The organism is Paracoccus shanxieyensis (assembly GCF_009711265.1).
Classification (GTDB): Bacteria; Pseudomonadota; Alphaproteobacteria; order Rhodobacterales; family Rhodobacteraceae; genus Paracoccus; species Paracoccus shanxieyensis.
The window spans coordinates 334,143-389,299 of record NZ_WMII01000001.1; the positions used below are offsets into that span (position 1 = coordinate 334,143).

The window sequence follows — 55,157 nt, forward strand, 5'->3', positions numbered from 1 at the left end:
CCATGTTCACGGCTTTGGGATGCGGACATTTTCAGCGGGTCCTTAGTTGACAGTGACGGTCAGGATTATAGGTTGCGCGCAAGGCGAAGCCAGCCCAATTGCCGGGTCAGCCATCCCCATCTGACATCTCATCAGGAGAGATCCATGGCACATTCCCGCTTTCGTCTGCTTGCGGCCTCGGCGCTGACGCTGTCGCTGCTTGCCGCACCCGTGCTGGCCGACGCGCTGTTCACCCAACCCGCGCAAGACTTCGACGCGCAGGTCCGTATCACCGGCGAGGTGCGCGGCGATCCGATCTATAAGGGCAGCAAGGCCATCATCACCGGCGCGCGCCTGCAACCGGGCCAGACGGTGACGCTGCTGCATGGCAACACGGTCCTGAACACCGATCCGATCACCGTCGATGCCGAAGGCGGCTTCAAATACGAACTGGCCATCGACCCCGCCGCCGTCGCGGGCAGCCAGCCCATCGTCGTCAGCACCGCCAACCCCGCCTCGGCCGATGTGGTCGAACTGAAAGTCTCGGAAAAGCTGCCGCTTTCCGGTCAGGACCGCTTTGCCACCACCAGCCAGCCGGTCGTGCCGGGGCTGTATCAGGTGGCTTACAGCGCGAAATCCAACGCGGTGTTCGTGGCCTCGGCCGTGGGTCGCCCGCCGGTCAAGGACTCGGCGCTGGTCAAGCTGAACCCGGACACGCTGGAGATCGTGGCGCAGGTCACCCCCGCAGAAGCGCCGGAACGCGACGGCAAGCCCGGCGGGCTGTTCGCGGTCTATGGCGTTGCCGTGGACGATGCCAATGACACCGTGTGGGTGACGAATACCCGTCAGGACACCGTGGCGGTCTATAAGCAATCCGACCTGTCGCTGATCAAGCAGTTCGAGCCGGGCGCCGTGCCGCATGGCCGCGATGTGGTGATCGACGAAGCCAACGGCCGCGCCTATGCCTCGACCAGCTTCGGCAATGAAATCATGGTCTTCGACACCAAGACGCTGGAGCCGCTGGACCCGATCGTGATCCCTTCGGATGAGCGCGGCAAATCCTTCGGCGCCATGTCGCTGGATATCGACGAAGAGCATGGCAAGCTGGCGACCGTCAGCACCAGCACCTCGGAAGCGGCGATTGTCGATCTGGCCTCGGGTGAGGTGAAGGTGTTTGAGCTGCCCCATTCCAAGACCGGCTCGGGCGTGGCGTTCGATGCGCAGGACGGGCTGATCTTCACCGTGGCGCAGGACAGCGACAACCTGCTGATCGTGAACGCAGAAACCGGCGAGACGCTGCATGATGTGAATGTCGGCGCCACGCCCCTGAACGTCACGTTCGAGCCGAAAAGCCGTCTGGCCTTCGTGGCAAATCGCGGCGCGGGCACCATCACCGTGGTGAACACCCAGGGCGAGATCGTGGCCAATCTGGATGCGGGCAGCTTCCCCAACCAGTTGCGCGCCGATGGTCAGGGCAATGTCTGGGCGGTGAACAAATCGCGCGGCGAAGGCGATGACAACGGCGACCGGCTGTGGCGCATCGTCCCCGCCACCAATTAAGACCATGGGGCCGGGGTTGATCCCCGGCCCAATCACATGAGGCCTGCCATGTTTCTTCGCCCCCTGATCGCCGCCGCGGTGCTGGCCCTTGCCGGGACCGCGCAGGCCGATGTCACCGCGACCGACATTCTGGGGCGTCAGGTCAGCCTGCCCGAACCGGCCCACCGCATCGTGCTGGGCGAAGGGCGGCATCTGTCGGTGCTGGGTCTGATGCATGACGACCCCGTGGCGCTGGTCGCGGGCTGGCGTCTGGACAAGCCTCTGGACCCGCCCACCATGGCGGCCTACCGCCAGAAGTTTCCCGCCATCGACGCGATCAGATCGGTCGGCGCGGGCAATCGCGATCTGTCGGTCGAGGCGGTGATCGCCCTTGATCCCGATCTGGTCGTGCTGACGCTGATCGACGAGAAAGACCCGGCGATGACCGTGGCGCGCCAGCAGCTTGAGGCGGCGGGCATTCCGGTCGCCTATGTCGATTTCTTTTCCCATCCGCAGGAAAACACAGTGCCCAGCCTGCGCATCCTTGGCGCGCTGACCGGGGCCGAGGACCGGGCCGAAAGCTTCATCCGCTTTTATCAGGAACGGCTGGACCGCGTGCGTCAGCGGTTGGCCGATCCGGCAATCCCGCGCCCGCGCGTCTTCATGCATGTCCATGCCGCGCCGGTGAATTGCTGCTCGACCGTGGGTCCGGGGGTGTTTCATGACTTCGTGACCACCGCAGGCGGCCAGAATATCGGCGCCGAGGCGGTCAAGGGCGTCCTGGGCAATGTCAGCCTTGAATGGCTGATCGGGGCCGATCCCGATTTCTATATCGCCACCGGCGGCGCGCATATGCGGGCGCGCGGCGGTCTGGTGCTGGGTCCGCAGGTCGATGCCGAAGAGGCGCAGACCAGCTTTGACGCGCTGACCAGTGCCCCCGGCTTTGCCTCGCTGCGCGCGGTTCAGACCGGCCATGCGGCGGGGGTGTGGCATCTGTTCAACGACAGCCCCATCCATATCGTGCTGATCGAATATCTGGCCAAGACCTTCCATCCCGATCTGTTCGGCGACGTGGACCCGATGGACACGATGCAGCAGATCGAGGCGAAATTCTCGCCCGTGGCCGTGCCCGGCGCATGGTGGGTGACGCCGCAAAAATGAACGACATCCTTGCAAGTTACCACGCGCAGGGCCGCCGTCACGCGGCCCTTGTCGCCGTTCTGGCGCTGGCCGCGCTGGCAGCCCTGGTGCTGGATCTGACCACCGGCCCAGCGGGTCTGCCCTTGGGCGAAACCCTGCGCGCGCTGGCCGGGGCCGAGGTCTCGCGCGGCACGCAGGTCATCGTCTGGGACGTGCGCCTGCCCGTGGCCGTGATGGCGCTGCTGGTCGGCGCGGCGCTGGCTCTGGCCGGGGCCGAGATGCAGACCGTTCTGGAAAACCCCTTGGCCGAGCCCTTTACGCTTGGCGTCTCCGCCTCGGCTGCGCTGGGGGCTGCGGTGGCCATCGTTCTGGGCCTGACCGTGCCGGGCCTGCCGCCGGTCTGGGCGGTGTCGGCCAATGCCTTCATCTTCGCGGTGGGCGCGCTGATGCTGTTGCAATTGCTGGGCCGGTTGCGGGGTGGCGGCCCCGAGGTGCTGATCCTGTTCGGGGTCGCGCTGAATTTCACCGCCGCCGCCCTGCTGTCCTTGGTGCAATTCGTCGCCTCGGCGGATGCGTTGCAGCAGCTGGTCTTCTGGTCGATGGGCAGTCTGGCTGCGACGCAATGGCCGGGCGTGGCGATGGTCGCGGTCGTGCTGGCGCTGGCCGTGCCGTTTTCCTTTCGCGCCGCGTGGAAGCTGACCGCGCTGCGGCTGGGCGAGGATCAGGCCCAAAGCTTCGGCGTCGATGTCACCGCGCTGCGGCGCTGGACGCTGCTGCGCGTCGGCGTGCTGTCGGCGGCGGCGGTTTCGATGGTCGGGGTCATCGGCTTTGTCGGGCTGGCAGGGCCGCATATCGCGCGGCTGCTGGTGGGCGAAAACCACCGCGTCTTTCTGCCCGCCAGCATCCTGACCGGGGCGCTGGTGATGTCGCTGGCCTCGACGCTGTCCAAGACCATCGTGCCGGGGGTGCTGCTGCCGATCGGGCTGGTCACCTCATTGATCGGGCTGCCGATCTTCTTTGCGCTGATCCTGCGGGGCCGCCGCAGATGAGCGTGCTGGTCCAAGGCATCACGGTCCGGTTCGGCAAGCGCCGCGTTCTGGACGCGCTGAGCCTGCCCGAGCTGCACGCGGGCGAAGTCACCGTGCTGGCCGGGCCGAACGCTGCGGGAAAATCGACGCTGCTGCGGGCGATGGCGCAGCTGATCCCGCATCAGGGCACGGTGATGCTGGACGGCGCCGATCTGCGCCGGATGCCGGCGGTGGACCGGGCGCGGCAGGTGGGCTTCATGCCGCAGGCGCTGCCGTCGGGATCGTCGCTGATCGCGCTGGAAACCGTCATCGCCGCCTTGCGCGCGGGCAAGACCCTGCCCGCCCATCAGGCCGATGCCGCAGCAATGGCCGTGATGGACAAGCTGGGCATCGCGGCCTTGGCGCTTGAGCCGCTGGACGCGCTGTCGGGCGGGCAGCGCCAGATGGTCAGTCTGGCGCAGGCCATCGTGCGCGATCCGCGCCTGCTGCTTCTGGACGAACCGACCAGCGCGCTGGATCTGGCCCGTCAGGTGCGCCTGCTGTCCGAGCTGCGCCGTCTGGCCGCCGAAGGCCGCGTCGTCGTGGCGGTGCTGCACGATCTGGCGCTGGCCGCGCAATGGGCCGACCGCATCGTGCTGATCCATGGCGGGCATGTCCACGCCCAAGGCCGCCCCGATCAGGTGCTGACGCCCGCGCTGCTGGCACAGGTCTATGGGGTGCAGGCGCGGGTCGAACGCTGTTCGCGCGGGCGGCTGATGGTGATGATCGACGGCGAGATCTAGTTGGCGCGCTGCCGCGACCGGAAGGGCAGCGGCGCGACGGGAATGCCGTCCTCAAGCAGTTTCCTGGCGTCCTCCAGCCGCGCCTCGCCATGGATGGCCCGGCTGGGTGCATCGCCCTGATGCATGGCGCGGGCCTCGGCGGCAAAGGACATGCCGACGTAATCCGAATTCGCCTCGACCTGTTCGCGCAGTTTTTCCAGCGCGGTTTCCTGCGGATTGCGCGGAGTTTGCAGATCGCGCGTGGCCACGCCCGGTGCCATCAGCGCCTTTTCGACCGAGGCACTGCCGCAGATCGCGCAGGTCACCTGCCCGGCCTTCTTCAGGGTCTCGAACCCTTCGGAATTCCGAAACCAGCCATCAAAGTCATGGCCCTGGTCGCAATGCAGGTCATAGCGGATCATGTCGGCCCCTTTCGTCCCATGAATATCAGGACGGATGCGGGCTTATACAAGACCGCCGCGCGCAAGGTCGAGTATCCTTGCAATCAGCGGCGCGGGATCGCCCGCACGGGTCAGCAGCATGTCCCGCGCGGCCTTTCCCATCCGGCGCTGACGCGGCGCGTCCTGCGCCAATGCGCTCAGCGCGGCGGCCAGATCCGGCGCGGCCTCGGCTGCATCCGCCGCATCCAGATCGGCGTAATCCGCCGCATGGTTCGAGACATTGGGCCCATGCAGGATCGCGCAGCGCCATGCGGCAGGCTCCCACGGGGTATGCCCGCCATGATCGGCATAGGATCCGCAGGTGATGCAGATACCCGCGGCCTGATACCAGTCGCCCATTTCGCCCAGCGTATCGGCCAGAAGGATCGGCGCTTCCGGCCCGCCCCCCTGACTGCGGCGCGCAAAATCCAGACCGCGCGCCGTCAGCAGCGCCGCCACCGCATCGCCGCGTTCGGGATGGCGCGGGGCAAGGATCAGGCGCAGCCCCGGCACCGCCGCGCGGGCCTTGGCAAAGGCGTCCAGGACCACCTCGTCCTCGCCCTCATGGGTCGAGGCGGCAAGCACGGTGCGCGGGCGCATCGCCCCGTCCTGGGCCGGGTGGATCTGCGCCGGGCCCAGCAGCTTCAGGTTCAACCGCGAGCCCAGCGCGCTGGCGGGCAGGCCAAGGCGCAACAGCCGTTCCTCGCTGCCGGGATCCTGCGCTGAAAGGGCGTCGATCCGCCGCAAGATCGGCCGGATCAGCCGCGGCAGCTTGCCCCAGCGTTCGGCCGAGCGTTGCGACATGCGCGCGCCGACCACGACCTGCGCCACGCCCAGATCATCGGCCATGCGGGCGCGGTTCGGCCATAATTCGTTTTCCACCGTCACCAGCACCGAAGGCTCGATACGGTGCAGGAACCGGCCCACGGCCTGCGGCACGTCCAAAGGCGCCAGCGCCGCGTCATAGCCCAGCTTGCGGGCCAGGGCGCGCCCGGTCAGGCTGTTGGTGGTGACGGTCAGGGGAAATTCGGCGGCCAGCGCCTCGGCCAGAACCCGGGCCGAGGTCAGCTCTCCCACGCTGGCCGCGTGCAGCCAGATGCCGCCGGGGATCACGTCAGGGCCGGTCAACGCCAGCCGCTCCCGCCAATCGGCGCTGCCGAAAGGCCCAGAAAGCCGCAAGCCCGCGCCGACCAGCGCCGTGGTTCCGAACCAGATCATATGGCCTTCAGGGCTGTCAGCTGTCCTGCCTCCGGGTCAATCTGCGGCCAGCCTAGCGGGCGCAGATGACAGGATCAACGCAGGGCGGCTTCGGCAGCGGCGCGGATCGCGCGGATGTTGTCGCCATAGGGCGCGCTGTTCGAGACCGAGCCGCCCTTGAACACCGCCGAACCCGCGACCAGCACATCGGCCCCGGCCTCGGCCACCAAGGGCGCGGTGGTCGGATCGACGCCGCCGTCGATTTCGATATGCACGGGGCGGTCGCCGATCATGGCGCGCAGGGCACGCACCTTGTCGATCTGGCTGCGGATGAATTTCTGCCCGCCGAAGCCGGGGTTCACCGTCATCACGCAGATCAGGTCCACGTCGTCGATCAGCCCGGCGGCGACCTCGGCGGGGGTGCCGGGGTTCAGCGCCAGACCGGCCTTCGCGCCGGTGGCGCGGATGGCCTGCAGCGTGCGGTGGATATGCGGACCGGCCTCATAATGCGCGGTGATGACATCGGCACCCGATTCTGCGAAGGCGTCGATATAGCTGTCGACCGGCGAGATCATCAGATGGACATCCATCACGCCGCGGATATGCGGGCGGATCGCCTTGCAGGTCTGCGGGCCAAAGGTGATGTTGGGGACGAAATGCCCGTCCATCACATCGACATGCACCCAGTCGGCACCCTGATCCTCGACCGCGCGGATTTCCTGCCCGAAATTGGCGAAATCTGCGGACAGGATCGAGGGGGCGATCTTGATCTTGCGGTCAAAGTTCATGGCACGGTCCTTTCGGGGATCATTCGGCAGCGGCCTGCCCTGTCAGACGGTCCACGTCAAGTCCTCCGCTGAAAACCCGGCTGGAAAGGATGTCGGGCGCGGTGATCGTCGACAGCGTTGCCGCGTCCAGAGGGCCGCTTGCCGTGTCGAACAGCCGGTTGGCCTGCCGCAGCCGCGCCCGGTCCAGCGCATTGCGCACCGATCGCGCATTGGCGAAATGCGGCTGGCGGCGGCGGTGGGCGATATAGTCGGTCATCGCCGCCACCGCCGCATCGTCCAGCGCATAGTTCTGCGCCGCCAGCATCTGCCGGGCGATGTGCAACAGTTCGGGGTCGCTATAGTCGGGAAACTCGACATGATGGGCGATGCGCGACCGGAAGCCGGGATTCGAGGCGAAGAAGCGATCCATCCGGTCGCCATAGCCCGCAAGGATCACCACCAGATCGTCGCGGTTGTTTTCCATGACCTGCAACAGGATCTCGATGGCCTCCTGCCCGTAATCGCGTTCGTTTTCGGGGCGATAAAGATAATAGGCCTCATCGATGAACAAGACGCCGCCCATGGCCTTTTTCAGCACTTCCTTGGTCTTGGGGGCGGTATGGCCGATATACTGGCCCACCAGATCGTCGCGGGTGACCGTGACCAGATGGCCTTTGCGGACATAGCCCAGCCGGTGCAGCAGGCTGGCCATCTTCAGCGCCACGGTGGTCTTGCCGGTGCCGGGATTGCCGGTAAAGGACATGTGCAGCGTCGGCGTTTCGGTGGCCAGCCCCATCTGGCGGCGGGCCTGATCGACCAGCAGCAGGGCAGCGGTTTCGCGGATGCGCTGCTTGACCGGCGCAAGTCCGATCAGCGTGGCATCCAGTTCGGCCAGCACGTCCTGCACGCCGCTTTCGGCAAAGCTGGCGGCCAGATCGACATGGGTGGGGCGGGAAATGTCCTGCATGGCGAGAACCTCATGGGGAAATCTGCGGGCGGCGGCGGGGCCTTGGCCGCCCGCAAAAGGCCGGTCAGTAGCGCGCGCCTTCGGGTTCGCGCATGGCATAGCTTTCGATCGTGTAGCGGACGGAGCGCCCCTCGGCTTCCTGACGAATGACGCGGAAGCCGGGTTCCAGCTCGGGACGGTTGACGATGAAGCTCATGCGGATGGATTCCCAGCCGGGCTGGGCGTCGAAGGCGATGACGCGGATGTATTTGCCGCCGTGTTCCTTGCGGCATTCGTTGACCTCGAACACCACGGCGGCGGCATCCGGGTTGTCGAACATCGGATGGCCCCACATTTCCCAATAGGTGTTTCGGGGATGCGGGTCATCGGAATATTCCACCGAGACGGCCCAGCCATTGTCGATGGCGTATTGGGCCTGAACCCGGATGTCGTCATCCGAAAGATCGGGCAGAAAGCTGAACTGTCCTTGGCGCAGTCGCATGGGGATACCTCCTCTCAGGCGGAAACTTCGGGGGTGGGGGCGAAATCGGGCGCATCGGTCGAGGCGTAGTTGAAGGACACGTCCTTCCAGACATCCAGCGCCTGTTTCAGCGGCGTGCAGGTCTTGGCGGCATCGCGCAGGATGTCCTCGCCCTCGTTCCAGATGTCGCGGCCGGCATTGCGGGCAAAGACCATCGCCTCCAGCGCCACGCGGTTCGCGGTCGCGCCCGCCTGAATACCATGCGGATGGCCGATGGTGCCGCCGCCGAATTGCAGCACCACGTCTTCGCCCAGATAGGTCAGAAGCTGGTGCATCTGGCCCGCATGGATCCCGCCCGAGGCGACGGGCATCATCTTGTTGATGCTGGCCCATTCCTGATCGAAGAAGATGCCGTTCTCCAGAGCCATCGGGTTTCGTTCCTCGCGGAAGATGTCGTAATAGCCCTTGGTGGTGGCGGGATCGCCCTCCAGCTTGCCGACGACAGTGCCGGCGTGCAGATGGTCCACCCCGGCCAGCCGCATCCATTTCGCGATGACGCGGAAGCTGACGCCATGGCTGCGCTGGCGGGTATAGGTCGAATGGCCCGCGCGGTGCAGGTGCAGGATCATGTCATTGGCCCGCGCCCATTTCGCCATCGACTGGATCGCCGTATAGCCGATCACAAGGTCGATCATCACGATGACGCTGCCCAGCGACTTGGCGAATTCGGCGCGTTCATACATGTCCTCCATCGTGGCGGCGGTGACGTTCAGATACGTCCCCTTGACCTCTCCGGTGGCGGCGCTGGCGCGGTTCACGGCCTCCATGCAGTAAAGGAAGCGGTCGCGCCAATGCATGAAGGGCTGGCTGTTGATGTTTTCGTCATCCTTGGTGAAATCCAGACCACCCTTCAGCGCCTCATAGACCACACGGCCATAGTTGCGCCCTGACAGGCCCAGCTTGGGCTTGACCGTCGCGCCCAGCAGCGGGCGGCCAAAGACGTTCAGCCGCTCGCGTTCGACGACGATGCCGGTGGCGGGGCCCTGAAACGTCTTCACATAGGCGACGGGCAGGCGCATGTCCTCAAGCCGCAGGGCCTTCAGGGGCTTGAATCCGAAGACATTGCCGATGATCGAGGCGGTCAGGTTGGCGATGCTGCCCGGCTCGAACAGGTCCAGATCATAGGCGATATAGGCGAAATATTCGCCGGGCGAGTTCGGCACCGGATCGACGCGGTAAGCCTTGGCGCGGTATTTCTCGCAGGCGGTCAGGCGGTCGGTCCAGACCACGGTCCAGGTGGCGGTGCTGCTTTCGCCCGCGACCGCCGCCGCCGCCTCGATCGCGTCCACGCCGTCCTGAGGCGTGATGCGAAACAACGCGATCACATCGGTGTCCTTGGGGCTGTAGTCGGGTTCCCAATACCCCATCTGGGCATATTTCAGCACGCCTGCGGCATAACGCTTCTTGGCGTCCATCTTCTTGGGCATCTCGTTCATGTCATCCTCCGTTCAGGCGGCTTTTCGGCCGGTAATCGCCGGGTCAAGCGCCCCCGACGCATAGCGTTCGGCCATCTTGTCCATCGCGATGACCTTGATCTGATGCGCGTGTCCCGCCGTGCCGAAGCGTTCAAAACGGTCGCGGCACAGCGCCGTCAGTTCCGTCATGGCGGGGATCATGAATTTGCGCGGGTCGAATTCCTCGGGCCGGTCGCGGGCGACCTTGCGGAACTGCCCGGTCATCGCCATGCGGCAATCGGTGTCGATATTGACCTTGCGCACACCCATGCGGATGCCGCGTTCGATTTCCTCGACCGGCACACCATAGGTCTGCGGCATCTCTCCGCCCGAGGCATTGATGAGATCCTGCAGATGCTGCGGCACGGAACTTGAGCCGTGCATCACCAGATGCGTGCCCGGCAGGCGGTCATGGATCGCCTGAATGACATGCATGGCCAGAATGTCGCCATCGGGCTTGCGGGTGAACTTATAGGCGCCGTGGCTGGTGCCGCAGGCGATCGCCAGCGCGTCGCAGCGGGTGCGGGCGACGAAATCCACCGCCTGATCGGGATCGGTCAGAAGCTGGCTGTGATCCAGCCTGCCCTCGGCGCCCGAGCCATCCTCGGCCGCGGCCTCGCCGGTTTCCAGACTGCCCAGCACGCCCAGCTCGCCCTCGACGCTGGCCCCGACGGCATGGGCGGCCTCGGCCACCTTCGCGGTCACGGCGACGTTGTAGCCGTAATCCGCCGGGGTCTTCATGTCCTCGTGCAGTGAGCCGTCCATCATCACCGAAGTGAAGCCGTGCCGGATCGCCGACATGCAGGTGGCAAGGTTGTTGCCGTGGTCCTGATGCAGGCAGATGGGAATGGCCGGATGGGTTTCGGCCAGCGCCTGCACCATGTGGCGCAGCATGATGTCGCCCGCATAGGACCGCGCGCCACGGCTGGCCTGCAGGATCACCGGCGCGTCGACCGCCACCGCCGCCTGCAGGATCGCCAGCCCCTGTTCCATGTTGTTGATATTGAAGGCCGGCACGCCATAGCCATGTTCGGCGGCGTGATCCAGCAACTGCCTGAGTGTGATAAGCGCCATCATTTCCCCCTGATGATCTGGGTGGCAAGATCCGCCACGCATTCGGCGGTGATGCCGAAATGGCGGTAAAGATCGGCGGCGGGGGCGGAGGCGCCGAACCCCGCCATACCGACAAAGCCGTCGCCCGGACGCAGGAACAGCCCGTCCCAGCCCTGCCGGACCAGTGCCTCGACGCCGATGCGGGGGGCCGTGCCCAGCAGCGCGTCGCGTTCGGCCATGGGCCGGGCCGCGAACAGTTCAAAGCACGGGGCCGAGACGACAGCGGCCCGCACCCCCTGCCCCGCCAGCAGATCGGCGGCGGCAAGGGCGATTTCCACCTCGGATCCGGTGGCGATCAGCGTCACGTCGCGCAGGCCGGGATCGCGCAGCAGATAGGCGCCCTGCCGCGTCAGGTTCGCGTCCGCGCTGTCGCGCAGCAAAGGCAGGCTCTGGCGCGACAGGCACAGGACCGAGGGCGTGGCGGTCTGGGTCAGCGCGATCTCCCATGCCTCGGCGGTCTCGACGGCGTCGGCGGGGCGCAGCACCAGCAGGTTCGGCATGGCGCGCAGGGCGGCCACCTGTTCGACGGGCTGGTGCGTCGGGCCGTCCTCGCCCAGACCGATGCTGTCATGGGTCATGACATGCACCACCGGCACGCCCATCAGCGCGCCCAGCCGGATCGCCGGGCGGGAATAGTCGGAAAAGGCCAGAAACGTGCCGCCATAGGGCAGCAGCCCGCCATGCAGCGCCATGCCGTTCATCGCCGCAGCCATCGCGTGTTCGCGGATGCCGTAATGCACATAACGGCCCGCGCGGTCGGACGCCGTCACCGCCGTCATGCCCTTAGTGCGGGTGTTGTTCGAGCCGGTCAGATCGGCGCTGCCGCCGATGGTGTTGGGCAGGGTGGCATTCACCACCTCCAAGGCCAGCTCGCTGGCCTTGCGGGTCGCAAGCTTGGGGCGCTCGGCGATCATCCGGGCGGAGTGGTCGCCGATGGCGCGCCGCAGCGCCCCGGCATCGGGTGCGGCCATCGCGGCGGCAAAGGCGGCTTTGTGCGGGCTGGCCGCCAGCCGGTCCTGCCACGCCGCCCGTGCCTGCGCGCCCCTTGCGGCAATGGCGCGCCATGCCCCGGTGATGTCCTGCGGCAGATCAAAGGGCGGGTGCGGCCAGCCCAGATGCTGACGCGCGGCGGCGATCTCGGCCGCGCCCAGCGGCGCGCCATGCACATCGTGGCTGCCCTGCTTGTTCGGCGCGCCGAAGCCGATCACCGTGCGGCAGGCGATCATGCTGGGCCGGGCATCGTCGCGTGCCGCCGCAATCGCCACGGCCACCGCCTGACGGTCATGCCCGTCCACCGCCTGTACATGCCAGCCGCTGGCGGCAAAGCGTGCCATCTGGTCGGTGCTGGTCGACAGATCGGTGCCGCCGTCGATGGTGATGCGGTTATCGTCCCACAGAACGATCAGACGGCCCAGTTGCTGATGCCCGGCAAGGTCGATGGCCTCATGGCTGATGCCCTCCATCAGACAGCCATCGCCGCAGATGACATAGGTGTGGTGATCCACCAGATCATCGCCGAAGCGCGCATTCAGGATGCGCTCGGCCAGGGCCATGCCGACGGCGGTGGCGATGCCCTGACCCAGCGGCCCGGTGGTGACCTCGATCCCCTTGGCGTGGCCATATTCGGGATGGCCCGCCGTGCGCGCGCCCAGTTGCCGGAACCGACGCAGCTGCGCCATGGGCATGTCGTCATAACCCAGCATGTGATTGATGGCATAGACCAGCATCGAGCCATGCCCCGCCGACATCACGAAGCGGTCGCGGTCCGGCCAGCGATCATCCGCCGGATCCACGGTGATGAAGCGGTTGAACAGCACGGCGGCGACATCCGCCATACCCATCGGCGCGCCGGGATGGCCTGAATTCGCGGCCTCGACCGCATCCATCGCCAGCACGCGGATCGCGGTGGCCATCGCGGCCTCGGCGCCCGGTTCCATGTCGGTTTCCATGCGGCTCATCTGGTTCATGGCGGCCCCTCCTCAGGCGCGTTTCGCGTCGCTGACCATGCGCAGGATCATCGGCGTCAGGATCAGCTGCATCGCCAGATCCATGCGCGGACCGGGGATGACGATGGAATTCGCGCGGCTCATCCACGACCCCTGGATCATCTGGGTCAGATAGGGAAAATCGATGCCGCGCGGGTTCTTGAAGCGGATGACGACAAGGCTTTCGTCCGGCGTGGGGATCCAGCGCGCGATGAACGGGTTCGAGGTGTCGACCACAGGCACGCGCTGGAAATTGATGTCGGTCTGGGTGAACTGCGGACAGATCACATGCACATAGGCATGCATCCGGCGCAGGATCACATCGGTGACCGCCTCGGTCGAATAGCCGCGGCTGGCCTTGTCGCGGTGGATTTTCTGGATCCATTCCAGATTGATGACCGGCACCACCCCGATCTTCAGATCCGCCTGCCCGGCAATGTCGATGCCGTCGGTTTTGACCGCGCCGTGCAGCCCCTCGTAAAACAGCAGATCCGAGCGCGGCAGTTCGGCCCAATCCGTAAACGTGCCGGGCGCGCTGCCATAGGCCGCGGCCTCGCGGTCGTCATGCACATAGTGGCGGGTCTGGCCGGTGCCGGTTTCGCCATAGCTGCGAAACACCTGTTCCAGCCGGGGCAGTTCATTGGCCTCGATGCTGAAATGGCTGAAGGTATTATCGCCCGCATCCGTGCGGCGCGCCAGTTCGGCCTTCATCGCCGCGCGGTCGAAACGGTGGAACGCATCGCCTTCGATGCTGGCCGCCTGAATGCCTTCGCGGCGGAAGATCTGGTCGAAGGTGTTCTTGATCGTCGTGGTGCCCGCGCCTGACGAGCCGGTGACAGAGATGATCGGATGCTTCTTGCTCATGGTCTTTCCTCAGGCACGGAACAGGCCGCGATGGCCGAAAAGCGCCGAGATCTCGGTCTCGGGCAGGTCGTGATAGGCGGCGACGCGGGCGACCTTTTCAGCCGAGCCGAAGACGAATGGCGTGCGGTCGTGCAGGGCGGTGATCTGCTGATCCAGAATGCGTTCACAGGCATCCGTTGCCTGCCCGCCCGCCTGTTCGATCAAAAGCGCGATGGGCGCGCATTCGTACAGCATCCGCAACCGGCCGCGCTCATAGCCCTTGCGGGCGTCGGCGGGATACAGAAACACCCCGCCTCGCGTCAGGATGCGGTGGGTTTCGGCCACAAGGCTGGCCAGCCAGCGCATGTTGAAATTGGTTTCGCGCGGACCTTCGACCCCGGCAAGGCAGTCGTCGATATAGGCGCGCACGGGTCGCGACCAATGCCGGTAATTCGAGGCGTTGATCGCGAATTCAAACGAGCAATCGGGCATGGTCACACGCGCATCGACCAGCCGGAACCCGTCGGGGCCCAGCGCGTAATGCTGCACGCCATCGCCAAAAGTCACCATCATCGCGCAGCGCGGGCCATAGATGATATAGCCCGCGCCGATCTGCTGGCGCGCGGGGCGCAGAAAGCTGTCCTTGGCCGTGTCGGCGGCGGGATAGATGGAAAAGATCGTGCCGATGGTCAGGTTGGTGTCGATATTCGACGATCCGTCCAGCGGGTCGATGGCCAGCGCCAGACCTCCGGCGGGGTTCAGCTCCAGCGCCTGATCCTGTTCCTCGGAGGCATAGAACCGCAGGCCGGCCGCTGTCAGACGCGCCCGGAACAGATCGTCGGCGATGACATCCAGCGCCTTCTGCCCGTCGCCATCCGCATTGGTGCCGACCTGCGCTGCCAGATCGCCGCCCTGCCGGATGCGCGCCGCCAGTTCGGCGCCCCCGGCGGCCAAGGCCAGCATGACGGGCCGCAGCGGGACCGGAATCCGGGTCGTGTCGATCGCGTCGGTCATCGTCCCCCTCCCATGGCACGGCGTCCTGAAGGGAAAGTTGACATGCGATATTTTTCAGGAACATTTAATTAAACGAAACCCTGCTTCAGGAAACCTGAATGAATCGCATGGATGCCGTCACCTTGCGCCAGCTTCGCACGCTGCGCGCGGTGGTGCAGTCGGGATCGCTGACGGCGGCGGCGGGCGACCTTGGTCTTAGCCCTCCGGCGATTCACGCCCAGCTTCGTGCGCTGGAGGATCTGCTGTCTGCGCCTTTGGTCATACGCGGCGCGCATGGGGCCTTCGTGCCAACGGATGAGGGCCGCGCCGTGCTGGAGGCCGAGGCGCAGATTGCCGTGGCGCTGGACACGGCCGCACGGCGCGTCACGTCCCTGCAAAGCGGGCATTCGGGCAATGTGGCGCTGGGGGTGGTTTCGACCGGGAAATATTTCGCGCCGCGTCTGGTGGCCGATCTGCGTCGCCTGTTGCCCGAGGTCGACGTCACGCTGCGCATCGGCAACCGCGATGCGGTCATCGGCTGGCTGAGCAGCCGTGCGCTGGATCTGGCGATCATGGGGCGGCCGCCGCGTGCGCCGGCGGTGGTGGCCGAACCCATCGGGCCGCATCCGCATGTGATCGTCGCCCCGCCCGACCATCCGCTGGCCGCCGCGGACCCCGCCATGCCGCAGGATCTGCTGGCCCAGACCTTTCTGGCCCGCGAACCGGGATCGGGCACGCGCATCCTGATGACGCGGTTTCTGGACCGCATCGGCGACGGCACGCCATGGCGCATGGTCGAGATGGGCACGAATGAGACGATCAAGCAGGCCGTCATCGCCGGTCTTGGCATCGCCCTGATCTCGCAGCACACCGTGACCGAGGAATTGCGCAGCGGCCGTCTGGTTGCCCTGCGCGCCATCGGCCTGCCGATCCAGCGCAGCTGGTTCCTGCTGCGGCGCGAGGACATGGCCCTGTCCCCCGCCGGCCAGCGCATTCATGACCTGATCGGGCAGATGCAGGGCAGCTTTCTGCCCGTGATCTGATGCCCCTTGGGGTTTTCGCCGCGCGGCCTATATTGGGGGCAAGGCGCGCGGCCCATTCCCGGCCTCTCGTAGCGCGCAGCCAATCCGAAGGATGCAAGATGACAAGCACAAAGGACATTTCCTGGGACGACAGCGTGTTGCCCTTTCAACTGAAACGCTCGGGCGTGCGGGGGCGGGCGACCCGGCTTGGCCCGCTGCTGGAGCATGTGCTGTCGCGGCACGACTATCCCGTGGCGGTCAGCGCCATGGTGGCGGAACTGGTCACGCTGACGGCGCTGATCGGGCCGACGATCAAGCTGCGCTGGAAACTGTCGCTGCAGGTGCGCGGCAGCGGGGCCATCCGCACCATCGCCACCGATTACTATGCCCCGGAAACCGAAGGCGCCCCCGCCCGCATCCGCGCCTGGGCCAGCTTCGATGCCGCCCGTCTGGACGACCGGCCCGCCTTCCAGCAGATCGGTGACGGCTATTTCGCCGTGCTGATCGACCAGGGCGAAGGCAATACGCCCTATCAGGGTCTGACGCCTCTGGCCGGGGGATCGCTGGCATCGTGTGCGCAGAACTATTTCGCGCAATCCGAACAATTGCCGACCAAGTTCGAGCTGACGGTGGGCCGGTCACGGCTGGCGGGCGATACCGCCGAACATTGGCGCGCGGGCGGCGTGATGCTGCAAACCCTGCCGGCCCAGCCGCAGGTCGTCACCGAAAACGGCCAGATCGAGGCCGCCGACATCCTGCAAGGCGCCGAGTCCGAGGACTGGAACCGCGCGACCATGCTGATGTCCACGGTCGAGGCGATCGAGCTGGTCGATGCCAGCCTGCCGCTGCCCAATCTGGTGTTCCGCCTGTTCCACGAAGAAGAGCCGACCGCCTTCGACCGTCAGACCATGCAGTTCGGCTGTTCGTGCAGCGCCGAAAAGGTGCGCGGCACGCTGTCGATCTATAGCCAGAAGGACATTGGCCACATGACCAATGACGATGGCATCGTCACCGCCGATTGCCAGTTCTGCGGCGCGCATTACGAATTCGATCCGCGCAGCCTTGGCTTCGAGGCGGTCGTGGACGAACACGGCAATCCCCTGCCCCCTGCCGAGGCGGCGCAGTAAGGTGGACGGCGCGCCGCAAGATCTGCTGCGCAACCGGCTGATACGGGCCCTTGGGCAATCCTCGGGCCCGTCATCGGATTACGATTTCGACGCCACGGCTCCGGGCGGCAAGGTGCTGCGGGCGGCGGGCGTGCTGGCGGCCTTCGACCCCGAAGGGCGGCTTTACATGACCAAGCGCGCCAGCAGCCTGCGCCACCATCCCGGCCAGATCGCGCTGCCGGGCGGCAAGGTCGATCCGGGCGATGCCGATGCCACCGCCGCGGCGCTGCGCGAGGCGCATGAGGAGATCGGCCTGAACCCCGCGCAGGTCGAGGTGCTGGGCACATTGCCCGCGCATCGCACCGTCACCGATTTCTCGATGACGCCGGTGCTGGCGCTGATCCACGGCCCCTTTACCCCCCGTCCCGAAGCAGGCGAGGTCGAGGAGGTGTTTACCGTGCCCTTTTCCCATGTCGCGGATCCCGCGCGCTACCGCGTCGAAAAGCGGCTGTGGCGGGGGGGCTGGCGGTCCTATTATGTCGCACCCTATGGCCCCTATTACATCTGGGGGGCGACGGCGCGCGTGCTGCATTCGCTGGCCCTGCGGTTGACGCCATGACCCGGATCTCCGCCCCCTTCCTGTCCGATCCCGGCCTGCGTCGCGTCATGGCTGCGCTGACGGGCGACGGCCATCAGGCGCTGATCGTGGGCGGCGCGGTCCGCAATGCGCTGATGGGGGTCGCGGTTTCGGATACCGACATCGCCACCTCGGCCCGGCCCGACCGCGTGATCCATCTGGCCGGGGCCGCCGGGCTGCGCGCCGTGCCCACCGGCATCGCGCATGGCACGATTACCGTCGTCGCGGATGGCAAAGGCTATGAGGTCACGACCTTCCGCCGCGATGTGGAAACCGACGGGCGGCGCGCGGTCGTGGCCTTTTCCGACGATATCACCGAAGACGCGCAGCGCCGCGATTTCACCATGAATGCGCTGTATTGCGATGCCGATGGCCGCGTTCTGGACCCGGTGGGCGGGCTGCCCGACCTTGCCGCGCGCCGTCTGCGCTTTGTCGGCGATGCCCATGCCCGCATTGCCGAGGATTTCCTGCGCATCCTGCGGTTTTTCCGCTTTCACGCTTGGTATGGCGCGCCCGGTCAGGCCGATCCCGATGCGCTGGCCGCATGTCGCGACGGCGTGGCGGGTCTGGCGCGCATCTCGCACGAACGCATCGGGGCCGAGATGCGCAAGCTGCTGTCGGCCCCCGACCCGTCCGAGGCGCTGGCGCTGATGGCGCAAGGCGGCGCGCTGGCCGCCGCCCTGCCCGGCGCGGATGCCCGCGACATGCCCGCGCTGGTCGAGGCCGAGCATGATTTCGGCCATGGCGCGCTGCCGAAATGGCCGCGTCGTCTGGCATTGCTGAACGCGACCGATCCCGCCGATGCCCTGCGCCTGTCCCGCGATGAGGCCCGGATGCAGCAGCAGTTGCAGCAGGCCATGGCCATGCCCGCCCCCGAGGCCGCCTATCGCATGGGCCGCGCCATCGCCGCGCAAGCCACGCTGATCCGCGCCGCACGCGGCGATGAACCGCTGTTCGGCTGGTGCCATGCCATCGCCCAAGCGGCCGAGGCGAAATTTCCGCTGGCCGCGCAGGATCTGATGGGTCAGGTGCAAGGCCCGGCGCTGGGGGATGCCTTGCGCCGGGCCGAGGATGCCTTTATCGCCAGCGGCTTCGCGTTGTCGCGCGATGACTTGCGCCGGCTTGCGCTGGAACATCCCGCCAAGGATCAGGGTTAGGCCCGATGCACAACTATTTCGCCCGCATGATCGACGCCTTCCGTCCCGCCGAAGGCCCGCCGCCGCGCACGCTGCTGGCGTTCTTTCGCTGGTGCCTTGCGGGCGCATGGCCGGGCCTGACGCTGGCCGCCATCGCCTCGGCCATGGGCGGGGTGGCGGATGTGATCTCGGCGGTGCTGCTGGGCTGGGTGATCGACGCCGTGGTCTCGACCCCCGCCGATCAGTTCTGGTCGCAGCAAGGCTGGCTGGTCTTTACCTTCGTCAGCTTCTTTCTGGTCATCCGCCCGGCGGTGTTCGGGCTCTCGACCGCCAGTTCCAGCGTGATGATCGGGCCCAATGTGCTGCCGCTGGTGCTGTCGCGACTGCATCGCTGGACCATGGGCCATTCGGTGACGTTCTTTGACAACGACTTTGCGGGCCGCATCGCGCAAAAGCAGATGCAAACCGCGCGGGCGGTGACGGATGTCGCCTCGGAGATGGTGAACGTGGTGGCCTTTGCGCTGGCCTCGGTCATCGGCTCTGCGGCGTTTCTGATCGGCGTGGATGCCTTTGGCGCGGTGGCGCTGCTGATCTGGCTGGCATCCTATGTGCTGCTGATCCGGTTCTTTCTGCCGCGCATCCGGTCCCGCTCGGCCGAAAGGGCTTCGGCGCGGGCGATGGTGACGGGGCAGGTCGTCGACACCATCACCAATATCAAGACGGTGAAGCTCTTCGCCAATGCCGCGCATGAGGACCGCACCGCCCTGGGCGCAATGGCGGGCTTTCGCGAGCGTGCGCTGGATTTCGGCCGCGTCAGCACATGGTTTCGCCTGTCGCTGATGACCATTGCCGGTGCCTTGCCGGTCATCCTTGTCGGCGGCACGATGTATCTGTGGCATCAGGGGCTGGCGACGGCGGGCGACATCGCGGCCTCGGGCGCGATCGCCATGCGGCTGGCGCAGATGACCGGCTGGGTCAGCATGGCGCTGATGGGCGTCTGGGGTTCCATCGGCGAGGTCGAGGACGGCATGCAGACCCTGTCGCCGCCGCACAGCCTGACCGACGCGCCCGATGCGCTGGTGCTGGGCCGGGCGCGGGGCCAGATCGATTTCGATCATGTCAGCTTTGCCTATGGCCGGGAAAGCGGCGGCATACGCGACATGGACCTGCACATTGCGGCGGGCGAAAAGCTGGGCATCGTCGGCGCGTCGGGCGCGGGCAAGTCCACCATGGTCTCGCTGCTGCTGCGGCTTTACGACGTGGAACGGGGCACGGTCCGGGTGGACGGCCATGACGTTCGGCAAGTGACGCAGGAAAGCCTGCGCCGCAATATCGCCATGGTCACGCAGGAAACCGCGATGTTCAACCGCTCGGCCCGCGAGAATATCCTTTATGGCCGCCCCGACGCCACCGATGACGAAATCTTCGCCGCCGCCCGCGCCGCCGAGGCGCATGACTTCATCCTGACGCTTCAGGACCATGCGGGACGCACTGGCTATGACGCGCATCTGGGCGAACGCGGGGTCAAGCTGTCGGGCGGGCAACGTCAGCGCATCGCCCTGGCGCGCGCTCTGCTGAAGGACGCGCCGATCCTGATCATGGACGAAGCCACCAGCGCGCTGGACAGCGAGGTCGAGGCGCAGGTGCAAGACGCGCTGCACCGCGCCATGCAGGGCAAGACGGTGCTGGCCATCGCGCACCGCCTTTCGACCATCGCGGAACTGGACCGCATCATCGTGCTGGAGGCCGGGCGCATCGTCGAACAGGGCAGCCACGCCCGGCTGCTGGCGCTTGGCGGCACCTATGCGCGCTATTGGAACCGCCAGTCGGGCGGCTTTCTGGGCACCGATGACGACGACACGACCGAGGCCGCCGAGTGACCCACTGGAGTGTCGAGCGGCTGGGCCGCAAGGGCGACGGCGTCGCCATTTCGGGCGATGCCCGCGCGCTGGCCGCGCTGACCCTGCCCGGCGAGGTGATCAAGGGCGAGGCCAGCGATGGCCGCATCGCCAGCCCGCGCATCGTCACGCCTTCGGACCAGCGCGTCAGGCCCGCCTGCCCGCATTACCGCGCCTGTGGCGGCTGTTCGCTGATGCATGGGTCGGAAGATTTCGTGAAGAACTGGAAAGTCTCGGTGGTGCAGCAGGCGCTGCGCGCGCAGGGGCTGGAGGCGCCGATTGCCGGGGTGCATGTCTCGCCGCCCCGATCCCGGCGCCGGGCGGTGCTGTCGGGACGGCGCACCAAGAAAGGCGCGCTGCTTGGGTTTCACGCCCGCGCCTCCGAGGTGATCGTGGACATCGCCGATTGCCATGTGCTGCGCCCGGCCATTCAGGACGCGCTGCCGCTTTTGCGCGAACTGGTCATCGCCGGGGGGTCGCGTTCGGGCGAGCTGTCGCTGGTCGTCGTCGATACGCCCGCCGGGCTGGACGTGACGGTCACGGGCGGCAAGCCGATCGAGCCGGGGCTGTTTCAGGCGCTTGCGGCGCTGGCCGATCAGGGCGATTTGGCGCGGCTGACATGGGACGGCCAGTCGATCACCCGGCGCGCGCCCACCATTGCCTTTGGCCGCGCGCAGGTCGTGCCGCCCGCCGGGGGCTTTTTGCAGGCCACGCCAGAGGGCGAAGCGGCGCTGGTCGCCGCCGTGCGCGACATCACCCGCGGCGCAGGCCGGGTGCTGGACCTGTTCGCGGGCTGCGGCACCTTCACCCTGCCCTTGGCCGAAACCGCCGAGGTTCACGCGGTCGAGGGGCTGGCCGCGCCCCTGCAGGCGCTGGATCGCGGCGCACGCGTGGCGGGTCTGCGGCGAATCACGACAGAGGTCCGCGACCTTGCCCGCCGCCCGCTGCTGCCCGACGAGCTGGACTATCACGCCATCGTGATCGACCCGCCCCGCGCCGGGGCCGCCGCGCAGGCCCGCGAAATCGCGCTTTCTCAGGCGGACACGCTGGCTTGGGTCAGCTGTGATCCGGTCACATTTGCCAAGGATGCGCGGATTCTGGCCGAAAGAAAGCTAGATATTGTGCGGCTTTACGTTGTGGACCAGTTCCGCTGGTCGCCGCATGTCGAAACCGTGGCAGAAATTCGCCGAAACTAGGCGAATCTTAACCCTCGTGCTATTTAATGCCCAAACAAACAGTGCTTTGGCACGTCGAGGGCAGTGATGATACGGGCAATTCGCGCTTTGATCGCGTTCGTTGCAATTGCGCTTGTCGCAAGTTGTGGAGATGGTGACAGTCAGGCTCCGGCCAAGCCCGGACCCTATACGGGTCCGCCGGTGACGCAGATCATCGTCAAGAAAAGCGAACGCAAGATGTATCTGGTCGCTGGCAAGGATGTCGTGCGCAGCTACAAGATCAATCTGGGCAACCAGCCCCTGGGCGCCAAACAGTTCGAGGGTGACGGCAAGACGCCCGAGGGCAGCTATTTCATCGACCGCAAGAACCCCTATAGCCGCTATCACCTGTCGGTCGGCATCTCCTATCCATCGGCGCAGGACGTTGCGCGCGCAGCGAAGGCGGGCTTGCGGCCGGGGGGCGATATCATGATCCACGGGCTTGGCCCCGATGGCCGCCTGCTGAACCGGGTCGACTGGACGGCAGGCTGCATTGCCGTCACCGATGAAGAGATCGAAGAGATCTTCTCGATGATCGACACCGGCGTTTCGGTCTTCATCTATCCCTGAGCCATTGCCCCTGCGATGGCCAAGTCCCCACGGCCCTGCGTCCGGCGCAGGGCCGTTTTCCGTTTCGCGACGCTCAACATCCGCGGCTTTCTCTGATATTCAACGCGGCCAGACCAGTCACGCAGCGGGACCAGAATGACGATCACCCAGGAAGCCCAGCTTGAGGGGCTGAAACAGATCGGCCGCATCGTCGCCGACACCATGCAGCGCATGGCCAAAGCGCTGGAGCCGGGCATGACCACCGCCGAACTGGACCGCATCGGCCAAGCCTGTCTTGACCGCGAAGGCGCGGTCTCTGCCCCGCAATCCACCTATGGTTTTCCGGGCGCGACCTGCATCAGCGTGAACGAAGAGATTGCCCATGGCATCCCCGGCACGCGCGTCATCAATGCCGGGGATCTGGTGAATATCGACGTTTCCGCCTCGAAGGACGGGTTTTTCGCCGATACGGGCGCCACGTGGCAGGTGGGCCGGGTCAGACCCGCGCTTGACCGGCTGTGCCGCGACGGCAGACGCGCGACGCAGATCGGCATCGCGCAGGTAGGCGCGGGCAGGCAGCTGTCGGGCATCGGCAATGCGATCGGCAGCTTTGCCAAGGCCAACGGCTATACGCTGATCCGCAACCTTGCCAGCCACGGCGTCGGGCAGTCACTGCACGAATATCCGGAAGAAATCGCCACATGGCCCAACCGCGACCGGCGGCGCATCGAAAAGGGGCTGGTCCTGACGGTCGAGCCGTTCCTGTCGACCGGAGGGCTTTCGGCGACCGATGGCGATGACGGCTGGACGCTTTACAGCGAACCCCGCGCCAGTTGCGTGCAGTATGAACATACTGTCGTCGCGACCGACCGCGGCGCGATCATCGTGACGATGCCGACGCCGGCCTGAACGTGTCATGGCCTGAACGTCACAGGGCCTGAACATCGAAGGGCCTGAACATCGAAGGGCCTGAATATCGAAGGGCCGGAGCATCGTCCGGCCCCGATCAGCATGTTTCGCGACCCGCTTAGAAGCCGGGATTGGTCGGCGCGTAGCCACCACCCGCCGGGGCGCCATAGCCACCCGCGGGCGCGGCGTAACCACCGGCCGAGGCCACGGCCATGCCCGGCGCACCGCCGCCTGCGGTCAGCAGCACCCACCACAGCTTGCCCGAGGGCTCTTGATACCAGCCCATGCCGAACTCGGTCGCCTTGCCGTCCATGATGACATCGCGGGTGTCGCGCACCTGCATCCATGCATTCAGCGTGGTCACGTCGTTTTCATAGGTCTCGGAGATATTCTCGCCGACCAGCTGGCCCATATAGCCCTGACGCCGGATCCGGTCCAAGGGCGACGACCCGTCCGAGCCGAAATGCCATGCGCGGTTCTGGGCCGACATGTCGCGGGCATGGGCCTTGGCCGCCGCCACCAGCATCGGGTTTTCGGTCAGCGGACCGGCCCCGGAATTGGCGCGCAGCATGTTCATCTGGCCGCCGACACGCGGGCCGATCTGCGCCTCTTCCTTGGGCGTGATCTTGTAAGCCACCGGCAGCGGCTGGCCATCGGGGCCAAGTTGCACGGCGGGCTGCCGGTTGCAGGCCGTCAGCGCCAGCACCGACACCAGCACGAGGGTGGAAATTTTCAGCATGATGGATCTGTCCCCAGATATTTTGCGACAGCTTTACAAAAGCCCCCGCCGCGCTTCAAACCCAAGATTGCGTGAGCGCAACAGGGTGCGGCCCTGTTGCGACAATGACGCTTGTTTGAATTGCGCAGATTGACGATCAGGCGTAATCCCGCCGACAGAAACATCCTTCCATTTTCGGGCAGAGAAGGCCGCGACAGGTGGCCCACCTATTCAGGAGCGACAGATGAAGACGCCGAACAACCCGGTTTCGCGCCGGACCTTCCTGACGACCTCGGTCGCGGTCGGCACTGCGGCGCTGGCGGCCCCAGCCATCGCGCAGCAGATCGACCCCTATACCGGCCAGCCGCTGATGGGCACGGCAGGCGGCGCGACGCCCGATGCGGGCATGGTGCAATATGACAGCAACGCCAATTCGCGCCACAACATCTCCAGTTTCCGCGCGCAGGACTGGCGTCCGTATTTCAGCGATCTGAAGAACGGCGCGATCCTTGTCGATCTGACCTCGCGCGCGCTGCATTACTGGTCCGAGGATCAGTCGGTCTACAAGCTGTTCCCGACCTCGGTTCCGGTCAGTCCCGACCTGACCCGCACCGGCCGGACCGAGATCATCAAGAAGGTCGTCGGCCCCAGCTGGGCCCCCACCCCCGAGATGAAGAAGCGCAACCCCGAATGGCCCGATTTCGTCGGCCCCGGCCCGGACAACCCGCTGGGCACGCATGCGCTGTGGCTGAGCTGGCAGTATTACCGCATCCACGGGACGCATGACACGCGCAAGATCGGTCGCAAATCCTCGAACGGCTGCATCGGACTTTACAACGAACACATCAAGCAGATGTACGACCTGACCACGGTCGGCACACAGGTTCTGCTGATTTGACGTCAAAGGCCCCTTCGGGGGCCTTTTTCGTGGGGATCAGACGCGCTCAAGCGGGCGGTGCGGTAAAGCGGGCCTTATCGCCTCGATCCGGTCACCGCAGCGCACCATGCCGCCCGCCAGAGCCACCGCCATCACCCCGGCCTTGCGGACCAGCTTGCCATCCGCGCCCTTGTGCACAAGTCTTTGCAGCAGACCCGGCCGAAAACTGTCGATCTGCGCGCAGGGATTGCGCAGCCCCGTGACCCGAAGCAGCACGTCCGGGCCGATCCGAAGCACGGTATCGGTCGGCAGATCCAGCAGGGATATGCCTTCGGTCAGGATGTTTTCACCCAGATCGCCGGGGCTCAGATCGAAACCGCTTTTCGCCAGATCCGCAAATAATTCGTGCTGAAGCAGATGCACTTGACGCAGGTTGGGCTGATCGGGATCGACCGCGACACGCGAGCGGTGCTTCACGGTGACGCCCGCATGTGCGTCCCCTTCGATGCCGTGGCCTGCGATGATTCTAATGTCCTCGACCACCGTCTTGGAAAACTCATGCCCGGCATGGCGCGCGACGGACACCACCGTAGCCATCAGATCCACCCCACCAAATTCTCGCCGATGATCGTGGTCAGCACGTCGATATGCGCGGGTTCGGCGTTCAGGCAGGGGATGTAGGTGAATTCCTTGCCGCCCGCGTGTTCGAAGGCTTCGCGGATCTCGCCCTGAATCTCCTCCAGCGTCTCGATGCAATCCGAGGAAAACGCCGGTGAGATCACGGCGATTTCGGTGATGCCCTGACGCGCCAGTTCCGCGACATGTTCGACGGTATAGGGCTTCAGCCATTCCTCGCGGCCAAAGACCGACTGGAAGGTCGTGTCGATCACATCATCCGGCCAGCCAAGGCGTTCGCGCAGCAGCCGCGATGTCTTCTGGCACTGGCAATGATAGGGGTCGCCCTGCATCAGATACCGCTTGGGCATGCCGTGATAGCTGGCTATCAGCTTGCGCGGCACGCGCCCGCCAAGCGCGCGCTCGACCGATCCGGCCAGCGCGTCGATATAATCGGCGCGGTCGAAATAGGGGGCGACGGTGCGGGCCGCGGGTTGCCATGTCTGTTCCATCAGCGCCCGGAAGAACTGGTCGTTCGCCGTGGCCGAGGTCGCGCCGGCATATTGCGGATAAAGCGGCAGAAACAGGATCTTGTCGCAGCCCGCCTTGACCATCCGGTCCACCACCGAACGGGTCGAGGGATTGCCATAGCGCATGCAGAAATCCACGATCACCCGGCCCCCCCACAGCGCCGCCGCACGGTCGCGCAGCGCCGCCACCTGTTCCTTGGTGATGGTCATCAGCGGGCTTTCATCCGCCTCGGTGTTCCAGATCGTCTTGTAATTCGCCCCCGAGGTAAAGGGCCGCTTGGACAGGATGATGCTTTGCAGCAGCGGCTGCCATTTCCAGCGCGGCAGGTCGATCACCCGCTTGTCGGACAGGAATTCCGACAGATAGCGGCGCATCGACCAGTAATCCGTGCCATCCGGCGTGCCCAGATTGGCGATCAGCACGCCGATGCGGGGGCTGGGCAGCTTGGGGTGATTGGCGGGGGGCTGGCTCACTGCGGCTTCCTCATGCTGGCAAGTGCATCCGCCAGCGACACCTTGGCCGAGCCGGGACGCAGCGGTTTCTGCTGACTGTTATCGGGGGCCCAGCCGGTCAGGAAAATCAGGTCAAAGGTCGCAGGGATGCGGCCGGGATTTTCGGGGTCGGGATGGCTTTCGGCATAGATCTGGGCCGCACGCAGCAGCACCTCGCGCCGGGTCGGATGACGCAGCCGGGCGGCCAGCGCGTTCGCCTCGCCCATGGCGCGCAGGTCGTGGGCCAGATGGAACAGGTCGCGATAGCTGACGCGCTGACTGATCTGATCGGCGACCGGCAGCGCCAGACCCGCGCGCGACGGCAGTGCGCCCAGATCGCGGATCTCGCCCATCGGCAGGATGCGGGGCGACAGGCCGCCTGCGATCTGCGCCTCGGCGCGGGTCAGGGCGTCGCGCAATTCGTGCAAGGTGCGGCCGCCGAAACAGGCGGCGATGAACAGCCCATCGGGGCGAAGCGCGCGGGCCGATTGCACGATCTGGCCGACCGGATCTTCGGCCCAATGCAGCGCAAGCGCGTGGATCACCAGATCATGCGCGCCGGGCCGCAGGTCCAGTTCGGGGGTATCCGCAACGATATGGGCCTGCGGCATTTCCCTGGCCCAGAAGCCCGGCATTCCGGTGACGACGGCGGCATCCGTAAAGGTTCTGTTAACCTCTGCCAGCCTAAGCTGGACCTCATCGGCGACGATTCGATGCAGAAAATCGACGGGGCCGAGGCGGTCTGCACGGCTGCGGTTGCGCATCAGCGCGCGGCGGTCGGTCAGGCTGGGAACGGGGCTTTGACGGGCAGGGTTCATGAGCGCGCACAATAGGGGGCTTCGCGCCCTGATGAAAGGCGCATTGCGGATGGTCTATCCGCCGCAATGTCTGTGCTGCAGCGATCCGGTGGCCGAGGAAGGCGCGCTTTGCCCGGCCTGCTGGGGACAGGCGCAATTCATCACCGGGGCCTGCTGCCAGCGCTGCGCGGTGCCTTTGCCGGGCGATGATGACGATGACAGCGCGGTGCTGCTGTGCGACGACTGCCTGCGGGTGCCGCGACCATGGCTGCGGGCGCGGGCGGCGCTGGTCTATCGCGATACCGGACGCAAGCTGGCCCTGATGCTGAAACACGGCGACAGGCTGGATCTTGCGCCCGCGCTTGGCGACTGGGTGGCGCGCGCCGCGACGCCGCTGATCCGGCCCGACATGCTGGTCGTGCCGGTGCCGCTGCATCCCCGGCGGCTGGCGAAACGCAAATACAATCAGGCCGCCGTGCTGGCGCAGCGCGTGGCGCAGGTGCATGGGCTGACGCATCTGCCCCATGCCCTGCGCCGCACCCGCCACACGCCGATGCAGGATCACGCCGGATCTGACGAACGTTTTGCCAATCTGCACGGCGCGCTGGCGGTCACGCCCCGCTTTGCCGGTCGGGTGCAGGGCCGGGCGGTGCTGCTGGTCGATGACGTGATGGCCTCGGGGGCGACGCTGAGCACGGCCGCCGAGGTGCTGCGTCAGGCCGGATCGGGGCCGATCTCGGTCGTGATGCTGGCGCGGGCGGTCAAGGATACCTAGATTAGGAAAAACGCACGCCCGGAGAACATGATGGCCAAGGTCGAGATCTATACCACCCCCACCTGCCCCTATTGCATCGCAGCCAAGGCGTTGCTGCGCAAGAAGGGCGTCGATTACACTGAGACCGATGTCAGCCGCGATCCAGATCTGCGTGTGGCGATGACCCAGCGCGCCGGTGGCCGCCGTTCGGTGCCGCAGATCTTCATCGACGGCCAGCATGTCGGCGGCAGCGATGACATCCATGCGCTGGACCATCAGGGCAAGCTGGACGCGATGCTGGGCATCACCGCATGACGGGGCTGGTGGCGGGCCTTGTGCAGCTGCGCGTCAGCGACGATCCCCAGCGCAACCTGCCCGCCACCCGCACCCTGATCCGCGAGGCATCGGCCCGTGGCGCGGATCTGGTGCTGACGCCGGAAGCCACCAATATCCTGAATGCCGATCGCGCCACGCAGGACCGCGTTCTGCGCCCCGAGGATCAGGACGACACCCTGGCCGCCCTGCGCAGCGATGCGCGCGAGCTGGGCATCTGGCTGCTGATCGGGTCGCTGTCCCTGAAGACCGACGACCCGCAGGACAGCCGCTTTGCCAATCGCAGCTTTCTGATCGCGCCCGACGGGCAGATCCGCGCGCGCTATGACAAGCTGCACATGTTCGACGTGACGGTCTCCGAGACCGAATCCTATCGCGAATCCTCGGCCTTTCGTCCCGGCCGGTCTGCGGTTCTGGCCTCGGGTCCGTGGCCGGTGGGGATGACCGTCTGTTACGATCTGCGCTTTGCCCAGCTTTACCGCGATCTGGCCAAGGCCGGGGCAGAGATCCTGACCGTGCCCGCCGCCTTCAACGACACGACCGGCGCCGCGCATTGGGAGGTGCTGCTGCGCGCCCGCGCCATTGAAACCGGCGCATGGGTGCTGGCCCCGGCACAATGCGGCACGCATGAAAACCACCTGTGCCCGGATCGCAAACCGCGCCGCAGCCATGGCCATTCGCTGGCCGTCGATCCCTGGGGCCGCGTCGTCGCGGATGGCGGCACGGAACCCGGCGTCACGATTGTTGCGCTTGACCGCAATGCCGTTGCTGAGGCACGGTCCCGCATCCCGTCCCTGACCCATGACCGAGATTATTCGGCGCCCTGAGAGTGCGATGCCTGACAAGACCTTAGAAAACCAGCCTGCGACTGCTGAGTTTTCAGCCGATGCCTTGGCTGCAAGCCTGTTTTCCGAGGTTTTCATCGCCGACCAGCTTGCCCGCGAGATCATCGGCAAGGCGCTGCCCAAGGGGATGCAGATCTCGCATTTCTCGGTGCTGAACCTGCTTGCGCATGTCGGCGCCGAGCGCAGCCCGGCCGAGTTGGCCGAGGCGTTTCACGTCACGCGCGGGGCGATGACCAACACGCTGTCGCGGCTGGAATGGGCCGGGCATATCCATATCCGCCCGGACTGGGACGATGCGCGGCGCAAGTTCGTGTCGATCAGCCCCGCCGGACGCGCGGCGCGCGACGCAGCGCTTGCGGCCTTCATGCCGCGCATCGCCGATGTCGTGCGCGATGTGGGCGCCGAGCGGGTGCGGGCCGCCCTGCCCGTGCTGCGCCTGCTGCGCAAGGAACTGGCCGAGGCGCTGCGCCAGAACGGCCGCTGAGCGCGCCGGTCGCGCCGCCGCATGAGTATTTGGGGAACAGAGAAACCGCTTTGGCCAAGTCAGGCGGCGCGCACCGCCGTCATGGCATAGTTCACCGACAGGTCGCGATGCGAGAGCGACCAGCTCCAGCCCAGAGGGTTGAAGACCATGCCGCAGCGGTCCACCACCTCCAACCCCGTGGCCTGCGTCATCGCGGCGAGTTCGTCCGGCGTGATGAAGCGACGCCAGTCATGTGTGCCCTTGGGCAGCCAGCGCATCACCCATTCCGCGCCGATGATCCCCATCAGGAAGCTTTTCGGATTGCGGTTCAGCGTGGACTGGATCAGCAGCCCGCCGGGCTTCACCAGATCGCGGCAGGTGGCGATGAAGCTGGCGGGATCGGCAACATGTTCGACGATTTCCAGCGCCATGACCACGTCATAGCTGTGGCCTTCTGCGGCCAGCGCCTCGGAGGTGGTGGCGCGGTAGTCGATGCCGAGCCCCTGCTCTTCGGCATGCAGGCTGGCCACGGCGATATTGCGTTCGGCGGCATCCGCCCCCGTCACCGTCGCGCCAAGCCGGGCCAGCGGTTCGGCCATCAGCCCGCCGCCGCAGCCGATATCGAGGATGCTCAGCCCCTGGAACGGCAGATCCGCATCGCGGTCGCGCCCGAACTGACCGGCGATCTGGGCGGTGACATATTCCAGCCGCGTGGGGTTCAGCATGTGCAGCGGCTTGAACTTGCCCTGCGGATCCCACCACTCGGCCGCCATGGCCTGAAACTTGGCGACCTCGGCGGGGTCGATGCTGCTGGTCCGGGGCATGTCGGTCATCAGGTCGTCCTTCGTCTTGGCGCGCGGGCATCGCTGGCTATATAGTGGGGGGATGGACAGATTGGCAGGGCAAATCGGCGGCGATCCGTCGCGCGGCAGACAGTATCCCTTGGTCGACCCCTTCGACCAGCGCAGCATCGACATGGGCGATGGGCATGTCATCTATCTTGAGCAAAGCGGCAATCCGCAGGGCGTGCCCGTCATCGTCCTGCATGGCGGCCCCGGTGGCGGCTGCAGCCCCTTCATGCGCCGGTTTTTCGATCCGGCGCATTTCCGCGTCGTGCTGTTCGACCAGCGTGGCTGCGGGCGGTCGCGCCCCCATGCCGAGGTCGAGAACAACACCACCCGCCATCTGATCCACGACATCGAGGTCATCCGGCAGGAACTTGGCATCCGCCGCGCCATTCTGTTCGGCGGCAGCTGGGGCGCGACCTTGGCCGTGGCCTATGCCGAGGCGCATCCCTTTGCCGTGCTGGGCCTTGTGCTGCGCGGCGTGTTTCTGGGGCGCAGGCAGGAACTGGACTGGTTTTACGGCGGCGGTGTCGCGCGGTTCTTTCCCGACCGCTGGGCGGATTTTCAGCGCCCGATCCCTGAAGCCGAGCGTGGCGACATGATCGCCGCCTATCACCGCCGTCTGTTCAGCGGCGATCGCGGGCAGGAACTGCGGTTCGCCCTGCCGTGGGTCATGTGGGAAAACGCGCTGGCCGGGCTGGAGATCAGCGGGCCGGGCCATGCGCCGCCCGATTACGCCCGCGCCTTTGCCCGGCTGGAGAACCATTACTTTGCGCATGACTGCTTCCTGCAGGAAGGCCAGCTTCTGCGCGACCGTCCCCTGATCGAACATCTGCCCGCCGTGATCGTGCAGGGCCGCTATGACATGGTCTGCCCACCCCTGACCGCATGGGAGCTGGCCGAGGGCTGGGACCAGGCCGAGTTGCGGATGGTTCCCGCCTCTGGCCACGCGCTGAGCGAGCCGCGAATCGCTGCGGAACTGGTGCGGGTGATGGATAGTTGGCGGGATGCGCCACCTTTCGGGCGCGATGACTAAGGGACGGCCATGACATTCCTGATCTTTCTGCTGGCCTGCGGTGCGGCGGCCACCACGGGCATCCTGTTTCAGCCCGGCGCATGGTATGAGGGGCTGCGCAAGCCCGGCTTTACCCCACCCAACTGGGCATTTCCCGTCACATGGACCACGCTTTATGTGCTGATGGCATGGGCCGGGGCGCGGCTGGCGGGCCTGCCGGGATCGGGAATGGCCTTGGCGCTTTGGGGGGCGCAGATCGCCTTGAATACGCTGTGGACTCCGGTGTTTTTCGGCGCGCGCCGCATGGCTGCGGGCATGGCGATCATCGCGATCCTGTGGCTGGTCGTCGCGGCGCTGATGGTCGAGGCCTTTCGGCTGGACCTGTGGGCCGGGATGATGATCCTGCCCTATCTGGCATGGCTGTGCGTTGCGGCGGCGCTGAACTTCCGCATCTGGCGTCTGAACCCCGGCGCGGGGCAGTAGCGGTTTTTCTTGCAATCCGCCGAATGCGGGCCTATATGAACGCTCAACAGCGGCGCAGGTGTCCAAAACCTGCCCACCGGGATTACGCACGGGCCGCCTTCAGGCCCGTTTTTGCATTTTGGGATAGCGATCATGACCGACCTTATCGCCAAGACCGCCATTGACCGCCGTCTGGCCGAGATCATCTCTCCGGTGATCGAGGATCTGGGCTTTGAACTGGTGCGCATCCGGTTGCAGGGCGGCAAGACCGCGACCCTGCAGATCATGGCCGACCGTCCGGAAGGCGGCATCAACGTGGACGATTGCGGCGATATCTCGACCGCCGTCAGCGCCGTTCTGGATGTGGAAGACCCGATAGAAGAGAACTATCACCTTGAGGTCTCCAGCCCCGGCATCGACCGCCCGCTGACCCGGCTGAAGGATTTCGCGACCTTTGAAGGTTACGAGGTCCGGCTGGAAACCAACCAGCCCATCGACGGGCGCAAGCGCTTCAAGGGCACGCTTGCGGGCATCGAGGGCGACGAGGTTCTGCTGAACATCGACGAAGCGGGCGAGGTCCAGACCATCGGGCTGAATTTCGACTGGCTGGCCGATGCCAAGCTGGTGCTGACCGACGACCTGATCGCCGAGATGCTGAAACAGAAGAAAGACGCGGGCATCCAGATCGACAATCTGGACGAATCCGCCTTTGACGAGATCGAAACAGAAGCTGGCGATGACAACGCCGCTGCGAAGGAGTGACGAATGGCCATCACCTCAGCCAACCAGCTTGAGCTGTTGCAAACCGCCGAGGCCGTCGCGCGGGAAAAGATGATCGACCCCGATCTGGTGATCGAGGCGATGGAGGACAGCCTGGCCCGTGCCGCCAAGTCGCGCTATGGCAGCGAGATGGACATCCGCGTCAAGATCGACCGCAAGACCGGCAATGCCACCTTCACCCGCGTGCGCACCGTCGTCGAAGACGAAGCCGTCGAGAATTATCAGGCTCAACTGACCGTCAAGCAGGCCGCGCCCTATCTGGACAATCCCCAGATCGGCGATGAGATAGTGGACGAAGTGCCGCCGGTCGAACTGGGCCGCATCGCCGCGCAGTCGGCCAAGCAGGTCATCCTGCAGCGCGTCCGCGAAGCCGAGCGTGATCGCCAATACGAAGAATTCAAGGACCGCGCCGGCACCATCATCAACGGTGTCGTCAAGCGCGAGGAATATGGCAACATCATCGTGGATGTGGGCCGTGGCGAGGCGATCCTGCGCCGCAACGAAAAGATCGGCCGCGAAAGCTATCGCCCGAACGACCGCATCCGCGCCTATGTCAAGGATGTGCGCCGCGAGACGCGTGGCCCGCAGATCTTCCTGTCGCGCACCGATCCGCAGTTCATGGCGGAACTGTTCAAGATGGAAGTGCCGGAAATCTATGACGGCGTGATCGAGATCAAGGCCTGCGCCCGGGATCCGGGATCGCGCGCCAAGATCGCCGTGATCTCTTATGACAACTCGATCGACCCGGTGGGCGCCTGCGTGGGCATGCGCGGCAGCCGCGTTCAGGCCGTCGTGGGCGAGCTGCAGGGCGAAAAGATCGACATCATTCCGTGGTCGGACGATCAGGCGACGTTCCTGGTGAATGCGCTGCAACCCGCCGAAGTGGCGAAAGTCGTGTTCGATGAGGACGCCTCGCGTATTGAAGTCGTGGTCCCGGATGAACAACTTAGCCTTGCGATCGGGCGTCGGGGTCAGAACGTGCGGCTGGCCAGCCAGCTGACCGGGCTGGATATCGACATCCTGACCGAGGAAGAAGAATCCAAGCGCCGTCAGGCCGAATTCAACGCGCGCACCAAGCTGTTCATGGACGCGCTGGATCTGGACGAATTCTTTGCCCAGTTGCTGGTGGCCGAAGGCTTCACCAATCTGGAAGAAGTGGCCTATGTCGATCTGGACGAACTGCTGTCCATCGACGGCGTGGACGAAGGCACGGCATCGGAACTGCAGACCCGCGCCCGCGAGCATCTGGAGGCTGCCAACAAGGCCGCTCTGGAAAACGCCCGCGCGCTGGGGGCGGAAGACAGCCTGATCGAGTTCGAGGGTCTGACGCCGCAGATGGTCGAGGCATTGGCCAAGGACGACGTGAAGACGCTGGAAGATTTCGCCACGCTGGCGGATTGGGAAATCGCCGGTGGCTGGACCACGGAAAACGGCCAACGCAAGAAGGACGAGGGCATTCTTGAGCCCTATGACGTGTCGCTGGAAGAAGCGCAGAACATGGTGATGACCGCGCGCGTCATGCTGGGCTGGGTCGATCCGACCGAGTTCGAGACCGAGGAAGCCGAAGGCGAAGGCGATGCCCCGGCGGCCGAGGCCGAAGATGACAAGGAGGCCGGGGTGTAACGCCCCGGGAGGTCGATGACACGCGGGGGCCGGGACAAGGACCGCGATACGCCCGAACGGCGTTGTATCGTCACGGGCGAAACCCAGCCGAAAGCTGGGTTGATCCGCTTTGTCGCGGGCCCCGATGCGGAAGTCGTGCCGGATCTGGCTGAAAAGCTGCCCGGTCGTGGCTTCTGGGTCGTGGCCGACCGCAAAGCACTGGACAAGGCAGCCAGCAAGGGGCTGTTTTCACGCGGAGCGAAGGCGCAGGTCGCCGCTCCGCCCGAACTGCTTGCCATGATCGAAGACGGTCTGGCGAGGCGCGCAGTCGACACGCTGTCGCTGGCCCGCAAGGCCGGCATTGCCGTGGCAGGCTTCGAGAAGGTCAAGGATTGGTTGGCTGGCGGCAGGGCAAAGGTGCTTTTGCAGGCCAGCGATGGGTCCGAACGCGGAAAAGGCAAACTGTGGACGCCCCCGGGCGGGCGCTGGTTCGGCTGCCTGACCGCATCAGAATTGGGTTTGTCCTTTGGGCGCGATCATGTCATACACAGCGCGCTTGCGCCGGGGGGCCTGACCGACAAACTGATCAGGGACGCGAGCAGACTGACTGGTCTGCGCGGGCATGACGGCGGTGCATCCGCCGGGAAGGAATGAAAAGCGGAATGAGCGATACGGACGGAAAGAAACCCTTGGGTGTTGGCGGTGGCGCTGGTCGTTCGGGCCAGGTGAAGCAAAGCTTCAGCCACGGCCGGACCCATAATGTGGTCGTTGAAACCAAGCGCAAGCGCGTTGTCGTGCCGGCTCCGAAGCCCGGTCCGGCGGCGGGCGGCGGTCGTTCGCCCTCGGCTGTTTCGGGCGATCCGTCGCGCCGTCCCGCAGGCATCTCGGATGCCGAGATGGAGCGCCGCATGGCCGCCCTGCGCGCCGCCAAAGCCCGCGAGGCCGAGGAAAAAGCGCAGCGCGAAGCCGAGGAAAAGGCCCGCGAGGAAGAGCGTGAGCGTCGTCGCCTTGAGATCGAGGCCAAAGAGCGCGAGGACCGCGAACGCGAGGAAGCCCTGCGGCTGAAGGCCGAAGAGGATCAGCGCCGCGCCCGCGAAGCCGAACTCCGCGCCCAGAAAAAGGCCGAGGTCACCAAGCCCAAGGCTCCGGACGCCCGCCCCGCCGCACCGGCCGATCGCGCCGCGGCCGAGGCTGCTGCCGCACGCGCCGAGACCAAGGGCGTCACCGCCACCACGCCGCGCAAGACCGAGCGTGAGCGCGATGCCCGCCCGGCCGATGACCGCAATAACGACCGCAACAAGGGCCGTGACGACAACCGTCGCACCGGCAAGCTGTCGCTGAGCCAGGCCATGGACGGCGAAGGCGGGCGTCAGCGTTCGCTGGCCGCGATGAAGCGCAAGCAGGAAAAAGCCCGGCAAAAGGCCATGGGCGGCCACCAGCGCGCCGAAAAGCAGGCCCGCGATGTGCAATTGCCCGAAACGATCCTTGTGTCGGAACTGGCCAACCGGATGGCCGAGCGCACGCCCGATGTCATCAAATCGCTGATGCGCATGGGCCTGATGGTCACCGGCAACCAGGCCATCGACGCCGATACCGCCGAGCTGGTGATCGACGAATTCGGCCATCGCGCCGTCCGCGTGTCGGATGCCGATGTCGAACAGGTCATCGTGCAGGTTCAGGACAAGGCCGAGGATCTGCAGCCGCGCGCCCCGATCATCACGATCATGGGCCATGTCGACCACGGCAAGACCTCGCTTCTGGACGCCATCCGCAAGACCAGCGTCGTCTCGGGCGAAGCGGGCGGCATCACGCAGCATATCGGTGCCTATCAGGTGAAAGCCTCGAACGGCGCGCTGCTGACCTTCCTGGATACGCCCGGCCACGCCGCGTTCACCTCGATGCGGGCCCGTGGCGCGCATGTGACGGATATCGTGGTGCTGGTCGTCGCGGCGGATGACGCCGTGATGCCGCAGACGATCGAGGCGATCAACCACGCGAAAGCGGCGAAAGTGCCGATGATCGTGGCGATCAACAAGATCGACAAGCCGGCAGCCGACCCGCAAAAGGTCCGCACCGCGCTGCTGCAGCACGAAGTCGTCGTCGAGGCGATGTCGGGCGACGTGCAGGATGTCGAGGTTTCGGCCAAGACCGGCAAGGGTCTGGACCAGCTTCTGGAAGCCATTGCGTTGCAAGCGGAAATCCTTGAGCTGCGGGCAAATCCCGAACGCGCGGCACAAGGCGCGGTCATCGAGGCCAAGCTGGACGTGGGCCGCGGCCCCGTCGCGACGGTTCTGGTGCAGAACGGCACGCTGAAGCGCGGCGACATCTTCGTCGTCGGCGAACAGTGGGGCAAGGTCCGCGCGCTGATCAACGATCAGGGCGAGCGGATCGACGAAGCCGGTCCCTCGGTTCCGGTCGAGGTTCTGGGTCTGGACGGCACGCCTGCCGCGGGCGACGTGCTGAACGTGGTCTCGACCGAAGCGCAGGCGCGCGAGATTGCGGATTACCGCATCAACGCCGCCAAGGACAAACGCGCCGCTGCCGGTGCCGCGATCACGCTGGACCAGATGCTGGCCAAGGCGAAGGCCGACAAGAACGTGGCCGAGCTTCCGGTCGTGGTCAAAGCCGACGTGCAAGGCTCGGCCGAGGCCATCGTTCAGGCGCTGGAAAAGATCGGCAACGACGAGGTGCGCGTCCGCGTGCTGCATTACGGCGTCGGTGCGATCACGGAATCCGATATCGGTCTGGCCGAAGCCAGCGAGGCTCCGGTCATCGGCTTCAACGTCCGCGCCAACGCTCCGGCCCGCAATGCCGCGAACCAGAAAGGTGTCGAGATCCGTTATTACTCGATCATCTATGATCTGGTGGATGACATCAAAGCGGCGGCCTCGGGCCTGCTGTCGGCAGAAGTGCGCGAAAACTTCATCGGCTATGCCGAGATCCGCGAAGTCTTCCGCGTCACCGGCGTCGGCAACGTCGCAGGCTGTCTGGTGACCGAAGGCGTGGCACGCCGTTCGGCAGGCGTGCGCCTGCTGCGCGACAACGTGGTCGTCCACGAAGGCACGCTGAAGACGCTGAAGCGCTACAAGGATGAGGTCAAGGAAGTGCAGTCCGGTCAGGAATGCGGCATGGCCTTTGAAAACTACGACGACATCCGCAAGGGCGATGTCATCGAGATCTTCGAGCGCGAGGAAGTGCAGCGCCAGCTGTAAGCCTTGCTCTTTCAGACGGAAAAACCGGCCTTCAGGGCCGGTTTTTTTATCCGCAGCAGCGACCGGTCCTTGCGGAGATCGGGTTAGAACAACAAAAAACGGGGCTACCTATCGGCAGCCCCGTTTATATTCACTGGCACTGTACCGGGCCTTTTCAGGCCATAACCACGGGTTTTCCTTCGTAGGTCTTGGTGCCGACGCGGACAATGATATTGCCGTTCGACACCTGACGCTCAAAGACACCCTGGACAGAAATACAGCTTCCGATCGTGATCGTGCGAATCATGTCCTGTTTCCTCCTCTACAGGATTTCAGGATTGCCACAAATTCGTTAAAAGTTAACTAAGAATGTGTAACAGATCGGCAGAAAATAAACTTGCGCAAAAGACTGTGTTTCAAAAACATCATAACCAGTCGCGCAAGATCGGAATTATGGGCACATCCGCTGGCGGCATAGGGTAATTGCTCAAATCAGCAGCAGATGACCAGGCAAGCGTCTGCCCTTCCTGCGGCACCGGCACGCCATTCCAGCGCCTGCAGACATATAGCGGCATTAACAGGTGGAAATTGTCGTAGCTGTGGCTGGCGAAAGTCAGCGGGGCCAGACAGGACTGCCATGTCTCGATCGCCAGCTCTTCGTGCAATTCCCGGATCAGCGCGGCCTCGGGAGTTTCGCCCGCCTCGACCTTGCCGCCCGGAAATTCCCACAGGCCCGCAAGGGATTTCCCCTCGGGGCGCTGCGCCAGAAGCACGCGGCCGTCCGTATCGATCAGGGCGACGGCCGCGACAAGCACCAGCTTCATGAGCGGTAATCGGCGTTGATGTCGATATAGCCATGCGTCAGATCGCAGGTCCAGACCGTGCGCTTGCCACGCCCCATCCCCAGATCGACGCCGACCACCAGATGATCGCGTTTCATATAGGCGCTGGCGGCGGCTTCGTCATAGCTGGGCGCGCGCCAGCCGTTTTCGGCCAGCACCATGTCGCCAAAGCGGATGGTCAGCTTGTCGCGATCCGCCTGCGCGCCGGATTTGCCGACGGCCATGACGACGCGGCCCCAATTGGCATCCTCGCCAGCGATGGCGGTCTTGACCAGCGGCGAATTGGCGATGGCCATGGCAACGCGATGCGCGTCACCGGCGCTGGCCGCGCCCGTCACCTGCACCTCGACGAATTTCGTCGCGCCCTCGCCATCCTTGACCACCTGATGCGCCAGATCCAGCATCACCTGCCCCAGCGCCTTGGCAAAGCGCCGCGCAGTGGCCGAGCGCAGATCGGTGATCGGCGCCGCAGCCGATTTCCCCGTCGCTGCCAGAATCAGCGCGTCCGAGGTCGAGGTATCGCTGTCCACCGTGATCGCGTTGAAGGTCGCCGCCAGCTGCGCATTCAGCAGCTTTTGCAGCATTTCCGGCGCGATGGCCGCATCGGTGAAGATATAGACCAGCATCGTCGCCATGTCGGGCGCGATCATGCCCGAGCCTTTGGCGATGCCGACGATGCGGATCTCACCGCCCTCGCCCGCAAAGCTGGCAGCGGCACCCTTGGGGAAGGTGTCGGTCGTCATGATGGCCTGCGCGGCATCGGCCACGCCCGCAGCATCCATGCCGCGCGACAGATCGCCGATGATCGCGGTGATGCGATCCGCGGGCAGCGGCTCGCCGATCACCCCGGTCGATGAAGAAAACACCCGGTCGCGCGGGATCGACAGCGCAGACGCGACGCCGCCCGTCACCTTGTCCACGGCGGCCTGCCCGTTCACGCCGGTAAAGGCATTGGCATTGCCCGAATTCACGATGATCGCCGCGCCCTGCCCGGTTTCCTGCTTGCCCGCAAGCTTGGCCTGACAGTCCAGAATGCTGGCCGCGCGGGTCGAGGATTTGGTGAACGCGCCGGCAATCGACGTGCCCGCGGCCAGCTTCACCAGCATGACATCGGTGCGGCCCTTGTATTTGACGCCCGCCGCGCCTGCCGCGAATTCGACCCCCGCAATCACCGGAAGATCGGGAAAGCTGGCCGGAGCCAGAGGCGACACCAGCTTTTCCTTTTTCGTGGTCTTGGCGACGACGGCCTTGGTCACCGCCTCGACGCGCGGGCCGATGCCGGCCGCCTCTTTCTCGGCGGCCTCGGCTTTCAGCTTCTTCATCTTCTTTTTCAAGGACTTCAGCTTCTCGGCATCCGAGAGCTTGGCCTTCTTGTCGGGTTTCGGCATCTTTATTCCCCCAGAAGCTCGGTCTTGCCCAGCAGGTCAGGGCTCAGACCCTCGGTCTTTTCGACCTTGGATTCAGCCACGCGTTTTTCGATCTCGGCCTGCACCTTATCGCGGCGAACCTGAACGGCAAGCTGGTCCTTGATCTCGTCGAATTTCGGGGGTTGGGTTTCGCGCTCATCGACCAGCTTGATGACATGCCAGCCGAACTGCGTTTCGACCGGGGCCGAGATCTCGCCTTTCTTCATCGCCTTCACGGCATCGGCGAAGGGGGCGACCATCTGTTCGGGCTGGAACCACCCCAGATCGCCCTTGTTCGGACCCGAGGTCGGATCGGTCGATTTCTCGGCGGCGATGGCGCCGAAATCGCCGCCATCCTTCAACTGCGCCTCGATCGCGTCGGCTTCTTCCTTGGTTTTCACCAGAATATGCGCGGCGTTGTATTCGATCTTGGGCTGCGTCTCGCCGCCAAAGGCCTGATCATAGGCGGCTTTCAACTCGTCTTCCGTCGGCTCGGCCCCGGCGACCTTTTCCAGCACGGAACCGGCCAGATAGGCGCGACGCTCAATTTCCAGCGCGGCGGTGTCGCGTTTGCTCAGCGGCTGCGCCTGCTGGGCCACGGCGGTCTGACGCACCATCTGATCCAGCATCAGATCCCACAGCGCCGCGTCGGGCAGGCCCTGCGTCGTCTGCGGATCCAGTCCCTGCCGCATCGCGATCAACTGGCCCAGCGTGATGGTTTCGCCATTCACGGTGGCAACGACCGTATCGGCATCCTGCGCAAAGGCAGGACCGACCAGCGTGGCGGCAAGGGCAGTCGCGGCGAGAAGCTGTTTCAGCATGGTTTTCCCTTTCCTGGGACGTGTTCGACAAACGCGCATCCACGCATAGGTGAACCCGCGCAAACATTGACAGTCAGGCATCCGAGGCATACATCCGGCCCAACCGAAAATGCGCGCCCGTCGCCGTTTTTCCGGCCCTTGTGATAGGGCAAGGCGAGCGGTGGCGGCAAGTGGGCGGAACGTCCTGCGCACCCACAGATACGCGATGAAGGCTCACATGCTCGGCATTGGAAACTTGGCTAAACTGGTCTTTGGCACGCCCAATGACCGCAAGGTGAAATCGGTCCGCCCTCTGGTGGCACAGGTCAACGCGCTGGAAGACAGCTTCCGCGCCATGTCCGACGAGGACCAGATTGCAAAGACCCGCGAATTGCAGCAACGCGCGCAAGGCGGTGAAAGTCTGGACAAACTGCTGCCCGAGGCCTTTGCCAACTGCCGCGAAGGCGCGCGTCGCGCGCTTGGTCTGCGGGCCTTCGACACCCAGCTGATGGGCGGCATCTTCCTGCATCAGGGCAATATCGCCGAAATGAAGACCGGCGAGGGCAAGACCCTTGTCGCCACCTTCCCGGCCTATCTGAACGCTTTGGCGGGCAAGGGCGTGCATGTCGTCACCGTCAACGACTATCTGGCCAAGCGCGACGCCGAATGGATGAGCAAGGTTTTCGCGCATCTGGGCATGACCACGGGCGTCGTCTATCCGTTTCAGGACGATCTGGAAAAGCGGCAGGCCTATCAGGCCGACGTGACCTATGCGACCAATAACGAGCTGGGCTTCGACTATCTGCGCGACAACATGAAGGGCTCGATCGACCAGATGGTCCAGCGCGGCCATTTCTTCGCCATCGTCGACGAGGTGGACAGTATCCTTGTCGATGAGGCGCGCACGCCGCTGATCATCTCGGGGCCGTCGCAGGACCGCAGCGAGCTTTACAAGACCATCGACCAGTATATGCCCGAGCTGCAGCCCGAGCATTACAAGCTGGACGAAAAGACCCGAAACGCCACCTTCACCGAGGAAGGCAACGAGTTTCTGGAAAAACGGCTGCAAGCCGTGGGCGTGCTGCCGCAGGACCAGACGCTGTATGATCCCGAATCCACCACCATCGTGCATCACGTCAATCAGGCGATGCGCGCGCACAAGCTGTTCCAGCGCGACCAGCATTATATCGTGCGCGACGATGAAATCGTGCTGATCGACGAATTCACCGGCCGCATGATGAAGGGCCGCCGCCTGTCCGATGGCCTGCACCAGGCGATCGAAGCCAAGGAAGGCGTGACGATCCAGCCCGAAAACGTGACGCTGGCCTCGGTCACCTTCCAGAACTATTTCCGGCTTTACGCCAAGCTTGGCGGCATGACCGGCACCGCGGCCACCGAAGCCGAGGAATTCGCCGAGATCTACAAGCTGGGCGTGGTCGAGGTGCCGACGAACCGCCCGATCCAGCGTATCGACGAACATGACCGCGTCTATCGCACCGCGACCGAGAAATATGCCGCCGTGATCGAGGCGATCAAGGAAGCCCATGCCAAGGGCCAGCCGATCCTTGTCGGCACGACCAGCATCGAGAAATCGGAAATGCTGTCGCAGATGATGACGCAAGCGGGCATCCCGCATAACGTCCTGAACGCGCGCGAACACGAACGCGAAGCCTATATCGTTGCCGAAGCGGGCAAGCTGGGCGCCGTCACCATCGCCACCAACATGGCCGGTCGCGGCACCGACATCCAGCTGGGCGGCAATGTGGAAATGAAGGTGATGCAGGCGCTGGCCGCCGATCCCGAAGCCAATCCCGACGATCTGCGCGCCCGGATCGAGGCCGAACACGCCACCGCCAAGCAAGAGGTGCTGGATGCGGGCGGCCTGTTCGTTCTGGCCACCGAACGCCACGAATCGCGCCGGATCGACAACCAGCTGCGCGGCCGCTCGGGCCGTCAGGGCGACCCCGGACGGTCGCTGTTCTTCCTGTCGTTGGAAGACGATCTGATGCGGATCTTCGGCTCGGAACGGCTGGACAAGGTGCTTTCCACGCTGGGCATGAAGGACGGCGAGGCGATCATCCATCCTTGGGTGAACAAGTCCTTGGAACGCGCACAGGCCAAGGTCGAAGGCCGTAACTTCGACATCCGCAAGCAATTGCTGAAATTTGACGATGTGATGAACGACCAGCGCAAGGCGATCTTCAGCCAGCGTCTGGAGATCATGCATACAGAAGAAGTGGCAGAGGTCGCAGGCGACATGCGCGCGCAGGTGGTCGACGATCTGGTCGATCAGCACCTGCCGCCCCGCTCTTATGCCGAGCAATGGGATACCGACGGCTTGAAAGCCGCCGTGATCGAGCGGCTGAACATGGACCTGCCGATTGCCGACTGGGCCGCCGAGGATGGCGTCGATCAGGACGCGATGCGCGAACGTATCCAGCAATCGGTCGATACCTATATGGCGCAGAAGGCCGAACAGTTCGGCCCGGACAACATGCGCCAGATCGAAAAGCAGGTTCTGCTGCAGCAGATCGACGGCAAATGGCGCGAACATCTGATCACGTTGGAACATCTGCGCAGCGTCGTGGGCTTCCGCGGCTATGCGCAGCGCGATCCCTTGTCGGAATACAAGACCGAAGGCTTCCAGCTTTTCGAATCGATGCTGGACGGGCTGCGCTTCGACGTGACCCAGCAACTGGCCCGCATCCGCCCGCTGACCGATGCCGAGCGCGAAGACATGATGCGCCAGTATCAGCAGCAACAGGATGACACGCAGGCGCATCTGGAAGCCAGCCATGAGGAAGCCGAAGGCGGCGAAGCCTCGGGCCGCGCGCCGGGCTTTGACGAAACCGACCCCAGCACCTGGGGCAACCCGTCACGGAATGACGTCTGCCCCTGCGGCTCGGGGAAGAAGTTCAAACATTGCCACGGCGCATTCGCCTGACATGAAAGGGGGCCTTCGGGCCCCTTTTGCATCCGCTCCGCGCGTTGCTGGCCTTGCATGAGTATTTGAAGAACGAAGAAGCCGAGGCGCGGCGCTTCTGGGTTTCTCTGTTCTACAAATACTCAAAACCGGCCGCGCGATCGGCGGTATCGCAGCCTAGTCCGGGACCAGCATGTAACCCGTCCCGCGCACGGTCTGCAGATAGCGCGGCTCTTTCGGGTCGGGCTCGATCTTGCGGCGCAGGCGCGTGATCTGCACGTCGATGGCGCGTTCCGAATTTTCGCCCGCATCCTCGGCCGGGCTGCGGCCCAGATCCTCGATCAGCTCGCCGCGGCTGACCGCGTGGCGCGGCGTATCCGCCAGACGTTTCAGCAAAGCGTGTTCGGTGCCGGTCAGGCGCAGCGGCACATCGCCCTGCCAAAGTTCGCCCTTGTCGCAGTCATAGCGCAGATGACCGATGGTCAGATATTTCGGGCCGCGATTTTCCACAGCCGGCACGCGGCGCAGAATGGCCGAGATGCGCAGCAGCAATTCGCGCGGCTCGAACGGTTTGGGCAGATAATCGTCGGCGCCGTTTTCCAGCCCGGTGATTCGGTCCTGGGTTTCGCCCTTGGCCGTCAGCAGCAGGATCGGCACGCTTAGCCGTTTGCGCAGGTCGCGGGTCAGGGAGAACCCGTCCTCGCCCGGCATCATCACGTCCAACACGATCAGGTCGAAATCCAGTCCGGACAACAGCCGCCGCGCATGGGCGGCGTCGCGCGCCGTCGTGACCAGAAAGCCGCTGCGCATCAGAAAGCGGCGCAGCAGGCTGCGGATCCGCTCGTCGTCATCGACAACAAGGATATGGGCCGAGGGCGCGTCTTGCTGGGTCATCAGGGCTGGGTCATGTCCTTCAACGCCTTGTACTGGCGCAATGTATCACGGTCCATCATCGCCTCAAGCACCTGACGGAACCCGGCCACGGCCTGCGGGCCCGCCGCGCGATAGGCCGCGCGCATCCGGGCGCGCTGCGCTTCGGACAGGCGGCGTTCCAGCGCATTGCCGGTGTCGGTCAGGAACAGCTGACGTTCGCGCCGGTCGCGGCGGCCGACGCGGTTTTCCACCAGCCCGTCCTCGATCAGGGTGCGCAGCACGCGGTTCAAAGATTGCTTGGTCACGCCCAGCACATCCAGCAACGCCGTCACCGTCAGGCCCGGATCGCGATTGATGAAATGGATCGCCCGGTGATGCGCGCGGCCATAATCCAGTTCGGCAAGGATCAGATCGGGATCGGCGGTAAAGGCGCGATAGGCGAAGAACATGGCTTCGATGCCCCGACGCAGCTGATCGTCGGTCAGAAAAAGCAGGTTCTCGCCGCTGCTGGGTACGATGCCGATCTTGCTTTGCATGATTTCCCCTGATGCATACCCCTTATTACGTCAGGCTCATTGACTTTCCAATCATGAATAGATAGCGATTGGCCCAAGTTGCGCAATTTTATATGCGGAAGCTGATGACTCGGCGCAACTTTATGAAAAACAGACCGGCCGGAGGGAAAAATGGCAGGCGCTTACGACGATCGCGATGGCAAAATCTGGATGGATGGCAAGCTGGTGGAATGGCGCGATGCCAACGTGCACATCCTGACCCATGGCCTGCATTATGCAAGCTCGGTATTCGAGGGCGAGCGCTGCTATAGCGGCAAGATCTTCAAGGGCCATGAGCATTCGCTGCGCCTGATCGAATCCGCACGCCTGCTGGACATGCAGTCGCCCTATTCCGCCGAGGAAATCGACGCGGCCAAGGAAGCCGTGCTGAAGGCCAATGGCTTTACCGATGCCTATGTGCGCGCGGTGATGTGGCGCGGCTCGGGTCTGGATATGGGCGTCTCGGCGGCGCGCAATCCGGTCCGCATGGCCGTGGCCGCATGGGAATGGGGCAGCTATTACGGCGATGCCAAATGGCAAGGCGCGAAACTGGACATCGCCAAATGGAAGCGTCCCAGCCCCGACACCATCCCGACCGCCGCCAAGGCCGCTGGCCTTTACATGATCTGCACGATGTCGAAGCACGCGGCCGAGGCCAAGGGCTGCTCGGACGCGCTGTTCATGGATTATCGCGGCTATGTCGCCGAGGCGACCGGCGCCAATGTGTTCTTCGTGAAGGATGGTGAGGTGCATACCCCGCTGGCCGATGCCTTCCTGAACGGCATCACCCGCCAGACGATCATCCAGTTGCTGAAAGACAAGGGCGTCACCGTGCATGAGCGTCACATCATGCCCGAGGAAGTCGCGGATTTTCAGGAATGCTTCCTGACCGGAACGGCGGCCGAAGTTACGCCGGTCGCTCAGATCGGCGATGACTGGCATTTCCAGGTCGGCCAGACCACCCGCGACATCGCAGCCGCCTATGAGGCGCTGGTCCGCGCCTGATCGCCGGATATCCGAATCAAAACGGCCGCGCCCGACAGGACGCGGCCGTTTGTCATGTCAGGCCGTATGGCCGCGCTCGATCCGGGTGAACTCGGCCAGGCGGCGCTGGCCCTGATCGTCAGGCGATTGCGGGCGCGCATGCAGCTTGGCGATTGCCGGATGAATGGCGTCCTCGCGGTCCTGCCGGGTGAAGTGCTGCACCCGGCCGGTGCCGGTCTGACGCGCAGTATCGGTGATGTGTTTGGTCATCCTGTGTCCTCCCCTTCGGGAAGGGCATCATACCATCATCGGCGGCTGATTTCACGCCTTACGCGGCCTTGATCCCCGGTGCGGCGGACAGCATGGCGTGCAGGGCGACCGGATCCTCGTTGGCCCGCAGTTTGCTGCGCAGATCCTGATCGCGCAGGGTGCGCGACACCAGCGCCAGCGCCTTCAGATGGTCCACGCCCGAATTCTTGGGGGCCAGCAGCGCAAAGATCAGATCGACCGGCTGGCGGTCCACGGCGTCGAAATCCAGCGGCTTTTCCAGCCGCAGGAACAGGCCGACCACACGGTCCAGCCCATGCAACCGCGCATGCGGCAGGGCCACGCCATGCCCCACGCCGGTCGGGCCCAGCGATTCCCGTTCTTGCAAGGCGTCCAGCGTCTGCGCGGTATCGACGCCATAGACGCTGCGCGCCTGTTCGGCGATTTCCTGAAACAACCGCTTCTTGCTGGTGCTTTGCGTCATCGTCCGCACGGCGGAGGGTGAGAGAATATCGCTGATCTGCATATCGCCCGAAATTATCCAAGCCCCGGCCGCGCAAAACGTGACCGGGACATTTCATGAACCAGACTGCCCTTAATGTGCAGTCTAGCTTAGATTGCGGGGATCAATCCAGCCCACGTTGCCATCTTCGCGGCGATGGACGACGTTGACGCCCCCATGTTTCTCATTGCGGAACACCAGCAAAGGGCTGCCGGACAATTCCATCTGCATCACCGCATCGCCGACCGACAGGGTGGGCACGCGGGTTTCCATCTCGGCGATGATCATGGGTTGCAGTCCGTCGTCCTGCGAATGCCATTCATCTTCGTCGGCGGCCAGCACATACATGCCCGCCTGTTCGAAGGCAACCGGCTCGACCCGGGCTTTGTGATGGTCCTTCAGGCGGCGCTTATAGCGGCGCAGCTGTTTGTCCATCCGTTCCTTGCATTGTTCAAAGGCGGCATAGACCTCGGTCGAGGCCCCTTTGGCCTGCACGTTCAGGCCGGTGGACAGATGCACGACGGCATCGCAGGTGAATTCATGCGCGTTGCGGGAAAATATGACGGTCGCATCCGTCGGCCGCTGGGAATATTTGTCCACCGTGGTGCCAATTTCGGTCTGGACATGCGTGGAAAGAGCTTCGCCGATGTCGATCTGTTTTCCACTGATCTGGTAGCGCATGTTGGTCCGTCCTTTCGGTTGCCCGTCCGTGCGTCACGCCCTCCCAAGGCGGCGCGGCCGTCCGGGGTATCGACGGGCTGTAAGCTGCCCGCCATATATCCATTTGGTGACAGCCATGCGCATCTGTCAACGGGGCCGCGACAGTTGATCGCAGTCAGTTCATCCGGAAGGTTTCGCCCAGATAGACGCGCCGGACCTGCGCATCTTCGACGATTTCGGCCGTCGTGCCGGATTTCAGCACATGCCCATCGTGAAGAATGTAAGCGCGATCAACTATCTCGAGGGTCTCGCGCACGTTGTGGTCGGTAATCAGCACACCGATGCCGCGGCTTTTCAGGTCATGGACCAGCCCGCGGATTTCGCCGACCGCAATCGGATCGACGCCCGCGAAAGGTTCGTCCAGCAAAAGATATGACGGATTCGCGGCAAGGCAGCGCGCGATTTCCACCCGGCGGCGTTCCCCACCCGACAGCGCCATGGCCGAGGCATTGCGCAGATGTTCGATCGAGAATTCGCCCAGCAGCGTCTCCAGCCGCTCGCGCCGGTGATGGGCGTCGCGGCAGACCAGTTCCAGCACGGCGGTGATGTTCTGTTCGACCGAAAGGCCGCGGAAAATCGACATTTCCTGTGGCAGATAGCCAATGCCCATCTGTGCGCGGCGATACATCGGCAGTCGCGTGGCGTCCTGCCCGTCGATCATCACCTGCCCGCTATCGGGCGCGACAAGGCCCGCCACGCAGTAAAAGCAGGTCGTCTTGCCCGATCCGTTCGGCCCCAGAAGCGCCACCACCTCGCCGCGGTCCAGCGTCAGCGCGACTTCGCGGATCACGGGGCGGTTGCGATAGGATTTGCGCAGGCCGCGCACGCGCAGGCCCGCATTCGGCGAATCGGTCATCAGTTCCCGCCCCCAGATTGCAGCACGCTGCGCACCCGCCCCGAGGCGTTGGCCGTGCCGCTTTTCAGATTGACCGTCACCTTTTCGCCCGCCAGCACATTCGCGCCCTGCGTCAGCAGCACATCGCCCGTCAGCACGACATTGCCCGAACCCACGTCATAATCGGCGGCCTGCGCCTCGGCGGCGTCACCGCCACTGGCCAGCGTCACATTGCCCTCGGCCTTCAGCTTGCTGATCTTCTGCGCATTGCCCTGCGCATAGGTCACGGTCACGCGATCGGCGGACAGGCGCATCGCGCCTTGCCCGATCAGCACATTGCCGGAAAACGTCGCAAGCCCCGTGGCCTGATCGACCTGCAACTGATCGGCCGTCACCTCGACCGGGGCGCCGATATCCTGCGCCGCGCCAAAGCCGGTCTGCGCCTGCGCCCCTGCCGTCTGAGCCAGCGCAAGGCATAACGAAAGGCTCAGCAGTCCGGTGCGGATCATCGTGGTTCCTTTCGCTGCGGAAGCTGCGCGCGGGGCCGGGATCAGGGCGCGCGTCATGGGCGGTATATCAACCGGACTCCGCCCTTCAAATCAAGGACGTGATCGGGGTTTTCGGGGGCTGTGGGGCGCAGTTCCATCTGTCCGGCGGTCAGATCGCCAAAAGGCGCGCGGACATTCACCTCGCGGTCGGCACTCAGCGTGCCTTCGGAAACGGCGGCGTGAAATTCCGGCGCGGTCACGATCCAGCCATCGGCGGTGGTCATGCGCACGCCTTCGCCCAGCGTGACCTGACCGTCCTGCAACTGCGCGGTTCCCGCCGTCACATCCGCCGCCCGCCCGTCCGGCGCGCGCAGCGTCAGGCGCACATCGGTGACCGAGCCTTCGCCCGACTTGCCCGGCACGGCCTCGGTCCCGGCGATGGTCAGTTGCGAGCCGTTGCTGGTCACGCCGGTATAGGTCGGATTGGTCACGGCCTGCCGCTCGGCCAGATCCTGTGGATCGACATTGGCATAGGGGATCGTCGCATCCGGCGTGGGCTTGCGGCCCAGCAGGAACAGCACCGACAGCAGCGCCAGCGCCGCCAGCGGCAGGATCACCCGAAGCCATGCGACGATCCGAGACCGCAACATGACCTAGACCATCCCGGTGCGCAGAAAGTCGTGGATATGCAGCAGACCCACGGGCCGCGCTGCGTCCAGCACGAACAGGCTGGTGATCTTGCGCGACTGCATCTCGTGCAGCGCCTGCTCGGCCAGATTCTGTGGCGCGATGCTGCGCGGGTTGCGGGTCATCACCTCGCCCGCGCGGTGGGTCAGCAAGCCCTCCATATGCCGCCGCAAGTCGCCATCGGTGATGATGCCGGTCAGATTGCCCTGCCCGTCCGTCACGCCGGTGACGCCAAAGCCCTTTTGGCTGATGACCAGCAGCGCGTCCGACATCGGCGCATCCTCGGCCACCAGCGGAATGTCGCGATGCATCAGATCCTCGACCCGCGACAGCTTGGCGCCCAGCTTGCCGCCGGGATGGAAGGTGCGGAAATGTTCGGGCGTGAACTTGCGATGCTCCATCAGCGCAATCGCCAGCGCATCGCCCAAGGCCAGCGTCATCGTGGTCGAGGTCGTGGGCACGATCCCCGTGCCGCAGGCTTCGGGCGCGGTGGGCAGAACCAGCGCCACATCCGCCTGCCGCAGCAGCGTCGATTGCGGACGGCTGGCCACGCCGATCAGCGGGATGTTGAAGCGGCGGGTATGGGCGATCAGGTCGGCAAGCTCGGGAGTCTCGCCCGAGTTCGACAGCACCAGCGCCACATCGGCCTCGGTCACCATGCCCAGATCGCCATGGCTGGCCTCGGCGGGGTGGACGAACTGCGCCGGTGTCCCGGTCGAGGCCAGGGTCGCCGCGATCTTGCGCCCGACATGGCCCGATTTGCCCATGCCCGAGACGATGACCCGGCCCTTGGCGGCAAGGATCAGTTCAAGCGCGCGGGTGAAGCTGTCATCCAGCCCGTCGGAAAGCTGGCGCAGCCCCTCGATCTCGGTCTGGATCACGCGGCGGGCCGTATCAAGATATGCGTTCATGCCAGCCATCTAGTGCTTGAAGATGTCATTTTCATCCCCCCAGCCCATCAGGTCCAGATGGGCGCGGGCAGGAAGGAAATCAAAGCAGGCCTGCGCCAGACCCGTGCGGCCTTCGCGTTCCAGCCGCTTTTCCAGTTCGGCCTTCAGCCGGTGCAGATGCAGCACGTCCGAGGCCGCGTATTCCAGTTGTGCATCCGACAGCGTTTCCGCGCCCCAGTCGCTGGTCTGCTGCTGTTTCGAGATGTCGACGCCCACCAGTTCGGCCAGCAGGTATTTCAGCCCGTGCCGGTCGGTGAAGGTGCGGATCATCTTGCTGGCGATCTTGGTGCACCAGACGGGGGCGGTGACGACACCGAAGGCCGCCTCCAGCGCGGCGATATCGAAGCGGCCATAATGGAACAGTTTCAGCACCTTGGGATCGGCCAGCAGCCGCGCCAGATTGGGCGCGCTGCGCTGCCCGCGCGCGATCTGCACCAGATGCGCCGAACCATCGCCCGAAGAAAGCTGCACCAGACACAGCCGGTCGCGGCGCATGTCCAGCCCCATCGTCTCGGTATCGATCGCCACGACCGGGCCAAGATCCAGCCCCTCGGGCAGATCGTTCTGATAGAGGTGGATGCTCATCGGCCCTCATGCGCTTGATCGGATTTGCTGGCCCGAGGATTAGCCGCAATCCATCCCCTTGTGCCAGCCCTTCCTGCGTGCTGCCCGATTGCGACATTCCGGCAACATTCCTGATTGTTTCGATAAACATTACTGACCAATACCTGAGTAAAACACTTGTGGTCCGCACGACCCTGCCCTTAGAACCCGCGCGATAATCACGGGGACGAGGGAATCCGATGAGAACATCACTTATTTTCGCGCTGACCGGCGTATCGACGCTGGCCTTGGCAACCGCGCTTTCGGCGCAGGATCTGGCCACCGCGCCCGCAGGAAATGCCGTTGTGCTGCAGCCGATCACGCTGATCGCCAACGGGCAGGAAAATGTCGAAGCGACGGGCGGCGTTTCCGTGTCCCCGGACGACATCGAGGCGATGCAGCCCGCCGATGTGTCCGAACTGTTCGGACGCTCATCGGCCGTGACGGTTTCGGGTGGCGCGGGTCCGGCCAAGCGCATCCATGTGTTCGGTCTGGAACAATCGGCGCTGGCCGTGACCATTGACGGCGTGCCGCAGGGCCCGACCAGTTGGCACCATACCGGATCGAACGTGGTCGATCCCGCCTTCCTGAAATCGGTCGAGGTCGAGGCGGGCGCCGCCGCTGCCGACAGCGGCTTTGGCGCGGCGGCGGGTGCCGTGCGTTATGAAACCGTGGGCGCCAAGGATCTGCTGACCGATGGCCGCACGCAGGGCGGTCGCGTGGGCCTGTCCTATGGCACGAACGGGCGCGGCCTGTCGGCCTCGCTGGCGGGTTACGGCGTCTATGGCGGCTTTGACTGGTTCGCCATGGTGCATGGCACCGACGGCAAGAACTATGAAAACGGCGACGGCTACGAGATCCCCGGAACCGAGCCGGGCGCGCAAGGCGCGCTGGTCAAGCTGGGCTATGAAGCCGAAGGCCACCGCATCGAACTGGCGCTGGACCATACCGAAGATGATGCCGACCGCACCATCAAGATGAACATGGACCTGAACGCCGACAAGCTGGTCTTCCCGATGAAGGTAACGCGCGACTCGGTCAGCCTGAAATACAGCTCGACCTCGCCCACCGATGCCTGGGATCCCGAGGCGCTGATCTATGTCACCAACAACCGGTATGATCGTCCGAACTATATCCCGGACGATGTGAACGGCGACATGAAGCTGAAGAACCGCACCATCGGCGGCAAGCTGCAAAACACCTATGTCATGGGTCCGGGCAATATCACCTCGGGAATCGACTGGGCGTATAACGATTACGACGTGGACAATTACGGCGACACGAACCGCCGTTACTGGACCATGGAGACGATGCAGATCGGCGCCTTCGTGCAGGGCCGCTTTGAATTTGAAAACGGCATCGACCTGTCGACCGGCGCGCGCGTCGATCATCACCGCTTCACCGACTGGAACGGCGAACGCGTCAGCGATACCGGCGCCAGCGTCAACGGCACGCTGTCCTATGAATTCGCCGAAGGCTACGAGGTCTTTGCCGGCGCGTCGCATACATGGCTGGGCTATCGCGTCAGCGAATATGCGCTGCTGCACGCCCGGACCGCGGATCTTTACACCTCGCCGGATTACGAGCCCTCGAAGGCGCAGAACATCAAGCTGGGCCTGAACGCCGCGCAGGACAACTGGACCGGCAATCTGACCTTCTTTGACACCCGCCTGAAGAAGATGGGCGAGTTCATCTTTGACGAAGAGCCCTATTATCTGGGCAATGTCGACGAATACCGCAGCAAGGGTTTCACCCTGCAAGGCACCTATAGCTGGGGCTCGGGTCGCGTGGGCGGCAGCTTCACCAAGGCCGATGTGACGCAAGGCGGCGTCGACGTGCTGCCGGGCGGTGGTGCGGCGGTTCCGGTCGGCAAGACCGCCACGCTGTTCGTCGATCAGGAGCTTGCGCAGTATAACCTGAAAGTCGGCGCGGCGCTGGAATGGGCCGACAAGCTGTCCAGCGGCGACATGACCGAAGCGGGCTTCTATGACGAAAGCGCCTATACGGTTGTGAACGTCTATGGCGAATGGCGTCCCGCGAATTATGAAAATGTCGCGGTGCATCTGGGCATCGATAACCTGTTCGACCGCACCTATTACGAACGCTCCAGCTATGGCGAGCGTGACGTGGTACGTGGCGGGGTTCTGGCCCGCGACATCGACCCGCTTTATGCGCCGGGCCGCACCATCACGCTGGGCGTGAAGATGGATTTCTGATCCATCCGGCAGAATTGGAAAGGCCCCCGTCACCGGGGGCCTTTTTCATTTACAGGCCAAGAAACTTGAACGGTTCGGTTTCTTTGAACTTGTCGTTCGCCACACCCGAGAAGGTATTGGTCTGGTTCGGCCCCAGATCCAGCTTCAGCACTTTCGCGCCTTCGCTGAAATCCAGCGTATTCAGATCGACCCAGAACGTGTTCGGCGTCAGCGCGGATTCAAAGAAATACAGCTTGCGCTTGTGATCCGCGACCGTGCGCCAGCGCGTCGATGAGATATTGGGCTGATCGGGCGTCGTGATGCCGAACGGGACCGAGGCATTGCGGATCACCCCAAAGACGCTGGCCAGCGTTTCGACGGCATTTTCGGTCTTGGGGATCGCGTCGATATAGAACGAGGCGCGGGCAAAGCGATCCGCCGCGCGGTTCGTGCCGGGCAGCATGACGGTGCCGCCGATTTCCTTCCAATAGGCGTTCAGCGCCAGTTGCTCATCGAAGATCGGCGAATTGGTCATCACCTGATAATCGCGGCTGTGGTGGATCACCTGCTTGCCGTCGATATATTCCACAATCGCGCTGTCGCCGGTGGAATCGGAAATGGACAGGTGCAGCGTGGCCAGACGCTCTTCGCCCGGCACGCTGTCGGTCACCAGCACATAGGGCTCGGCCTCGATGGCGGTGATCGCCTCGGCGACGGTGGCGAAATTGTCCAGCATGTATTGCGCCCACAGCGAAATCGCGAGGCCCGGCTGGCTGCCGTCATATTTCGGATATTCCGATTCAACCAGCCACAGCACATTCGCGACCAGCCCGGCCTCATTCATGCCATCCGTGGTGGCCACGTCATAGCCCGTCGCCACGACGCTGCCATATTTCGCGGTCCATTCGATCGAATTCGGCCCCGCTTCGCCGGTGCGCGCAATGCCCTTGGGCAGCACCCAAAGATTGGTGCCGATATCCAGCCGCCAATCCATCGACCGGGCGGTAATGATCTGATCGTTCGCCCCGTGATACACCAGACGGGTGCAGGCGTCGGCTGTGCCCGAAGCCAGCCCGGCGGTCAGTGCAAGCACACAGGCAATATATCGTGCAGTCAGTGTCATGGCAGCCTCGTCTGAACAGAAGACACAAAAAATGGGTAATCGCCGCATGCCCGGTCCGAAACGGAATTTTTCAGCCAAGACAAAACGATGGATTGACGGCACTATGTGTGCGGGTCGGCGCCAAAGCAAGCGCGCGCAATACGAAGAATGAGGGAACGCATGAAGTTGGTGATGATGTCCGTGGTGGGACTGGTCTTTTCGCAGGCGGCATATGCCCAGACCGAACCCGGCGGATCTGACTGGGTGGTGCAGATTTCCCCTTACCTGTGGGCCTCGGGTCTGAAGGGGAATATCTCTCCGTTCCGGCCCGGTCCGACCGTTCCCATCGAGAAAGGCTTCTCGGAGGTGATGGAGGATCTGAATTTCGGCGGTTTTCTGAATGTCTGGGCGCGGCGTGACAAGATCGTCGTCTCGGGCGACATGATGTTCGTCAACACCACCAACAGCAAGGCAGGCAATCTGCCCGCGCTGCCCGGCATCCCTGCGGGCATCCCGGTCAGCGGCGATGTCGATACCAAGGAATTCATGCTGACCCTGCAAGCGGGATACCGCTTTTACGACACGCCCGAGGTGACCTTGGACGGTCTGGCGGGCGCGCGCTATTGGCATGTGTCGAATGAATTGACGGTCAATGCGCTGGGACAAAGCCGCAGCTACAAGGAAAGCTTCGACTGGTTCGATCCGCTGGTGGGGATCCGCGGCTTTGCGCGGATCAATGATCGCTGGTCGGCACAGGGGCAGGCCGATATCGGCGGCTTCGGCGTCGGATCGGACATGACATGGTCGGTGCTGGCGACGGTGAACTATGTCCTCACCGACAGGGCTTCGTTGTCCGTGGGCTATCGCGTGCTGGACGTGGATTACGACGACGACGGCCATGTCTTCGACA

Annotated in this window: 58 protein-coding genes (2 of these 58 cut by a window edge); 27 read left to right on the forward strand and 31 right to left on the reverse strand. The window is 64.8% G+C overall.

The window, feature by feature from the left end:
* Positions 1-29, reverse strand: the beginning of a protein-coding gene (locus GL284_RS01705) for an alpha/beta hydrolase (RefSeq protein WP_155042906.1). Its footprint begins 823 nt before the window's first position; the window shows 29 of its 852 coding nt (coding positions 1-29); the start codon lies at positions 27-29; its stop codon lies beyond the left edge, outside the window.
* 115 nt (positions 30-144) lie between these two features.
* Here GL284_RS01705 and GL284_RS01710 point away from each other — a divergent pair, with 115 nt between their 5' ends.
* Genes GL284_RS01710 through GL284_RS01725 form a run of 4 tightly spaced genes read left to right on the forward strand, consistent with a single transcriptional unit; the run spans position 145 to position 4,468 of the window.
* Positions 145-1,539: a Vgb family protein gene (locus GL284_RS01710; protein WP_155042907.1), complete on the forward strand. Its 1,395-nt coding sequence runs from the start codon at positions 145-147 to the stop codon at positions 1,537-1,539.
* Between the two features lie 48 nt (positions 1,540-1,587).
* Positions 1,588-2,679 (forward strand): ABC transporter substrate-binding protein, encoded by a 1,092-nt coding sequence (locus GL284_RS01715; protein WP_155042908.1) that lies wholly within the window; start codon positions 1,588-1,590, stop codon positions 2,677-2,679.
* Positions 2,676-3,707, forward strand: coding sequence for a FecCD family ABC transporter permease (locus GL284_RS01720; protein WP_155042909.1), 1,032 nt, complete (start codon positions 2,676-2,678; stop codon positions 3,705-3,707). The genes GL284_RS01715 and GL284_RS01720 overlap by 4 nt, the downstream gene beginning before the upstream one ends.
* Complete coding sequence (locus GL284_RS01725; RefSeq protein ID WP_155042910.1) at positions 3,704-4,468, forward strand: ABC transporter ATP-binding protein; 765 nt, start codon at positions 3,704-3,706, stop codon at positions 4,466-4,468. Before GL284_RS01720 ends, GL284_RS01725 begins: the two co-directional genes overlap by 4 nt.
* Here the strand turns inward: GL284_RS01725 and GL284_RS01730 are convergent.
* From GL284_RS01730 to GL284_RS01775, 10 genes are all read right to left on the reverse strand, one after another.
* On the reverse strand, positions 4,465-4,869 hold the full coding sequence (locus GL284_RS01730; protein ID WP_155042911.1) for a DUF1178 family protein: 405 nt from the start codon (positions 4,867-4,869) through the stop codon (positions 4,465-4,467). The genes GL284_RS01725 and GL284_RS01730 overlap by 4 nt on opposite strands.
* A gap of 42 nt (positions 4,870-4,911) precedes the next feature.
* Positions 4,912-6,105 carry a 3-deoxy-D-manno-octulosonic acid transferase gene (locus GL284_RS01735; protein WP_155042912.1) on the reverse strand — a complete coding sequence of 398 codons (1,194 nt, stop codon included), beginning with the start codon at positions 6,103-6,105 and terminating at the stop codon, positions 4,912-4,914.
* A 74-nt stretch (positions 6,106-6,179) separates the two neighbouring features.
* On the reverse strand, positions 6,180-6,872 hold the full coding sequence (gene rpe / locus GL284_RS01740) for a ribulose-phosphate 3-epimerase (protein WP_155042913.1): 693 nt from the start codon (positions 6,870-6,872) through the stop codon (positions 6,180-6,182).
* A 19-nt stretch (positions 6,873-6,891) separates the two neighbouring features.
* Positions 6,892-7,818: a CbbX protein gene (gene cbbX, locus GL284_RS01745; RefSeq protein ID WP_155042914.1), complete on the reverse strand. Its 927-nt coding sequence runs from the start codon at positions 7,816-7,818 to the stop codon at positions 6,892-6,894.
* A gap of 64 nt (positions 7,819-7,882) precedes the next feature.
* Positions 7,883-8,299, reverse strand: coding sequence for a ribulose bisphosphate carboxylase small subunit (locus GL284_RS01750; RefSeq protein WP_155042915.1), 417 nt, complete (start codon positions 8,297-8,299; stop codon positions 7,883-7,885).
* 14 nt (positions 8,300-8,313) lie between these two features.
* The gene (locus GL284_RS01755; RefSeq protein ID WP_230382884.1) at positions 8,314-9,774 is read right to left on the reverse strand and encodes a form I ribulose bisphosphate carboxylase large subunit; all 1,461 of its coding nucleotides are present in this window, start codon (positions 9,772-9,774) and stop codon (positions 8,314-8,316) included.
* 12 nt (positions 9,775-9,786) lie between these two features.
* Positions 9,787-10,866, reverse strand: a complete 1,080-nt coding sequence (fba, locus tag GL284_RS01760; protein WP_155042916.1) for a class II fructose-bisphosphate aldolase — start codon at positions 10,864-10,866, stop codon at positions 9,787-9,789.
* The gene (gene tkt, locus GL284_RS01765) at positions 10,866-12,872 is read right to left on the reverse strand and encodes a transketolase (RefSeq protein ID WP_196216682.1); all 2,007 of its coding nucleotides are present in this window, start codon (positions 12,870-12,872) and stop codon (positions 10,866-10,868) included. Before tkt ends, fba begins: the two co-directional genes overlap by 1 nt.
* A gap of 12 nt (positions 12,873-12,884) precedes the next feature.
* The gene (locus GL284_RS01770) at positions 12,885-13,754 is read right to left on the reverse strand and encodes a phosphoribulokinase (RefSeq protein ID WP_155042917.1); all 870 of its coding nucleotides are present in this window, start codon (positions 13,752-13,754) and stop codon (positions 12,885-12,887) included.
* Positions 13,755-13,763: 9 nt separating this feature from the next.
* The gene (locus tag GL284_RS01775; protein ID WP_155042918.1) at positions 13,764-14,747 is read right to left on the reverse strand and encodes a class 1 fructose-bisphosphatase; all 984 of its coding nucleotides are present in this window, start codon (positions 14,745-14,747) and stop codon (positions 13,764-13,766) included.
* Positions 14,748-14,845: 98 nt separating this feature from the next.
* On the opposite strand from GL284_RS01775, the gene cbbR reads away from it, so the two are divergent.
* From cbbR to map, 8 genes are all read left to right on the forward strand, one after another.
* Entirely contained in the window at positions 14,846-15,769 is a 924-nt protein-coding gene (gene cbbR / locus GL284_RS01780) for a LysR family regulator CbbR (RefSeq protein ID WP_155042919.1), read from the forward strand.
* A gap of 98 nt (positions 15,770-15,867) precedes the next feature.
* Positions 15,868-16,875, forward strand: coding sequence for an Hsp33 family molecular chaperone HslO (hslO, locus tag GL284_RS01785; RefSeq protein WP_155042920.1), 1,008 nt, complete (start codon positions 15,868-15,870; stop codon positions 16,873-16,875).
* A gap of 1 nt (position 16,876) precedes the next feature.
* Entirely contained in the window at positions 16,877-17,473 is a 597-nt protein-coding gene (locus GL284_RS01790) for an NUDIX domain-containing protein (RefSeq protein ID WP_196216698.1), read from the forward strand.
* The gene (locus tag GL284_RS01795; RefSeq protein WP_155042922.1) at positions 17,470-18,648 is read left to right on the forward strand and encodes a CCA tRNA nucleotidyltransferase; all 1,179 of its coding nucleotides are present in this window, start codon (positions 17,470-17,472) and stop codon (positions 18,646-18,648) included. Before GL284_RS01790 ends, GL284_RS01795 begins: the two co-directional genes overlap by 4 nt.
* A 5-nt stretch (positions 18,649-18,653) precedes the next feature.
* On the forward strand, positions 18,654-20,507 hold the full coding sequence (locus GL284_RS01800) for an ABC transporter ATP-binding protein (RefSeq protein ID WP_155042923.1): 1,854 nt from the start codon (positions 18,654-18,656) through the stop codon (positions 20,505-20,507).
* A complete protein-coding gene (locus GL284_RS01805; protein WP_341870255.1) occupies positions 20,504-21,721 on the forward strand; it encodes a class I SAM-dependent RNA methyltransferase in 1,218 nt (405 codons plus the stop codon). Before GL284_RS01800 ends, GL284_RS01805 begins: the two co-directional genes overlap by 4 nt.
* A gap of 66 nt (positions 21,722-21,787) precedes the next feature.
* The gene (locus GL284_RS01810) at positions 21,788-22,309 is read left to right on the forward strand and encodes a L,D-transpeptidase family protein (RefSeq protein WP_155042924.1); all 522 of its coding nucleotides are present in this window, start codon (positions 21,788-21,790) and stop codon (positions 22,307-22,309) included.
* A gap of 135 nt (positions 22,310-22,444) precedes the next feature.
* Positions 22,445-23,197 (forward strand): type I methionyl aminopeptidase, encoded by a 753-nt coding sequence (gene map, locus GL284_RS01815; RefSeq protein ID WP_155042925.1) that lies wholly within the window; start codon positions 22,445-22,447, stop codon positions 23,195-23,197.
* Positions 23,198-23,315: 118 nt separating this feature from the next.
* Here map and dalA read toward each other — a convergent pair whose 3' ends face one another.
* A complete protein-coding gene (dalA, locus tag GL284_RS01820) occupies positions 23,316-23,936 on the reverse strand; it encodes a divisome-associated lipoprotein DalA (RefSeq protein ID WP_155042926.1) in 621 nt (206 codons plus the stop codon).
* A 223-nt stretch (positions 23,937-24,159) separates the two neighbouring features.
* On the opposite strand from dalA, the gene GL284_RS01825 reads away from it, so the two are divergent.
* Positions 24,160-24,813 carry a L,D-transpeptidase gene (locus GL284_RS01825; protein ID WP_155042927.1) on the forward strand — a complete coding sequence of 218 codons (654 nt, stop codon included), beginning with the start codon at positions 24,160-24,162 and terminating at the stop codon, positions 24,811-24,813.
* A 36-nt stretch (positions 24,814-24,849) separates the two neighbouring features.
* Here GL284_RS01825 and GL284_RS01830 read toward each other — a convergent pair whose 3' ends face one another.
* The 3 genes from GL284_RS01830 to GL284_RS01840 are packed head-to-tail and all read right to left on the reverse strand — an operon-like array spanning position 24,850 to position 27,247.
* Entirely contained in the window at positions 24,850-25,389 is a 540-nt protein-coding gene (locus GL284_RS01830; RefSeq protein WP_155042928.1) for an MOSC domain-containing protein, read from the reverse strand.
* Positions 25,389-26,411, reverse strand: coding sequence for a ferrochelatase (gene hemH, locus GL284_RS01835; protein ID WP_341870253.1), 1,023 nt, complete (start codon positions 26,409-26,411; stop codon positions 25,389-25,391). Before hemH ends, GL284_RS01830 begins: the two co-directional genes overlap by 1 nt.
* On the reverse strand, positions 26,408-27,247 hold the full coding sequence (locus GL284_RS01840) for a methyltransferase domain-containing protein (protein ID WP_155042929.1): 840 nt from the start codon (positions 27,245-27,247) through the stop codon (positions 26,408-26,410). The genes hemH and GL284_RS01840 overlap by 4 nt, the downstream gene beginning before the upstream one ends.
* Here GL284_RS01840 and GL284_RS01845 point away from each other — a divergent pair.
* From GL284_RS01845 to GL284_RS01860, 4 genes are read left to right on the forward strand one after another with little or no spacing between them, the layout of a single operon-like run.
* A complete protein-coding gene (locus GL284_RS01845; RefSeq protein WP_230382883.1) occupies positions 27,246-28,001 on the forward strand; it encodes a ComF family protein in 756 nt (251 codons plus the stop codon). The two genes, GL284_RS01840 and GL284_RS01845, sit on opposite strands and share 2 nt — an antisense overlap.
* 30 nt (positions 28,002-28,031) lie before the next feature.
* A complete protein-coding gene (gene grxC / locus GL284_RS01850; RefSeq protein WP_155042930.1) occupies positions 28,032-28,295 on the forward strand; it encodes a glutaredoxin 3 in 264 nt (87 codons plus the stop codon).
* Positions 28,296-28,300: 5 nt separating this feature from the next.
* Positions 28,301-29,140 (forward strand): carbon-nitrogen hydrolase family protein, encoded by an 840-nt coding sequence (locus tag GL284_RS01855; RefSeq protein ID WP_155042990.1) that lies wholly within the window; start codon positions 28,301-28,303, stop codon positions 29,138-29,140.
* Positions 29,141-29,147: 7 nt separating this feature from the next.
* Positions 29,148-29,642 carry a MarR family winged helix-turn-helix transcriptional regulator gene (locus GL284_RS01860; RefSeq protein WP_155042931.1) on the forward strand — a complete coding sequence of 165 codons (495 nt, stop codon included), beginning with the start codon at positions 29,148-29,150 and terminating at the stop codon, positions 29,640-29,642.
* 59 nt (positions 29,643-29,701) lie between these two features.
* Here GL284_RS01860 and ubiG read toward each other — a convergent pair whose 3' ends face one another.
* Positions 29,702-30,445, reverse strand: a complete 744-nt coding sequence (ubiG, locus tag GL284_RS01865) for a bifunctional 2-polyprenyl-6-hydroxyphenol methylase/3-demethylubiquinol 3-O-methyltransferase UbiG (RefSeq protein ID WP_155042991.1) — start codon at positions 30,443-30,445, stop codon at positions 29,702-29,704.
* A gap of 61 nt (positions 30,446-30,506) precedes the next feature.
* On the opposite strand from ubiG, the gene pip reads away from it, so the two are divergent.
* The 6 genes from pip (at position 30,507) to infB (ending at position 37,537) form a co-directional block, all read left to right on the forward strand.
* Positions 30,507-31,502: a prolyl aminopeptidase gene (pip, locus tag GL284_RS01870; RefSeq protein WP_155042932.1), complete on the forward strand. Its 996-nt coding sequence runs from the start codon at positions 30,507-30,509 to the stop codon at positions 31,500-31,502.
* Between the two features lie 9 nt (positions 31,503-31,511).
* On the forward strand, positions 31,512-31,964 hold the full coding sequence (tspO, locus tag GL284_RS01875) for a tryptophan-rich sensory protein TspO (RefSeq protein ID WP_155042933.1): 453 nt from the start codon (positions 31,512-31,514) through the stop codon (positions 31,962-31,964).
* Positions 31,965-32,096: 132 nt separating this feature from the next.
* Complete coding sequence (rimP, locus tag GL284_RS01880) at positions 32,097-32,705, forward strand: ribosome maturation factor RimP (protein ID WP_155042934.1); 609 nt, start codon at positions 32,097-32,099, stop codon at positions 32,703-32,705.
* 3 nt (positions 32,706-32,708) lie between these two features.
* The gene (nusA, locus tag GL284_RS01885) at positions 32,709-34,346 is read left to right on the forward strand and encodes a transcription termination factor NusA (protein ID WP_155042935.1); all 1,638 of its coding nucleotides are present in this window, start codon (positions 32,709-32,711) and stop codon (positions 34,344-34,346) included.
* A gap of 15 nt (positions 34,347-34,361) precedes the next feature.
* Positions 34,362-34,979: an RNA-binding protein gene (locus GL284_RS01890; protein ID WP_155042936.1), complete on the forward strand. Its 618-nt coding sequence runs from the start codon at positions 34,362-34,364 to the stop codon at positions 34,977-34,979.
* Between the two features lie 8 nt (positions 34,980-34,987).
* Positions 34,988-37,537 (forward strand): translation initiation factor IF-2, encoded by a 2,550-nt coding sequence (gene infB, locus GL284_RS01895; RefSeq protein WP_155042937.1) that lies wholly within the window; start codon positions 34,988-34,990, stop codon positions 37,535-37,537.
* A gap of 154 nt (positions 37,538-37,691) precedes the next feature.
* Here infB and GL284_RS21770 read toward each other — a convergent pair whose 3' ends face one another.
* The 4 genes from GL284_RS21770 to GL284_RS01910 form a co-directional block, all read right to left on the reverse strand.
* Positions 37,692-37,823 (reverse strand): hypothetical protein, encoded by a 132-nt coding sequence (locus GL284_RS21770; protein ID WP_255453220.1) that lies wholly within the window; start codon positions 37,821-37,823, stop codon positions 37,692-37,694.
* Positions 37,824-37,941: 118 nt separating this feature from the next.
* Complete coding sequence (mutT, locus tag GL284_RS01900; RefSeq protein ID WP_155042938.1) at positions 37,942-38,340, reverse strand: 8-oxo-dGTP diphosphatase MutT; 399 nt, start codon at positions 38,338-38,340, stop codon at positions 37,942-37,944.
* Complete coding sequence (gene argJ, locus GL284_RS01905; protein ID WP_155042939.1) at positions 38,337-39,746, reverse strand: bifunctional glutamate N-acetyltransferase/amino-acid acetyltransferase ArgJ; 1,410 nt, start codon at positions 39,744-39,746, stop codon at positions 38,337-38,339. Before argJ ends, mutT begins: the two co-directional genes overlap by 4 nt.
* A gap of 2 nt (positions 39,747-39,748) precedes the next feature.
* Positions 39,749-40,585, reverse strand: a complete 837-nt coding sequence (locus GL284_RS01910; RefSeq protein ID WP_155042940.1) for a peptidylprolyl isomerase — start codon at positions 40,583-40,585, stop codon at positions 39,749-39,751.
* 217 nt (positions 40,586-40,802) lie between these two features.
* On the opposite strand from GL284_RS01910, the gene secA reads away from it, so the two are divergent.
* Positions 40,803-43,508 carry a preprotein translocase subunit SecA gene (gene secA, locus GL284_RS01915; protein ID WP_155042941.1) on the forward strand — a complete coding sequence of 902 codons (2,706 nt, stop codon included), beginning with the start codon at positions 40,803-40,805 and terminating at the stop codon, positions 43,506-43,508.
* A 156-nt stretch (positions 43,509-43,664) separates the two neighbouring features.
* On the opposite strand, the gene GL284_RS01920 is transcribed toward secA, so the two are convergent.
* A complete protein-coding gene (locus GL284_RS01920; RefSeq protein WP_155042942.1) occupies positions 43,665-44,381 on the reverse strand; it encodes a response regulator in 717 nt (238 codons plus the stop codon).
* Positions 44,381-44,896 (reverse strand): MarR family winged helix-turn-helix transcriptional regulator, encoded by a 516-nt coding sequence (locus GL284_RS01925; protein ID WP_155042943.1) that lies wholly within the window; start codon positions 44,894-44,896, stop codon positions 44,381-44,383. The genes GL284_RS01920 and GL284_RS01925 overlap by 1 nt, the downstream gene beginning before the upstream one ends.
* A 150-nt stretch (positions 44,897-45,046) precedes the next feature.
* On the opposite strand from GL284_RS01925, the gene GL284_RS01930 reads away from it, so the two are divergent.
* Positions 45,047-45,919 carry a branched-chain amino acid aminotransferase gene (locus GL284_RS01930; RefSeq protein WP_155042944.1) on the forward strand — a complete coding sequence of 291 codons (873 nt, stop codon included), beginning with the start codon at positions 45,047-45,049 and terminating at the stop codon, positions 45,917-45,919.
* Positions 45,920-45,976: 57 nt separating this feature from the next.
* Here GL284_RS01930 and GL284_RS01935 read toward each other — a convergent pair whose 3' ends face one another.
* From GL284_RS01935 to GL284_RS01970, 8 genes are all read right to left on the reverse strand, one after another.
* A complete protein-coding gene (locus GL284_RS01935; protein WP_155042945.1) occupies positions 45,977-46,168 on the reverse strand; it encodes a hypothetical protein in 192 nt (63 codons plus the stop codon).
* A 58-nt stretch (positions 46,169-46,226) separates the two neighbouring features.
* Positions 46,227-46,691: a PTS sugar transporter subunit IIA gene (locus tag GL284_RS01940; RefSeq protein WP_155042946.1), complete on the reverse strand. Its 465-nt coding sequence runs from the start codon at positions 46,689-46,691 to the stop codon at positions 46,227-46,229.
* A gap of 81 nt (positions 46,692-46,772) precedes the next feature.
* Positions 46,773-47,348, reverse strand: a complete 576-nt coding sequence (gene hpf / locus GL284_RS01945; protein ID WP_155042947.1) for a ribosome hibernation-promoting factor, HPF/YfiA family — start codon at positions 47,346-47,348, stop codon at positions 46,773-46,775.
* Positions 47,349-47,502: 154 nt separating this feature from the next.
* Complete coding sequence (lptB, locus tag GL284_RS01950; protein ID WP_155042948.1) at positions 47,503-48,243, reverse strand: LPS export ABC transporter ATP-binding protein; 741 nt, start codon at positions 48,241-48,243, stop codon at positions 47,503-47,505.
* A complete protein-coding gene (gene lptA / locus GL284_RS01955) occupies positions 48,243-48,731 on the reverse strand; it encodes a lipopolysaccharide transport periplasmic protein LptA (protein ID WP_155042949.1) in 489 nt (162 codons plus the stop codon). Before lptA ends, lptB begins: the two co-directional genes overlap by 1 nt.
* 53 nt (positions 48,732-48,784) lie before the next feature.
* On the reverse strand, positions 48,785-49,360 hold the full coding sequence (gene lptC / locus GL284_RS01960; RefSeq protein WP_155042950.1) for an LPS export ABC transporter periplasmic protein LptC: 576 nt from the start codon (positions 49,358-49,360) through the stop codon (positions 48,785-48,787).
* A 3-nt stretch (positions 49,361-49,363) separates the two neighbouring features.
* Positions 49,364-50,308: a KpsF/GutQ family sugar-phosphate isomerase gene (locus tag GL284_RS01965; RefSeq protein WP_155042951.1), complete on the reverse strand. Its 945-nt coding sequence runs from the start codon at positions 50,306-50,308 to the stop codon at positions 49,364-49,366.
* Between the two features lie 9 nt (positions 50,309-50,317).
* Complete coding sequence (locus GL284_RS01970) at positions 50,318-50,932, reverse strand: ribonuclease D (RefSeq protein WP_155042952.1); 615 nt, start codon at positions 50,930-50,932, stop codon at positions 50,318-50,320.
* 218 nt (positions 50,933-51,150) lie between these two features.
* On the opposite strand from GL284_RS01970, the gene GL284_RS01975 reads away from it, so the two are divergent.
* The gene (locus GL284_RS01975; protein ID WP_155042953.1) at positions 51,151-53,166 is read left to right on the forward strand and encodes a TonB-dependent receptor domain-containing protein; all 2,016 of its coding nucleotides are present in this window, start codon (positions 51,151-51,153) and stop codon (positions 53,164-53,166) included.
* Between the two features lie 49 nt (positions 53,167-53,215).
* Here the strand turns inward: GL284_RS01975 and GL284_RS01980 are convergent, their stop codons facing one another.
* Positions 53,216-54,268: a linear amide C-N hydrolase gene (locus GL284_RS01980; RefSeq protein ID WP_155042954.1), complete on the reverse strand. Its 1,053-nt coding sequence runs from the start codon at positions 54,266-54,268 to the stop codon at positions 53,216-53,218.
* 159 nt (positions 54,269-54,427) lie between these two features.
* On the opposite strand from GL284_RS01980, the gene GL284_RS01985 reads away from it, so the two are divergent.
* Positions 54,428-55,157 carry the 5' portion of a porin family protein gene (locus tag GL284_RS01985; protein WP_230382882.1) on the forward strand. The gene runs 44 nt beyond the window's last position, so 730 of the gene's 774 nt are visible here — the first part of the coding sequence; it begins with the start codon at positions 54,428-54,430; the stop codon falls past the right edge of the window.

Excerpts from the sequence above, each read along its gene's own strand:
- GL284_RS01940 (WP_155042946.1), bottom strand. The coding sequence starts at position 46,691 with ATGCAGATCAGCGATATTCTCTCACCCTCCGCCGTGCGGACGATGACG.
- GL284_RS01860 (WP_155042931.1), top strand. The coding sequence starts at position 29,148 with ATGCCTGACAAGACCTTAGAAAACCAGCCTGCGACTGCTGAGTTTTCA.
- GL284_RS01845 (WP_230382883.1), top strand. The coding sequence starts at position 27,246 with ATGAGCGCGCACAATAGGGGGCTTCGCGCCCTGATGAAAGGCGCATTG.
- GL284_RS01710 (WP_155042907.1), top strand. The coding sequence starts at position 145 with ATGGCACATTCCCGCTTTCGTCTGCTTGCGGCCTCGGCGCTGACGCTG.
- GL284_RS01925 (WP_155042943.1), bottom strand. The coding sequence starts at position 44,896 with ATGCAAAGCAAGATCGGCATCGTACCCAGCAGCGGCGAGAACCTGCTT.
- GL284_RS01770 (WP_155042917.1), bottom strand. The coding sequence starts at position 13,754 with ATGAGCAAGAAGCATCCGATCATCTCTGTCACCGGCTCGTCAGGCGCG.
- cbbR (WP_155042919.1), top strand. The coding sequence starts at position 14,846 with ATGAATCGCATGGATGCCGTCACCTTGCGCCAGCTTCGCACGCTGCGC.
- GL284_RS01935 (WP_155042945.1), bottom strand. The coding sequence starts at position 46,168 with ATGACCAAACACATCACCGATACTGCGCGTCAGACCGGCACCGGCCGG.
- GL284_RS01930 (WP_155042944.1), top strand. The coding sequence starts at position 45,047 with ATGGCAGGCGCTTACGACGATCGCGATGGCAAAATCTGGATGGATGGC.
- GL284_RS21770 (WP_255453220.1), bottom strand. The coding sequence starts at position 37,823 with ATGATTCGCACGATCACGATCGGAAGCTGTATTTCTGTCCAGGGTGTC.
- GL284_RS01830 (WP_155042928.1), bottom strand. The coding sequence starts at position 25,389 with ATGGCTACGGTGGTGTCCGTCGCGCGCCATGCCGGGCATGAGTTTTCC.
- GL284_RS01715 (WP_155042908.1), top strand. The coding sequence starts at position 1,588 with ATGTTTCTTCGCCCCCTGATCGCCGCCGCGGTGCTGGCCCTTGCCGGG.
- GL284_RS01890 (WP_155042936.1), top strand. The coding sequence starts at position 34,362 with ATGACACGCGGGGGCCGGGACAAGGACCGCGATACGCCCGAACGGCGT.
- GL284_RS01795 (WP_155042922.1), top strand. The coding sequence starts at position 17,470 with ATGACCCGGATCTCCGCCCCCTTCCTGTCCGATCCCGGCCTGCGTCGC.
- hslO (WP_155042920.1), top strand. The coding sequence starts at position 15,868 with ATGACAAGCACAAAGGACATTTCCTGGGACGACAGCGTGTTGCCCTTT.
- nusA (WP_155042935.1), top strand. The coding sequence starts at position 32,709 with ATGGCCATCACCTCAGCCAACCAGCTTGAGCTGTTGCAAACCGCCGAG.
- secA (WP_155042941.1), top strand. The coding sequence starts at position 40,803 with ATGCTCGGCATTGGAAACTTGGCTAAACTGGTCTTTGGCACGCCCAAT.
- cbbX (WP_155042914.1), bottom strand. The coding sequence starts at position 7,818 with ATGCAGGACATTTCCCGCCCCACCCATGTCGATCTGGCCGCCAGCTTT.
- tkt (WP_196216682.1), bottom strand. The coding sequence starts at position 12,872 with ATGAACCAGATGAGCCGCATGGAAACCGACATGGAACCGGGCGCCGAG.
- GL284_RS01755 (WP_230382884.1), bottom strand. The coding sequence starts at position 9,774 with ATGAACGAGATGCCCAAGAAGATGGACGCCAAGAAGCGTTATGCCGCA.
- GL284_RS01965 (WP_155042951.1), bottom strand. The coding sequence starts at position 50,308 with ATGAACGCATATCTTGATACGGCCCGCCGCGTGATCCAGACCGAGATC.
- map (WP_155042925.1), top strand. The coding sequence starts at position 22,445 with ATGACGATCACCCAGGAAGCCCAGCTTGAGGGGCTGAAACAGATCGGC.
- fba (WP_155042916.1), bottom strand. The coding sequence starts at position 10,866 with ATGGCGCTTATCACACTCAGGCAGTTGCTGGATCACGCCGCCGAACAT.
- mutT (WP_155042938.1), bottom strand. The coding sequence starts at position 38,340 with ATGAAGCTGGTGCTTGTCGCGGCCGTCGCCCTGATCGATACGGACGGC.
- GL284_RS01750 (WP_155042915.1), bottom strand. The coding sequence starts at position 8,299 with ATGCGACTGCGCCAAGGACAGTTCAGCTTTCTGCCCGATCTTTCGGAT.
- grxC (WP_155042930.1), top strand. The coding sequence starts at position 28,032 with ATGGCCAAGGTCGAGATCTATACCACCCCCACCTGCCCCTATTGCATC.
- tspO (WP_155042933.1), top strand. The coding sequence starts at position 31,512 with ATGACATTCCTGATCTTTCTGCTGGCCTGCGGTGCGGCGGCCACCACG.
- GL284_RS01810 (WP_155042924.1), top strand. The coding sequence starts at position 21,788 with ATGATACGGGCAATTCGCGCTTTGATCGCGTTCGTTGCAATTGCGCTT.
- GL284_RS01840 (WP_155042929.1), bottom strand. The coding sequence starts at position 27,247 with ATGAACCCTGCCCGTCAAAGCCCCGTTCCCAGCCTGACCGACCGCCGC.
- ubiG (WP_155042991.1), bottom strand. The coding sequence starts at position 30,445 with ATGCCCCGGACCAGCAGCATCGACCCCGCCGAGGTCGCCAAGTTTCAG.
- GL284_RS01775 (WP_155042918.1), bottom strand. The coding sequence starts at position 14,747 with ATGACCGACGCGATCGACACGACCCGGATTCCGGTCCCGCTGCGGCCC.
- GL284_RS01980 (WP_155042954.1), bottom strand. The coding sequence starts at position 54,268 with ATGACACTGACTGCACGATATATTGCCTGTGTGCTTGCACTGACCGCC.
- GL284_RS01800 (WP_155042923.1), top strand. The coding sequence starts at position 18,654 with ATGCACAACTATTTCGCCCGCATGATCGACGCCTTCCGTCCCGCCGAA.
- rimP (WP_155042934.1), top strand. The coding sequence starts at position 32,097 with ATGACCGACCTTATCGCCAAGACCGCCATTGACCGCCGTCTGGCCGAG.
- GL284_RS01720 (WP_155042909.1), top strand. The coding sequence starts at position 2,676 with ATGAACGACATCCTTGCAAGTTACCACGCGCAGGGCCGCCGTCACGCG.
- lptA (WP_155042949.1), bottom strand. The coding sequence starts at position 48,731 with ATGATCCGCACCGGACTGCTGAGCCTTTCGTTATGCCTTGCGCTGGCT.
- dalA (WP_155042926.1), bottom strand. The coding sequence starts at position 23,936 with ATGCTGAAAATTTCCACCCTCGTGCTGGTGTCGGTGCTGGCGCTGACG.
- GL284_RS01975 (WP_155042953.1), top strand. The coding sequence starts at position 51,151 with ATGAGAACATCACTTATTTTCGCGCTGACCGGCGTATCGACGCTGGCC.
- lptC (WP_155042950.1), bottom strand. The coding sequence starts at position 49,360 with ATGTTGCGGTCTCGGATCGTCGCATGGCTTCGGGTGATCCTGCCGCTG.
- GL284_RS01970 (WP_155042952.1), bottom strand. The coding sequence starts at position 50,932 with ATGAGCATCCACCTCTATCAGAACGATCTGCCCGAGGGGCTGGATCTT.
- pip (WP_155042932.1), top strand. The coding sequence starts at position 30,507 with ATGGACAGATTGGCAGGGCAAATCGGCGGCGATCCGTCGCGCGGCAGA.
- infB (WP_155042937.1), top strand. The coding sequence starts at position 34,988 with ATGAGCGATACGGACGGAAAGAAACCCTTGGGTGTTGGCGGTGGCGCT.
- rpe (WP_155042913.1), bottom strand. The coding sequence starts at position 6,872 with ATGAACTTTGACCGCAAGATCAAGATCGCCCCCTCGATCCTGTCCGCA.
- GL284_RS01730 (WP_155042911.1), bottom strand. The coding sequence starts at position 4,869 with ATGATCCGCTATGACCTGCATTGCGACCAGGGCCATGACTTTGATGGC.
- GL284_RS01735 (WP_155042912.1), bottom strand. The coding sequence starts at position 6,105 with ATGATCTGGTTCGGAACCACGGCGCTGGTCGGCGCGGGCTTGCGGCTT.
- lptB (WP_155042948.1), bottom strand. The coding sequence starts at position 48,243 with ATGACCGATTCGCCGAATGCGGGCCTGCGCGTGCGCGGCCTGCGCAAA.
- GL284_RS01725 (WP_155042910.1), top strand. The coding sequence starts at position 3,704 with ATGAGCGTGCTGGTCCAAGGCATCACGGTCCGGTTCGGCAAGCGCCGC.
- GL284_RS01910 (WP_155042940.1), bottom strand. The coding sequence starts at position 40,585 with ATGCTGAAACAGCTTCTCGCCGCGACTGCCCTTGCCGCCACGCTGGTC.
- hpf (WP_155042947.1), bottom strand. The coding sequence starts at position 47,348 with ATGCGCTACCAGATCAGTGGAAAACAGATCGACATCGGCGAAGCTCTT.
- argJ (WP_155042939.1), bottom strand. The coding sequence starts at position 39,746 with ATGCCGAAACCCGACAAGAAGGCCAAGCTCTCGGATGCCGAGAAGCTG.
- GL284_RS01825 (WP_155042927.1), top strand. The coding sequence starts at position 24,160 with ATGAAGACGCCGAACAACCCGGTTTCGCGCCGGACCTTCCTGACGACC.
- GL284_RS01920 (WP_155042942.1), bottom strand. The coding sequence starts at position 44,381 with ATGACCCAGCAAGACGCGCCCTCGGCCCATATCCTTGTTGTCGATGAC.